This is a genomic window from Rhizobium sp. N122, assembly GCF_002211295.1.
Classification (GTDB): Bacteria; Pseudomonadota; Alphaproteobacteria; order Rhizobiales; family Rhizobiaceae; genus Rhizobium.
The window spans coordinates 1-55892 of record NZ_LOKU01000012.1; the positions used below are offsets into that span (position 1 = coordinate 1).

The following is a 55892-nucleotide window of genomic DNA, read 5'->3' on the forward strand; positions in this document are numbered from 1 at the left end:
GCATGGAGATCCGCGGCGTGCCGAAGGAGGAGCGGGCCAAGGCGATCAAGCAGGTCTCCGACATGCTGCAGATCGGCCATCTGCTCGACCGCAAGCCGAGCCAGCTCTCCGGCGGCCAGCGCCAGCGCGTCGCCATGGGCCGGGCTTTGGTGCGCAATCCGCAGGTCTTCCTGTTCGACGAGCCGCTCTCCAATCTCGATGCCAAGCTGCGCGTCGACATGCGCACCGAGATCAAGCGGCTGCATCAGCGCATGGGCACCACCTTCGTCTATGTCACCCACGACCAGATCGAGGCGATGACGCTGGCGACCAAGATCGCCGTGCTGAAAGACGGGGTGCTGCAGCAGTTCGGCACGCCGGCCGAGATCTATAACAGCCCGGCCAATCTCTTCGTCGCCGACTTCATGGGATCGCCGGCGATGAACCTCTTGACCGCCACCGTCGAGAATGGCGCTTCCGGGCTTGCCGTCGCACTCGAACGGCCGAATGGCGCGCCGCTGCGATTGCCGGTCGTCGCCGCCGCCAATGGTCTCTCCGCCTATGCCGGCAAGCAGGTGATCTTCGGCATCCGCCCGGAAGCTCTGACCGATCCGGATGGCGCCGACCGCAAGGCGCGCTCGCTGACCGAGGACGATTGCCTGATCGAGGTCGTCGAACCGGCCGGCTCCGACACCTTCGCCGTCACCAAGCTCGGCGGCAAATCCGTCGTCGCCCGCCTGCGCGCCGATGCCGGCATCGCCCCGGGACAGACCACACGTCTCGCCTTCAATCTCGACAAGGCCGTGTTCTTCGATCCGCGGAGCCAGCTGCGGATCGCATGATGGCCATCGGAGCCGCGCGCCCGATAAGGCGCGCGGGCTATGGGCTGAATTAGGCGGCCGCCGTCACGCTGAGGGTCACCGGGGGGAAACGCGAGGAAACCGCTTCGACGGTGATTTCACCGACCAGCCCCGTCGCCTCCAGCCAGAAGCCGGCGGTGCCGCCTTGCAGCGGCACATTGGCCGGGCCGACGATCTTTGCTGGCCCATGCACCTTCAGCGAAATGCTGTCGTTCATGAAAGGCAGGCGCTGGCCGCACTGGTCGAGCGCGCGAATGATGACGCGGGTGCTGTCGCGTTCGCGGGCCTTCAGCGTCGAGCTGTCGGCGACGATTTCCAGCGTCGTCGGCAAGGGATCGGCGGCCAGCGTCAGGCTGGCCACCGGCTCGCCGCCGATATAACCGGTCAGGGTGCCGTCGATCCATTCGAGGCCCCAGGTGCCAAGCTCATCTGCAGTGAAGTGGCGATGATCGAGCACGACGGGCGGATGCGGCAGGTGCGGATAATTCTCGCGGTCCGGGCCAATGCGCTTGCTGAGCCCGCCATATTGCAGTTCGACCTCGTCGCAATTGGTCAGGATGATCAGCGGCAGCACGCCGCCGATATTGCGCTCGCCGCGCGCCCAGAAGGTCGCCGGCTTCATGACGATCTCCTCGGACGGATCACACTGGCTGATATAGGCATAAGCGGCGAATTTCGGCTCGCGGAACATGTCCATGACGCCGTGATAGCAGATGCGGTCGCCGGAGCCGAAATCCTTGTGGGTGTTGTAATCGAACATGCACCAGCCGATGGCGCCCGAGATATCCGGATCGCCATAGGCGGCGTTCAGCACATCGAGGTGACGGCGCACATGCTCGGCCTGGCGCTGTTCCTGGTCATAGATCTTGGTCGGGTGCATATGGCCGTTGAACTCGGTGATGAGGTACGGCACCTTGGCGGAAAGCCCGGTATTTTCCTGCTGGCCGCGCAGCACGGTGCGCGGACGGTTGGCGCCCGGCAGTTCCTCATTGCCGAGGATGAAGTCGTTCATCGTGTAGACGTCTTCGAGCAGCTCGCTCTCGGTGATATAACGCACGCCGCCCGTCTGGCGGGTGCTGTCGAGCTCGCGGGCGAGGCGATTGGTCTCGGCGTAGAAATCGTGATTATCCTGGGATTCGTTGATGCGCACGCCCCAGATGATGATCGAGGGGTGGTTCCAGTCGCGCTCGATCATGCGGCGGACGTTTTCGATCGATTCCTTCTGCCAGTCGGCATCGCCGATATGCTGCCAGCCGGGGATCTCTTCGAAGACCAGCAGGCCGATCGCGTCGCAGCGGTTGAGGAACCATTTCGACTGCGGATAGTGCGAGGTGCGGACGATATTGCACTTCAGCACGTTCTTCATAATGTCGGCGTCGCGCTCCTGGGCGGAGCGGCCGGCGGCATAACCGACATAGGGGAAGGCCTGGTGGCGATTGAGGCCGCGCAGCTTCAGTGGCCTGCCGTTCAAGAGGAAACCTTCCGGCGTGAATTCGGCGGTGCGGAAGCCGAAACGGGTGGAGACACGGTCGGAGCCGTGCTCGGTCCGGAGTTCGATAGTGACTTCGTAGAGCGTGGGATCGGTGATGTCCCAAAGGGTGATGCCGGTGAGGCCGCCGAAGGAAAGCCGGGTGCGGTCGCCGATCGTTTCGGTCGCCGCGGTGGCGATCACTGCGCCGTCCGCCTGCTTCAGCGTGGCGGTGACGGTTGCCGAGAAGCTGCGGCCCTCGGGATTGGCGATATCGACGCGGATGGTCGCCGATTTTTCCGGGGCAAGCACGTCGGTGGTTTCGATCTTCAGATTGCGGATCGAGACGGGGTCGGTGACCTTCAGCCAGACGTCGCGGTAGATGCCGGCATAGGTCAGATAATCGATGCGGCCGCCGAAGGGCGGGATCTCGGGGTTTTCGCTGCCGTCGATCTTGACGGTCACGAGGTTCTCGCCCTTGACGAGCTTGCCGGTGAGGCGGGCTTCGAAGGGGGTGTAGCCGTCCTTATGGGCGATGATTTCTTCGCCGTTCAGATAGACGACGCTGTCGGCCATGGCGGCGTCGAAAACGAGCGACACCTCGCGGCCTTCGAATTCCGGCAGCCAGCGCAGCACCTTCTGGTAGGTGAAGGCGCGCTGATAGCTTTTCTCGTCGAAATAGTTGAAGGGCAGTTCGACGGCGGTATGGGGCAGGCTGACGGACTTGGCGGCGTCGAAGCTTTCGAGCAGGCGCTGTCCGAAGCCCTCATGGAAACTCCAGCCTTCGTTGAAGGAAACGATGGAACGCATTTCAGCCCCTCCCGGTCATGGCATCAGGAGCGGTGCGGCGTCTTTCGGCGCGTGAAAATCGGGTCATCTTGTATTCCTCCTTGATGCAATAAGCTGCGAGTAGCTGGAACGCCTCACATTTCATTCGATTCATGCGACGCGCTTTAGCTTTTTTCAGGCTTGCCGTCATCCGGAACCGCTTCACGCTTTTCGGGCGAGATGCGTTGGCGCGATGCCGTTCTCGTCGACGATGGGATGTCGTCGGCTGTGGCTGTCGCGCACACGGTGCCGGGTTCCCTAGGGATATTGGACGCCGTTGGTCTTGGTATAGATCGAATAGACCGAACGCGTCGCGGTGATGAAAAGCCGGTTTTTCTTGGGGCCGCCGAAGGTCAGGTTGGAGACGGTCTGCGGTAGCTTGATCTTGCCGAGCAGCGTGCCGTCGGGTGAGAAGCAATGCACGCCGTCGCCGGCACTCGTCCAGAGATTGCCACTGACGTCGAAGCGGAAACCGTCGGGGTGGCCGGCATCGAGGCTGCAGAAATAGCGGCTGTTTGTAAGCTTCCTGCCGTCGACGACGTCGAAAACTCTAATATGGCAGGGCACCTCATGTTTTGCCGAGCCGGAATCGGCGATGTAGAGCTTCGTCTCGTCGGGGGAGAAGGCAAGGCCGTTCGGCTGGATGAAATCCTCGATGACGGCCTCGATCGCGCCGCTTGCAGGATCGATCCGGTAGACGTTACGGGTCGGCTGTTCGGGCTCGGCCTTGTGGCCTTCGTAATCCGACAGGATGCCGTAGGTCGGATCGGTGAACCAAATCCCACCGTCGGAATGCACGACGACGTCGTTCGGCGAGTTCAGCCTTTTGCCCTTGTAGCTTTCGGCGAGAGTGGTGATGCTGCCGTCCGGTTCGGTGCGGGTGACGCGGCGGCCGCCATGTTCGCAGGAGACCAGCCGGCCCCGCCTGTCGCGGGTGTTGCCGTTGACGTAGTTGGAGGGCGAGCGGAAGATCGAGACTGTACCATCCGGCGTCCAGCGCATCATGCGTTCGTTCGGGATATCGCTCCAGAGAAGACAGTTGAGGTCGGAAAACCAGACCGGGCCTTCCGTCCAGCGGCAGCCGGAATAAAGCTCTTCGAGAGCGGCGTTGCCGATGACCAGAGTATTGAAGCGTTCGTCGCGGATGTCATAAATTGGGTTCTCGGCCACGGCGGTTTCCTCCTCGAATGCTGTCGCCCTCTTCCTAACGACAAATGCGGGGAGGTGCCAGAGCCAGGCGGTGGGAAATGCCTGGCTCCGGTGTTCATCAGAGGGCGGCGACCGGATGCGGCGAGCCGTCGTAAGCGCCCCAGATCGACTGGTCGAAGCAGATGACCGAGCCGGTCATCAGCCCGGATTCGGCCGACGACAGATAGGCGCAGGCGCGCGCCACCTCATGCGGATCGACGAGCCGGCCGAAGGGCTGGCTTGCGGCCGCCGTCTCCAGCCAGTCGGCGGGGGCGCCGTGATATTCACGCTGGATCCGGTCCTCGCCCTCGGAGGCCATCCAGCCGATATTCAGTCCGTTGACGCGGATGCTGTTGCGCAGCAGCGCGTAGGCGGTGTTTTTCGTCAGCGTTTCCAACGCGCCCTTGGAGGCGCAATAGGCGGCGATGAAGGGCTGGCCTGCCTTGGCCGACATCGAACCGATATTGACGATCGTGCCCTCGATCCTTTCGCGGCGCATGATCTTCACCGTCTCCTGCATCAGGAAGAACGGTGCGCGCACATTGACGGCGAACATGGCATCGAAGAGTTCGGGGCTGGTATCGAGAATGGTGCCGCGATCGGTAATGGCGGCGGCATTGACCAGCGCGTCGATCCGGCCGAAGGCCTCGTCACAGGCGTGGACGACATTCTGCGCATCCTCGACCTTGCCGAGATCGGCTTTGGTGTAGACGACCCTCACGCCGGTCGCGGCCGAAATTTCCGCGGCCTTCGCCTTGCCCTTGGTTTCGTTGCGGCCGCAGATGACGATGCCCTCTGCGCCGCGTTCGGCAAAGAGACGGGCGATGGTGGCGCCCAGCCCTTGCGTGCCGCCGGTGACGATGACGATCTTACCGTCGAGACGGCCGTGGTCTGTGCTCATGTGGTTCCTCCTGGTGATGATATGCAATTGGTTTCCCGCGGGCGGGAAGGGATTATGGCAGTGCGGGTGGCCCCCTCATCCGCCCTACGGGCACCTTCTCCCCGTTGGGTAGAAGGGGGAATCGAGACGTTGCGGCAAGTCTCTTCTCCCCTGCGGGGAGAAGGTGCCGGCAGGCGGATGAGGGGGCTCCAGTCTCCAAGTTCAGCTCAATTTCTTCTGCGCCTGCTCGGCAAGTGCCGCCGCAAAAGTTTCGTCGCTCCAGCCTTCCTTCAATGCCTCATGCATCAGCTGCGCCTGCGTCTTCGGCGCCAGGCCGCCGAGCGGCGGGTCGCGGTCGAGATTGGTGGGGAAAGAGTAGCCTTCGGCGCAGGCGGCGACGGCGTTGGCGATTTCATTGGCCGACAGCTTCCCTTTCAATGTTTTCAACGCGGGAAAGAGCCTTGCGCTCATGCTTTCGCGGTTGACGGTTTCCATTGCTCGGCCGAAGGCTGAAGACACCTGCAGCAGATTGGCGACGCGCTTGATATCGGTCGAGCGATTGGTGCCGGCGGCGTGGAAGAGGGCGGGATTGAAGAAGACCACATCGCCTTTTTCGAGCGGCAGCTGGATATGGTTGGCCTCGAAATAATCGCGGAATTCCTGGCGCTTGAGCGCGAGATAACCCGGCACATAGGTCTGGCTGTGCGGAAGGAAGAGCGTCGGGCCGCTTTCGAGCGGCATATCGCAATGGGCGACCGCGCCCTGCAGGGTCAGCACCGGCGAAAGGCGGTGCACATGCGCCGGAAACTGCTCGATCACATGAGACGACTGGAAGCCGAGATGGTAGTCGCGATGGGCCGACTGCGCCGCCCCGCCCGGATTGACCCGGTTGACCTGTGCCGTCATCTGGTAGCTCGGGCCGAGCCAGGCTTGGCTTGCCAGGGCTACAATGGCATTGCCGTAATATTCGGCAAAATTCGTTGGGTCGGCGAGGCAATGTTTCTCCAGCGAGTTCCAGATGCGGTCGTTGGCGCCCGGCTTGGCAAAGTGATCGCCGCCGCCGGTCGAGCTGCGGTGCTGTTCCTCGATGATTGCGTCGAAGATTGCGCTGGCGCGGTCGATGATGCCGGTATCCGCGTAAGCGTGCTTGAAGACGACGACGCCGGGACCTTCGCCGAAGGCCTCACAGATTTCGGCCAGGACGGCGCGCCGGCCTTCCGGCGTCGCGGCTGCGGCCATCACCTTGCGGCTGTCGTAGATCAGCACGTTTTTTTCGACTGCTAACGCCGTCGGATAATCGCTAAGCGCGGTGGTCTTTTCCGCCAGGCTGCGAAAGTCGTCGAGATCGCAGCTGTCTTCGCTCAGCCAGACACGGTCGGCGCTCAGTTTCTGCGGGTTGTCGCTCTTCATGATCGCTCCTCCTCTTTCGAATGGAGGCACTATACGCCGTGATGAGAGGTGATATAGATCAGCAATCCATCAAAAAACCATCAAACGGAACCCATGGCCCATCTCTTCCTTGTCAAGGATATCGCCTTTCAGGCGGGCCTCAGCACCGCGACTGTCGATCGGGTGCTGAACGGCCGGCCGGGTGTGCGCCAACAGACGGAAATGCGGGTGAAGGCGGCGATCGCCGAGCTGGAAAAGCAGCAGGCCGGGGCGGTGGCGAGCGGGCGAACGCTGGCGATCGATATCGTCATGGAGACGCCGCAGCGTTTCAGCGATGCGGTGCGCGCCGCCTTCGAGGCGGAAATGGCGGCTTTTCTGCCCGGCGTCTTTCGCTGCCGGTTCCATTTCGCTGAGGTGATGAAGCCGGCCGAGATGGTGCAGCTTCTCGACCGCATCCGGCTGCGCGGCAGTGATGGCGTCGTGCTCAAGGCGCCTGATGTCGTCGAGGTGGCGGCCGCCGTCGCGCGGGCGGATTCGGCCGGCATTCCTGTGGTGACGCTGGTGACCGACCTGCCGAATTCGGCGCGCATCGCCTATGCCGGCGCCGACAACCGGGCGGCGGGGGAGACCGCCGCCTATCTGATCGGCGAAGTGCTCGCGAGCCACAGCGGCAAGGTGCTGGTGACGCTGTCGAGCGGGCGGTTTCGCGGCGAGGAGGAGCGCGAAATCGGCTTTCGCCGCATCATCCGCGCGCACTATCCCGACATCGGCATCACCGAAATCAGCGAGGGCCACGGCAGCGATGCGGCGACGGGAACTCTTGCAGCGGCAGCCCTGGCTGCCGATCCCGCCATCAACGCCGTCTATTCGATCGGCGGCGGCAACCGGGCGGTGCTGGCGGCCTTCGATACGGCCGGCCGCCCCGTCCGGGTCTTCGTGGCCCATGACCTCGACGCCGATAACCGCGTCTTGCTTGCCGCGCGCCGGATCGGCTTCGTGCTGCATCATGATCTCAGAACCGATGCGCGTTCGGCCTTCAGGGCGATCGTCGGTCGCGTGACGTCACCGGGGCGGGCGGTTCCGGCCTCGCTTTCTTCCGTCGAAATCGTCACGCCCTACAATATGCCGGCCGGCGATTGAGCCAATTGGCTTTCCTTCGACGGCGAATTCGGGCTACAGCTTGAGCGAGAGTGAAGGTGAGCGGTATGGACTACAGCGACGTCAGCACGATTGCAGCCTGGATCACGGAACAGGGGCTGAAAGGCGCTTCGGAATCCGAACTCATGACCGGCTTCTGCGCGGCATGCCGGGATGCCGGCCTGCCGCTCGACCGCGGCATGGCGCTGATGGATACGCTGCACCCCGTGCATGAAGGCAGGGCCTTCCGTTGGGACAGCGTCGAGGAGATCGAGACCGAATTCGAATATGGTCCGACGAGCTCAGGCGAGGCGGCGTCTAACTGGCAACGCTCGGCCTTCTATTATCTTTGGTCGGGCAATGAGCGGGAGGTACGCCGACGCATCGGGTTCGGGGAACCGATCGATTTCACCATGCTCGACAAGATCGCCGAAGCCGGCCATACCGATTTCGTGGCGATGATGCATCGTTTCAGCGAAGCCGGCACGATCGGCGAAATGGATTGCTTCTTTTCGCATTTCGCAACCAGACACCCGCAAGGCTTTTCCGATCACGACCTTGCCATCCTGCGCAAGCTGGTGCCGGTGCTGGGGCTGGCGATCAAGTGCGTCGCGCTCGGGCGCATCGCTCGCACCATCGCCGAGGTCTATCTCGGTGAGGATGCGGCGCGCCAGGTGATGGAAGGCAAGATCAGCCGCGGCAAATCGGAACGGATTTCGGCGGCGCTCTGGTTTTCCGATCTGTTGAACTACACCAAGATCTCCGATCGCGTGCCGCCGGAGGAAATCATCCCGCTGCTCAACGACTACAGCGAGGTGGCGATCTCGGCGATCCACGAGGCCGGCGGCAACGTGCTGAAGCTGATCGGCGACGGCGTGCTTGCCATCTTCAAGGGCGAGGTGCCGGCCGAGACCTGCCGCGCGGCGCTACGCGCCGAAGCGCTGCTGCGGGAAAAGCTTGGCAAGCTGAACGCTGCGCGCGCCGCCGATGGCCGGCCAACGACGGATGTCTATATCGGCCTGCATATCGGTGACGTCTTTTACGGCAATATCGGCAGCCAGGACCGGCTGGACTTCACGGTCATCGGCCCTGCGGTCAACGAGGTCAGCCGCATCGCCTCTATGTGCCGTTCGGTCGATCTCAACCTGCTGATCTCCTCCGATTTCGTCGCTGCGATACCGGAGGAGCAGCGCGGGGCAATCGCCTGCGTCGGGCGCTATGCATTGCGCGGCGTGCAGCGCGCGCAGGAACTCTATACGCTCGACGGTGCACGCCTCAACACCTGATCGTCGCAGGATCGGGCGCTATCGCAGGAGCCCCTGGCCGCCGTCGATCCAGATCGGCGTCCCGGTGATGTGCCGGGCGCGGTCGGAGGCGAGGAAGAGAATGGTTTCGGCGACGTCCTCGCTCTTGCCCGCTTTACCGCCGGCGATCGGGATATCCCCTTGCGGCCAGATGACCGGCACCTCCGTCTCCTCGCGGTGGCGGCTGTCCGTGTTGGCGCCGATATTGGTCTCGATCTCGCCGGGGCAGACGGCATTGACGCGGATGCCGTGACGGCCGAGTTCGAGGGCGAGCTGCTGGACCATGGCAAGCTGGCCGGCCTTGGTTGCGGTATAGGCGGTGGCGCCCGGCGTGGTGAAGGTGCGGGTGCCGTTGATCGAGGAGACGACGACGATCGACCCGCCGCGGCGCTTCAGATACGGGACTGTCAGATGCAGGGTCAGATAGGTGCCGCGCAAATTGACGGCGATAGTCTTGTCCCATTCATCCGGCCTCAGATCGTCGATCGGCGCCCAGACGCCGTTGATGCCGGCATTGGCGACAACGATATCGAGGCCGCCGAAGGCGGTGGTCAATTGCTCCATGGCGGCGCGCATTTGCGCTTCGTCGCTGGTATCGGCCGCCAGTGCAATCGATCCGCCGCCGGCGGCCTTGATCTCGGCGCAGGTCTTTTCGACCTCGCCGGCGGTGCGGCTCAAGACGGCGACCCTTGCTCCCTCGGCGGCGAGTCGCAATGCGGCCGCCTTGCCGATGCCGGATCCAGCGCCCGTCACCAATGCGATCTTCCCCTTCAGCTCCATACGCAGGCTCTCCCTTGCCGTTTGCCGCTAAGCCAATGTTCTGCATGGCTGTTGGTTCCGGAGGGAGGGCGGGTCGTCAAAGCTTTCCAAGGAAGCTGTGCCGCAATGCCCATTTCTCCGGTCCATGGACGGCGGCAAAGAGCAGTCCGGCGAGGAAGGTGAAGTGATCGACGAAGAAGCCGAACTCAGCCTGATTCTGCTGCCAATGGGACGGTCCGTGGAAGGCGAAGGCAAGGAAGATCACATAGATGCCCGCCAGCAGACTGGCCTCGGTGAAGAAGGCGCCGGAGATAAAGGCGAGCGCCAGCGCAATCTCGAAAAAGGCGGCGACCCAGGCAAGGAATGTCGCCATCGGAAAGCCGGCAGCGGTGATATAGGCCGCCGTGGCGCCGATATCGGCGAACTTGAAGCCGGCGGCCATGAAGAAGATGAAGCTGAAAATGATGCGGGCGACGATGATTGCGATTGCTCTGGCCATGCTGAATCTCCTCTTTGAGTTTCCACTATGACGGACGGAATGCCTGATATCCGACATCAGGAACAAAAAAGGGCCGCTTGCGCGACCCTTATCACTGTGAACTGCGTATAATCCTTTCCGAAAATCGGTTCCGATTTTCGGGGTTATGTGCTTTTACCACTCGGCAAAGCTGCCGTCGGCATGACGCCAGATCGGGTTGCGCCAGCGGTGGCCCTCTTTGGCGCGCTCGATGACATAGGCCTCGTCGACCTCGATGCCGAGACCAGGCCCCTGCGGGATCGAGACGAAACCATCGGCATAGTGGAACACCTCCTTGTTGGAGATGTAGTCGAGGATGTCGTTGCCGGTGTTGTAGTGGATGCCGAGGCTCTGTTCCTGGATGAAGGCGTTGTAGCTGACGGCATCGACCTGCAGGCAGGCGGCAAGCGCGATCGGGCCGAGCGGGCAATGCGGCGCCAGCGCCACGTCGTAGGCTTCGGCCATCGCCGCGATCTTGCGGCATTCGGTGATGCCGCCGGCATGCGAAAGATCGGGCTGGATGATATCGACATAGCCGTCAGCAAGCACCTGCTTGAAGTCCCAGCGCGAATAGAGCCGCTCGCCGAGTGCGATCGGCGTCGAGGTATGGTTGACGATATCGCGCAGCGCTTCCTTGTTTTCCGAAAGCACCGGCTCCTCGATGAACATCAGCTTGTAGGGCTCGAGTTCCTTGGCGAGCACCTTGGCCATCGGCTTATGCACGCGGCCGTGGAAATCGACGCCGATGCCGATATGCGGTCCGATCGCCTCGCGGATGGCGGCGATGGTTTCGACTGCCTTCTCCACCTTCTCATTGGTGTCGACGATCTGCATCTCCTCGCAGCCGTTGAGCTTGATCGCCTGGAAGCCGCGGGCGACCACCTCCCTGGCATTGTTGGCGACATCGGCAGGACGGTCGCCGCCGATCCAGGAATAGACCTTGATGCGGTCGCGCAGCTGGCCGCCGAGCAGGGAATAGATCGGCTGGCCGAGGGCCTTGCCCTTGATGTCCCACAGCGCCTGGTCGATGCCGGAGATCGCGCTCATATGGGCAGCACCCCCGCGATAGAAGCCGCCGCGATACATCACCGTCCAGTGGTCCTCGATCAGGAAGGGGTCCTTGCCGATCAGATAATCTTCCAGTTCGTGGACGGCGGCCTCGACGGTCAGCGCGCGGCCTTCGACGACCGGTTCGCCCCAGCCGACAATGCCCTCGTCGGTCTCGATCTTCAAAAACAGCCAGCGCGGCGGAACGATATAGGTGGTGAGTTTGGTGATCTTCATCGCGTTCTTCAGTCTCTTCTCGGGTTTTTGACCGGCGGCCGAGCCGCGGATTGCTGGTGATCGATCATTTCATTCTGCCGATCGCCTTTTCGGCGGCGGCGAGATCGCGCACCGCAAGATCGAGCATGCGGTTGGCGCAGTCGCGGGCGCCGGCCTTGTCGCGCATGCGCAGGGCCTCGACCAGCTGGCCGTGAACGAGCACCGCATCCTCACGATTCTCGACGCCGATGTTGGAGGCATGCAGCGCATATTTCAGCGCCGCGTGAATGGCGCTCGACAGGCGGCGGAAGACCTGGTTGTGGCTGGCGGTGAGCAGCACCGTATGGAACATGACATCGGCGTCGGTGAAGCCTTCCGGGTCGCCGGCACTGTCGCGCATCTGCCGCCAGGCCTTGTCGAGGTCGGCGATCTCCTGGGCGCTGGCGCGCTCGGCGGCATATTCGGCCGCTGCCGGCTCGATGGTGCGGCGGGCTTCGAGAATGCAGCCGAGCAGGTCGAAGTCCTTGATGTAAGGACCTATCCAATCGAGCACGTCGGCATCCAGAATATTCCAATCGTCTCTGTCGCAGACGGTGGTTCCGATGCGCGGCTTGCCGCGGACGAGACCCTTGGATTCCAGCACTTTCAACGACTCGCGAATGACGGTACGGCTGACGCCGTAGAGTTCGCAGAGATCGTTTTCGCGCGGCAGCGGCGAGCCCGAGGGATAACGCTCTGCGCAGATATCCTGAGCGATCGCCGCGGTCACGTTGCGGCGTACACGCGGGCGGCGTTCGATACCGGGGCTTTCGGCCCCGCCCTGTCGCTCGTTTGTTTCCAACTTACCTCTCCGCTCTATCCCTGGCGCCAGGCAATCGAACCTCATTATCCGAATTCGATCCGCTTTGCGACGCTTCCTCCAGCCTGCTTCCCTTTTATCGTATTATTGCAATCATCATACATTGGCAATTGACTGGTATGATGATTTATCCTAATTCAAAGACGCTGCCCGGGAGGCGGCTGCATGATTTTTGGGATTTTGGGAGAGAGACATGCGCTTGTTCAAAGCAGCCATCCTGGCTGGCACCTTCGCCATCCTCACAGCCGGCTCGGCATTTTCCGCAGACATCAAGATCGGGTTCATCGTCAAGCAGCCTGAAGAGCCGTGGTTTCAGGACGAGTGGAAATTCGCCGACCAGGCGGCGAAGGAAAAAGGCTTCACTGTCGTCAAGATCGGCGCCGAAGACGGCGAGAAGGTCCAGTCGGCGATCGACAATCTTGGCGCCCAAGGCGCGCAGGGCTTCATCATCTGCACGCCCGACGTCAAGCTCGGTCCCGGCATCGTCGCGAAGGCCGAAGCCAACCAGCTGAAGCTGATGACGGTCGACGACCGTCTGGTCAGCGCCGACGGCAAACCACTGGAAGAGGTGCCGCATATGGGCATCTCGGCCACCAAGATCGGCGAGACCGTCGGCCAGGCGATCGTCGACGAGATCAAGAAGCGCGGCTGGAACATGAAGAATGTCGGCGCGATCCGGGTCTCCTACGATCAGCTGCCCACCGCCGTCGACCGCGTCGAGGGCGCCATCGCGGTGCTGAAGTCCGCCGGCTTCCCGGCCGAAAACATCTATGACGCGCCGCAGGCAAAGACCGATACGGAAGCGGCTCTTAATGCCGCAACCACCGTTCTCAACAAACATGCCGACGTCAAATACTGGGTTGCCTTCGGCCTCAACGACGAAGCCGTTCTCGGCGCTGTCCGCGCTTCGGAATCGGTCGGCATTCCGGCGGCCAATGTCATCGGCGTCGGCATCGGCGGCGCGGAATCGGCGATCAACGAGTTCAAGAAGCCGGCGGCGACCGGCTTCTTCGGCACGGTCATCATCTCGCCGAAGCGCCACGGCTACGAGACGGCGCTGAACATGTACGACTGGATCGCCAACGACAAGGCGCCGGAAAAGCTGACGCTGACCTCCGGTTCGCTGGCGCTGCGCGGCGATTATGACAAGGTCCGTAAGGATCTCGGCATCGAGTGATCGCCCGTTCGGGATGATCTTATACCCGGCAGCTTGCAGCTGTCGGGTCCTCTCGGCGGAGCGGCGATGGCTTTTCTCGAATTCAACCATATCTCCAAGGGTTATCCCGGCGTGCAGGCGCTGGCAGATGTTTCCTTCTCCGTCGAGAAGGGCGCGGTGCATGGCCTGATGGGCGAGAACGGCGCCGGAAAATCGACGCTGATCCGCGTTCTCTCCGGCGATCAGGCCGCTGATGACGGCCGCATCCTGATCGACGGCGAGGAGCAAAAATATGGCTCCGTGCGTGACGCCTTTCATGCCGGCATCGTCGTCATCCATCAGGAACTGCAGCTCGTTCCGGAGTTGACGGTCGCCGAGAATCTCTGGCTGGGCCGCTTTCCAGCCAAGGGCGGCGTCATCCATTTAAAGACGCTGATCGAGACGGTGCGGACGAAGCTCGAGGAAATCGGCATCGATGTCGATCCGTCGGCCAAGGTCGCGTCGCTGTCGATCGGCGCGCGGCAGATGGTCGAGATCGCCAAGGCCGTCATGCTCGACGCGCGGGTGATCGCTCTCGACGAGCCGACCTCCTCGCTTTCCTCGCGCGAGAGCGAAATCCTGTTTTCCCTCATCGACAGACTGAGGGCGAATGGCACGGTCATTCTCTACGTCTCGCATCGCCTCGACGAGATTTTTCGGCTTTGCGACAGCCTGACGGTCCTGCGCGACGGCAGGCTTGCCGCCCACCATCCCGATATTGGCGAGACGACGCGGGAGCAGATCATCTCGGAAATGGTCGGGCGCGAGATCAGCAATGTCTGGGGATGGCGTGAACGTCCGCTCGGCGGCATCAGGCTGGAGGTCAAGGGCCTGTCGGGACCGAAGCTGCGCAACCCGATCGGCTTTTCCGTCCGCCGGGGCGAGATTGTCGGTTTCTTCGGGCTGATCGGCGCCGGCCGCAGCGAGATGGCGCGGCTGCTCTACGGCGCCGATGCCAGGCATCAGGGCCAGGTCGCCATCGACGGTGTAGCCGTCCCGCCAAACAATCCGAAGGCGGCGATCAATGCCGGCATGGTGCTCTGCCCCGAGGACCGCAAATTCGACGGCATCGTCCAGGGTCGATCGATCGAAGAGAATATCGCGATTTCGTCGCGCCGGCATTTCTCGCCCTTCGGCATTCTGAGCCCGAAAAGGGAGGCGGCACTTGCCGAGCGGTTCATTGCCCGGCTTCGGGTGCGAACCCCGTCGCGCAAGCAGGACATCATCAATCTCTCCGGCGGCAACCAGCAGAAGGTCATTCTCGGCCGCTGGCTTTCCGAGCAGGGCATCAAGGTGCTGGTCATCGACGAGCCGACGCGCGGCATCGATGTCGGGGCGAAATCGGAAATCTACGAGATCCTCTATGAGCTGGCGGCCGGCGGCATGGCGATCGTGGTGATATCAAGCGAATTGCCCGAAGTGATGGGCATCTGCGATCGCATCATGGTGATGTGCCAGGGCAGGGTGGCGGCCAATGTCGCCCGCCAGAATTTCGACGAGCGCGCGATCCTGACGGCGGCACTGCCCGACAAGAATGCCGCAGGCACCCTTTAAGATCAGGAATACGGACGATGAATGCGTTGAAAAAAATCCTTCTCGGCGAACAGGGGCTGGTGGTGATCTTCGCTGCCGCCTTTGTGATCGTCTCGCTCTTCGTTCCGAACTTCCTGACCGAGCGAAACATGCTGGGGCTGCTGCAGTCGGTCGTCACCATCGGTATCGTCGCCTGCACGATGATGTTCTGCCTGGCGTCGCGCGATTTCGATCTCTCGGTCGGGTCGATCGTCGCCTTCTCCGGCATGATCGCCGTGATGGTCTCGAACGCCACGGGCTCCATTCCGCTGGGGTTGCTCGCGGCCCTGCTGTGCGGCGCCGTCGTCGGCTTCGTCAACGGCATCGTCATCGCCCGGTTCCGCATCAATGCGCTGATCACCACGCTTGCGACAATGCAGATCGTGCGCGGGCTGGCGCTGATCGCCTCGGATGGCCGCGCCGTCGGCATCAACGATCCTGCCTTCTATCAACTGGCCCTGTCGCGCTTCCTGACCGTGCCGATGCCGATCTGGATCATGCTGATGCTTTTCCTGCTGTTCGGTTTCGTGCTCAACCGCACCGTCTTCGGCAAGAACACGCTGGCGATCGGCGGCAATCCCGAGGCCTCGCGGCTTGCCGGCGTCAACGTCGTCAACATGCGCATCTGGATCTTTGCGTTGCAGGGCCTCGTCTGCGGCATTGCCGGCATCCTGCTTGCCTCGCGCATTACATCCGGCCAGCCGAATGCGGCGACGGGACTTGAACTTTCGGTCATTTCGGCCTGCGTTCTCGGCGGCGTTTCGCTGGCCGGCGGACGGGCGGCCATGAGCGGCGTCATCGTCGGCGTGCTGATCATGGGCATTGCCGAAAATGTTATGAATCTCCTCAATATCCAGGCATTCTACCAGTATGTCGTGCGCGGGCTGATCCTGCTGATCGCGGTGCTGCTCGACAATTTGAGATCTTCGGCTGCGGGAAGACGTGGATGAACCAAGAACGAGTCGTGAGCGACATCGAGCTGAGGCACGGCGATCTCGCCGTCCGGGTCAGCCCCCGGGGTGCCGCGGTCACCGCCGCGACGTTTCGAGGCATCTCCTTCCTCGTGGCGGCCGGCGGGCCCGACGGAGCGATGGCGAATTTTGCGATGGTGCCGTTCGGCAATCGCGTGGAAGGCAACACCATGTCCTATGCCGGACGCGACTATGCCTTCCAGCCGAATACCGCAGATCCGCTCTATCGGCACGGCGACGGCTGGCTCAGCCTCTGGCAGCTTGAAGACTCCGGTTCAGCGCATGCGCAGTTTTCCTTTTCCCGCAGCGCCGACAAGGTTTCACCCTATGCCTATCTGACCCGGCAGGAGATCCGTCTCGCCGGCGATGTGCTGGTGCTGACGCTGTCCGTGGAAAACCGCGGCGAGGCGGCGCTCCCCTTCGGGCTCGGGCAACATCCCTTCTTCGCACGGACGCCACAGACGAGACTGACGATTGCGGCCGATCGTTATTGGAGCGAGCGGCCGGACCATCTGCCCGACATGGCCGGACCTGTGCCCGACGATTTCGATTTCAGATCGGAAAAGCTGTTGCCGCAGAGATGGATGAACAATGCCTTCGAGGGCTGGAACGGGCGGGCCGCCATCGCCTGGCCGGAACTTGGCATGCAGGCGGCGCTGGAAGCGGACGGCGCGCTTGAGCGCTTCATGCTCTATATGCCGCTTGATCGGAGCGACTTCTTCTGCCTCGAGCCGATGAGCCACCTGCCGAACGGCCACCACCTGCCTGATTTCGGCGGGCTCGCGCGGCTTGCGCCCGGCGAAAGTCTCGCCGGCACGGTGAGGATCGTGATGTCGGGGCTGCCGGCTCAATCGGAGGGGAGATAGATGGGCAGCCGCCTGCAGGGCAAGCACATCCTGATAACAGGTGCCGCGCAGGGTATCGGTCTTGCGATGGCGAAGGCCTTTCTGAGGGAGGATGCCGCCGTCTTTCTCGTCGACCGCGACGCCGCACTGCTGGCGAAGTCGGCCAAAGAGCTCAAAGGCATCGGTGGGCGGCTTGGTTATTTGCCGGCCGACATTACCGATGCCGGAACGATCACGACGTTGGTCGCGCAGGCGAATGAAGAGATCGGGCAGTTGAACGCGCTCGTCAACAATGCCGGCGTCAACGTCTTTTCCGAACCGCTCGAGACGACGGACGAGGTGTGGAACCGCTGCTTCGACATCAATCTCAAGGGTGCGTGGAACTGCTGCAAGGCGGTGCTGCCTGGGCTGATCGAACAGGGCGGCGGGGTCATCCTCAACATCGCTTCGACACATGCCTTCACCGTCATCCCGCACACATTTCCCTATCCGCTGGCAAAACATGCGCTGCTGGGGATGACGAAATCCCTGGGTCTCGAATATGCCGCCCGCAATATCCGGGTGAATGCGCTGGCGCCGGGCTATGTCTCGACGCAGAAGGTCATCGACTACTGGAACGGCTTCCCCGATCCGGAAGCCGCCAAAGCCGAGACGATGAGCCTGCATCCCGGCGGGCGCATCGCCACACCTGAGGAGATCGCCATGGCGGCCGTGTTCATGATCTCCGACGAGTGCCCGTTCATGAACGCCACCTGCCTGACGATCGACGGCGGCCTCAGCGTCTTGCAGCATCCCGCCTGAAAGCGCTTCGATTCCCGCCGATTTTTACAGGCCTGTCGTCTTCTCGGGATAGAGCATTATATTGTCCATCGGGAAGGCTCTCAGATCTCCCGCAGGCATGGAGCGGCGCCCTGCCGCTTCCTAGAAACAGTTGGAGCATGATGTTGTCCGAAAACCGCGCACACTTTTCGGCATCATGCTCTGAAAGCACAATCGAAACAGGAGGACGGCATGCAGATCAATCGCACGGCTTCGGCTCATTGGACCGGTGGCCTCAAAGACGGCAAAGGCCTGATCTCGACGCAGAGCGGCGCCCTGAAGGACTATCCCTACGGCTTTGCCAGCCGCTTCGAAGGCATTCCCGGCACCAACCCGGAAGAACTGATCGGCGCTGCCCATGCCGGCTGCTTCACCATGGCGCTGTCCTTGATCCTCGGTGAGGCCGGCTTTACCGCCGAGCATATGGAAACCTCGGCCAAAGTGACGCTCGAAAGCGTCGAGGGCGGCTTTGCCATCACTGCCATCCATCTTTCGCTCACTGGCCGTATTCCCGGCGCTGACGAAGCAACCTTCACCGAGCTCGCCAACAAGGCCAAGGCCGGCTGCCCGATTTCCAAGGCGCTTGCCGCCGTTCCGATTACGCTCGACGTCAAGCTCGGCTGATTCCCGCGCTGCCGCCGACGATGTGCCGCGTGCTCCGAGACGCGGCACTTTCAATTTTACCGGGTGTTCATCATCTCCATATAAATCCTGGTTGTCTATCGGCGCGATCGGTTGACGGCGCCCGTTGTCCCGTTCGAGTATTGACAAATGACACCTGATATTTTACGACTGACGAAATTCAAAATTCGTCAGTCGTAATTCGGGCATCGAAACTATGGACGACATCGCGGAAAATACACTCGACGTCACCCGGCAGGAGAATGTCACCCGCATTCTCGAAGCCGCCGAGCGGCTGTTTCGCCACTATGGCTACAGCAAGACGACCGTGGCCGACATTGCCCGCGATCTCGGCATGTCGCCGGCCAATATCTATCGGTTCTTCGCCTCCAAGGTGGAAATCCACCAGGCGCTTTGCGGGCGCATGCTCGCCACCGCCTATCAGATCGCCTACGACATCCGTCATCAGCCGATCAGCGCCAGCGAGCGGTTGCGCCGCTATGTCGAGACCCAGCATCAGCTGACGCTCGATCTGATGCTCGACGAGATGAAGGTGCATGAGATGATCATCGTCGCGATCGAGCGCGACTGGCATGTCATCGAAAAACATATCGACCGCGTTCATGATTTGATTGCCGAAATCATTGCCGAAGGGATCGCTGCCGGCGAATTCGCCGAGCAGGACCCGGTCGTCGCGTCACGTTGCTTCGGCGCGGCGACGATCAATCTCTGCCATCCGCAAATGGTGGCGCAATGTCTTGCCAAAACCAACCGCGCGAGCGTCGACGAACTGATCGACTACGTGATCAGGGCGCTGAAGAAATAATGGACGGCAGCCGCCGCCGAGACCCCCCAAACGATCCAGGAGTGCGGAAGATGTTTTCGCTCAAGACCCTCAGCCATCGCATGCCGTCCGCCCTGAGCCTCGCGCTCGTCGGCGCCATCGGCATTGGCCTTTCCGCCTGCTCGGAAGAAAAAGCTGAGGTCAAGGAGGTTATCCGGCCGGTAAAGGTCGTCGAGATCGCCAAGGCCGGCGACACCCGCAAGCTCGATTATTCGGGTTCGGTCAAGGCACGCACGGAGATGAATCTCGGGTTTCGGGTCGCCGGCAAGATCACCGAGCGCCTCGTCGATATCGGCGACCGGGTGACGCCGGGCGACGTTCTTGCCCGTGTCGACGCCACCGATTACCAGCTGGCGGTCAAAACGGCGGAAGCCAATCTTGCCGCGGCCGAAAGAAGCGTCGAGACCGCCGATCTCGCCAATCGACGCGCCGAGCAGCTTTTCGACAAGAGCGTCGCTCCGAAGTCGCAGCTCGAACAGGCGGCGCTGAGTCACGACCAGGCGATTTCGCAGCGCGATGCAGCCCTGTCGGCGCTGGATCAGGCGAAGAACCAGGTGAGCTATACCGAACTCAAGGCCGGCCAGAACGGCATCGTCACGTCAATCAATGCCGATACCGGTCAGGTCGTCGGTTCCGGTGCCGCCGTCGTCACCGTTGCCGTCGACGGCGAGAAGGAAGTGCAGATCGCGGTTCCGGAAAACGACATTGCCGAATTCAAGCCGGGCAAAACCGTCAAGACAAGCTTCTGGGCCGACAATAAGCTGCTGCTCGACGGCAAGGTGCGGGAGGTTTCCGGCAGCGCCGACCAGCAGTCGCGCACCTTCGCGGTGCGGGTCAGCCTGCCGAACGATCCGCGCGTGCTGCTCGGCATGACAGCGACGATCGAGGCCGATGTCAGCAACGCCGCCAGCTACGTTTCGATCCCGCTCAGCGCTCTGGCTGAAAAGGACGGCAAACAGATGGTGTGGACCGTCGATCGCGAGACGGCGACCGTGCATGGCCGCGACATCAAGGTCGCCGATTTCACCGGTGACGGCGTGCATGTGACCGAAGGCCTCGATACCGGCGATCTCGTCGTTGCGGCCGGCACGCAGTTCATGAGCGAAAATCTGAAGGTGAAGGTGCCCAACCAGCAGTCGGCGCTCGCCGATACGGACCAGACCGTCCGCTGATTGCGTCGCAAAAGGGAAGAAGACCATGGACGCCAACACCACCGAAAAGCGGCCTTTCAACCTGTCGCGCTGGGCGATCGGCCATCCGAGCATCGCCCGCTTCCTCTTCGGGCTGATCATCATCACCGGTGTGCTCGGCCTGATGCGCATGGGCCAGCGCGAGGACCCCGAATTCACTTTCCGCGTCATGGTCGTTCAAGCGATCTGGCCGGGCGCCTCCATCCAGGAGATGGAAGACCAGGTCGTCAACAAGATCGAGCGCAAGCTGCAGGAAACGCCGCATATCGACTGGGTGAAGTCCTATACGCGGGCCGGCAGTGCGATCATCACCCTGCAGGTCAAGGGCGACACGAATTCGAAGGACGTGGCGGATGCCTTCTACCAGGTGCGCAAGAAGGTCGGCGACATCTCCAGCGAGCTGCCGCAGGGCCTGCTCGGCCCCTATTTCAACGACGAATTCGGCGATACCTTCATCACCCTGCATTCGATCAGCGGCGAGGGCTATTCCTATCCGGAGCTGAAGAAATTCGCCATCCAGGCGCGCGATATGCTGCTGACGACACCGGGTGTCGAGAAGGCGGTGATCATCGGCGACCAGCCTGAGAAGATCTACATCGACGTCTCGTCCAAGGCGCTCGCCGAGCGCGGCCTGACGATCCTCGATCTTCAGAACGCCATCAAGGGCCAGAACAATGTCGATCCGGCCGGCTCCGTCGATACCGGCCTGCGCTCGGTGCGCATCTCCGTCGAAGGCGACGTGAAGAAGGCTAGTGATATCCGCGAGCTGCGCCTCCGCGCCGGCGGCCAGGTGACGCGCCTCGGCGATATCGCCACCGTCAGTTCCGGGCTCGAAGACCCCTATCAGCGCAAGTACCGTTTCAACGGCCATGACAGCGTCCAGGTCGGCGTCGTGATGGCCAAGGGCTTCAACGTCACCGATGTCGGCAAGGGCGTCGAGGCGACCTATCAGCGTTTCGAGGAGGCGCTGCCTTACGGCGTCGCCGTCGACCAGATCGCCAACCAGCCCGACGTTGTGACGGATGCGATCAGCGAATTCATGCACGCGCTCGGCGAAGCCCTTGTCATCGTGCTCGTCGTCTCGTTCCTGTCGATCGGCTGGCGCTCGGGCCTCGTTATCGCCATTGCCATTCCGCTGGTGCTCGCCGCCACCTTCGCGCTGATGTATGAACTCGGCATCGACCTGCAGCGCATTTCGCTCGGCGCCCTGATCATCGCGCTCGGCCTTCTCGTCGACGATGCGATGATCGTCGTCGAGATGATGGAGCGAAAGCTGGAGGAGGGGCTGGTCAAGATCGAAGCGGCGAGCTTTGCCTATTCCTCGACCGCCTTCCCGATGCTGACCGGCACGCTGATCACCACGGCCGGCTTCATTCCGGTCGGCTTTGCGGCATCGACGGCCGGTGAATATGTGCGTTCGCTGTTTTATGTCGTCGGCATTGCGCTCGTCACCTCATGGTTCGTCGCGGTCTATTTCACGCCCTGGCTCGGCTACATGATCCTCAAGCAGCGCCATCACGCCGGCGAGCATCACGACGCCTTCGACACCGGCTTCTATCGGCGTCTGCGCGGCACGGTCGGCTGGGCGGTTCGCCATCGGGTCATCGTGCTGCTCTTGACGCTCGGCACCTTCGTCACCAGCCTCTGGGCCTTCCAGTTCATTCCGCAGAATTTCTTCCCGCAATCGTCGCGGCCGGAAATCCTCGTCGATCTCTGGCTGCCCGAGGGCACCAGCATCAAGGAGGTCGAGGTCCAGGCGAAGGCGCTCGAAGCCAAGATGATGGATGATCCCGACAAGAAGTTCATCGCCACCTATATCGGCGAAGGCGCACCGCGCTTCTTCCTGCCGCTCGACCAGCAGCTGCGCAACCCGAACTTCGCTCAGCTTCTCGTCATGGCCAATGACGAACCGGCGCGCGAACGGCTGATCGTCAAGCTGCGCACGATCCTTGCGGAAGATTTCCCCGAGATCCGCGGCAAGGTCGACCGCCTCTTCCTCGGCCCACCCACAGGCTGGCCGGTGCAGATGCGCGTCATGGGGCCGGACCGCCAGGAAGTACGGGCGATCGCCGATCAGGTGAAGGCGCGCTTTGCGGCCAACCCGATGCTCGGCGCCATCCACGACGACTGGCTGGAACAGGTGCCGGCGATGAAGCTGGTGATCGACCAGGACCGCGCCCGGGCGCTGGGCGTCACCTCGCAGCGGGTGCGCCAGATGCTGCAGACCGCCATGTCCGGGGCGGCGCTCGACGATTTCCGCGACGGCGAGGAGACGGTTTCGATCGTCGCCCGCGAGCCGGATGCCAGCCGCTCGCTGCTGTCGGCCGTCAACTCGGTCTATGTCCCGACGGATTTCGGTGGCTTCGTACCGGTCTCGCAGGTCGCCAAGGTCGTGCCTGTCATGGAGCAGGGCATCGAATGGCGGCGCGACAGGCTGCCGACCATCACAGTGCGGGCGACGCTGCCCGACGGCGTGCAGCCGAACGACGTGGTGATGAAGATGTATGCCGACATGAAGGACATGCGCGACAGCCTGCCGGCCGGTTACAAGGTCGAAATCCAGGGCGGCGCCGAGGACGCGGCGGAAAGCCAGATGTCGATCGCCGCCAAGGCGCCGATCATGCTCGCCGTCATCATCGTGCTGCTGATGGTGCAGCTGCAGCATTTCGGCAAGGCAATGCTGGTACTGGCGACCGGCCCGCTCGGCATCATCGGTGCTGCGGCCGCCTTGCTGATCAGCGGCGCGCCCTTCGGCTTCGTGGCGATCCTCGGCGTCATCGCGCTGCTCGGCATCATCATGCGCAACTCGATCATCCTGGTCGACCAGATCGACCAGGATATTAAGGCCGGCATGCACCGGCAGGAGGCGATCGTCGGTGCCGCCGTGCGGCGTTTCCGGCCGATCATGCTGACGGCGCTGACCGCCGTCCTGGCGCTGATCCCGATCTCGCGCGGCGTCTTCTGGGGTCCGCTCGCCTACGCGATGATGGGCGGCATCCTGGTTGCGACCGTGCTGACCATCCTGGTTCTGCCTGCCGGCTACGCGCTGTTCTTCGGCCGGGAGCCGAAGGCAAAGGACGAGCCAGGCCGGATTGCCGACGCCATCCAGGAAGAGGCGGATGACAGACATCCGCCGGCGTTGGCAGCCGAGTGAGGACGGCGCGGCGAAAGCCGCGCCGTTTTCCTTACGGGTCGCAGATGTCTATCAAAACGCGTCTCTTGGGGCGGCTCACGGAAACGCGAACCCCCTGCTCCCTCCGATTTGAATTCCGGCGGACAATTCGCTTGTCGTCTCGAACTCCGAGCCTATGACGAGGGCGGGCACGCGTCGTGCTTCACGACAGCGCGACGCGTTGGAGCATGGCTGCGGACCGTTTGACGGCTTCGATTACCTTCAGCGTTTCAAGTCCCTCCCGCCCGCTGACCAGAGGCTCTTCATGACCTCGGATGACCTTGCAGAACTGCCGTATCTGAAGGACAAGCGGATCCTCGGACTCGACGTTGATACGCTTCCGGTCGATGGGCTCCAGCCAACTCCGCTCCCCCGGGTTGCACCATATGTCGAGCGAAGGAACGGCGAGCGAGCCGTGTGTTCCGCCAATCATGTAGCAGGCTTCTTCCGTCTTCGGATAGGCGGCGTTCTCCCCGGTCGTCATCTCCCAGCTCCATGGCGCGACAACGGAATCCGAAACCGACGCGGTGCCAAGAATTCCGTTCTTGAATTCGATTAGGATCACGGCTGTCTCCTCGACGACGTTTTCACGCACTGCGTTGGACTCGCGCGCCTCGACGGCCGCGATATCCCCAAACAGATAGCGAAGATTGTCGATGTCGTGGATGAGGTTTAGGAAGACCGGCCCCGCGCCGCGCTCACGCCGCCAGGGAGTGTCGAAATAGTCGTCCGGCTTGAACAGCCAGAACATTGCGTTGACGACCAGTATCCGACCGAGCCTCCCGCTTTCAATGATCTGTTTTGCTTTCTGCATCATCGGATTATGCCGGCGATGATGACCCGTCAGAAGCGGGACCCCCTTGGCTTCTGCCGTCTCTATGAGTTTCTCGCCGGCTGCAATGTCATCGGCAACCGGCTTCTCAATCAGTGCCGGGATGCCGGCTTCCACAGCCTCCATGCCGTTCGAGACATGCACTTGGTTGGGGGTGGCAATGATGACGCCGTCCGGACGCAGCACGGCGATCATGTCGGCAAAGCTCGGAAACCATCTGACGCCGGCCTCCGTTGCAATTTTTTGACCGACCGATGTGGGATCCACCACGGCGACGAGGTCCGCCGCGGGTTCTTCCGGGACATGTCGAATGTGACGCTTCCCAATCAGTCCCGCGCCGAGGACTGCTAGTTTGACCTGGTCGACCATTTTGTGTCAGCCGTTCTTCGGCGTCTTTAGCATTGTCGCGACGCGGCGGATGCCGAGCTGGTAGCCTTCCGTCCCAAGTCCGGCGATTACGCCGTCTGCCCTGTGGGAGACAAAGGAGTGGTGGCGGAAGCTTTCGCGCTTATGCACGTTGGAGATATGGATCTCGATGACGGGACCTTCGAATGTATTCAGAGCGTCGAGGATGGCTAGCGACGTGTGCGTGAATGCAGCTGGATTGATGACGATGCCGGCTCCATCCTCACGCGCTTCATGGATCCAGTCGATGATTTCGTATTCGCGGTTGCTCTGGTGGAAGCGGAGCTCGTGTCCGAGTTCCGATGCCAGTTTCCGGCAGTCGGTCTCGACGTCAGCCAGCGTTTCGTGACCGTAAATATGAGGCTGGCGCTTGCCGAGAAGGTTGAGATTTGGACCGTTCAAAACATAAAGCAGGCTCATTGCAATTATCCTTGTGAAGGCAACGCCTGAGTTCAGGCGAACGCTATTTCCTGGAACGCGAAATCGGGATCGGATTCGTAGAGATCTGCGCGCAGCCCGAGCCGTCCTTCCTGCAATGCGGGTGCTGCGACATTGCGCGCGGCGTCGAGAACCGCTTTCAGCAGCTCTCGTTTCACCTCCGCCGACCGTCCGGGAGCCATGCGCACAATGATCTGGATGAAGTGATTGTCGGCATGCTCGTCACCGACGCAGGAGAAAGTCGCTTCCCTGGCGAATGTGCGAACTATAGCAGGCTTTACGAGGCCCCCGTCGCGAACTCGGCGATGCACCGCTCTGGTCAGCTCGTCGATAACGACGCGTTCGCCAGCGCCCCGGCTATAGTCGATGATGATATGCGGCATCGCATGTCCTCCCGATCACACTGCAGCTCGGCACAACTCTTCGAAGTGACGCGACATGCGTTCCGCGTCCGGCTGCACGCCCGTGAACAATTCGAACGCGGCGGCGGCCTGGAATACCGTCATTCCACCACCGGGCAGCGTTCTGCAGCCCTTCTTCCCGGCCAAAGCCAGAAGTTCGGTCACAAGCGGCATGTAGACGATGTCAGCGACCCAGTGACGCGATTGAAGCAATCCCGGGTCGATCGGGATGCCAGGATGGCTTCGCATACCCGTCGGCGTGGCATGGATCAGCCCGTCGGCCGAAGCGAGCGTGGCGCTGACATCCCTGATCGGCTGTGCGCAGCTTTTTGAGAAGCGCTGGTTGAGCTGATCGGCAAGCGTGGCGGCGCGATTTGCGTCCTGGTCGAAGATCGACAGCATCTCGATTCCGAGCTTGATGGCTGCGTGCGCGACTGCGACCCCCGCGCCGCCAGCGCCGAGCAGAACCGCATGTGCTTTGGCAACATCGGGTAATCCGCGCTCGAAATTCTTATAAAAGCCATACCAATCGGTGTTGTGCCCGATCCGCTTTCCGTTGCGAAGCACGACCGTGTTGACTGCGCCGAGCATCTGGGCATCTTCCGACAGATCGGTAAGGTGAGCTATGACGGTCTGCTTGCACGGATGGGTAATGTTGCTTCCCGCAAAGCCTCGGCGTTCGATCTCGTCGAGAAGGTCTGGCAGCGCAGATGCAGGAAGATCACGCTCGGCCAGATCGAGAAGCTCGTACCGATATTCCAGTCCAAGCTGGTATGCTTCAGTCTCATGGAGAGCCGGCGACTTCGACATCTGAATGTCTGCGCCGATCAGCCCGACATGGAATTTCCTGTGGTCCATTTTGATAGCTCTACCGGATCAGTGATGGGCAAGTATTTCGCCGAGAAACGCCCTGGTACGCTCGTGCTGAGGAGACTTGAAGAAAACCTCGGGCTCAGCCTCTTCGATGATCTCACCAGAGGCCATGAAGATGACCCTGTCTGCTACCTGACGGGCGAAGCCCATTTCATGGGTCACACAGATCATGGTCATGCCATCGCGTGCGAGCCCGATCATCGTATCCAGCACTTCCTTGACCATCTCGGGGTCCAGCGCACTCGTGGGCTCATCGAACAGCATCACTTTCGGCTCCATGCAGAGCGCACGCGCGATTGCGACGCGCTGCTGCTGGCCCCCCGAAAGCTGGGCGGGATATTTCTCCGCCTGATCGAGGATCCGGACACGTTCCAGATATTTTCGTGCCAGTCGTTCGGCGTCGGCGCGGCTGGTGCCACGAACGCGCATGGGGGCCAGCGTGCAGTTCTGAAGCACGGTCATGTGAGGAAACAAATTGAAACTCTGGAACACCATGCCCACTTCGCGCCGGATCGCATCCACTGCCTTGGTGCTGCCATCCAGCAACTGTCCTTCGACGACGATCTTCCCGTCCTGGATCGTCTCAAGCGCGTTGATGCAGCGGATCAAAGTTGATTTGCCGGAACCCGACGGGCCGCAAAGGACGATCTTCTCGCCTTTGCGAACGGACAGGCTGATGTTTTTCAGGGCATGGAAGGAGCCGTACCATTTCTCCATCTTCTCAAGTGAAATCAACATCGACTGATCGTTTGAAGAATTGAGCACGGCGCCCTCCAGCTTTACTTGACGGTGAACGGGATGTTGGGGATGGATTCGGGGAATGTCGGAAGGTCGATGCCCATCCACTTCTTGGTGATGGCCGCCAGCTCCCCGCTTGCCTTGATCTTGTCGATGAAGCTGTTGGTGGCTTCGTTCCAGTCTTTCTCGCCAAGGCGCGTTCCGACGCCGTTATAGGTCTTCAGGAAGTCGATCTTACGCTCGTAAGTCCCGGCGCTGGCCGCATCGAGCCTCTGTCCGTAGAACTGGTTGCCGCCGACAGCCTTCACCTGACCGGAAATGAGAGCCTGGATGGTGGCGGCGTCATCGTCGAACCGGCGGATCGTTGCAGTCGATCCTACGGCGTCCGTCACGGCCTTATCCTGCGAGCTCGACTTCGGCACGCCGATCTCCCAGGCCGCTACATCGGCCGGCGCCTTTACGGCATCGGCCTTCGCGGCATAGAGCGAGATTGTGTTCGCTGCGTACGGCTTGCTGTACTGGATCGATTTGGCGCGCTCCTCGGTCATGGCCATTGTGGCGAACAGGATATCGACCTTCCCCGTCGTCAGCGCCGGAATTCGGTTGGCGACGGCGAGCGGCTGGAATTCGACCTTCACGCCGAGTTCCTTGGCAAACAGCGTCGCGATATCCGCGTCGAAACCGTCCTGCTTGCCACTCGTATTCACAAAACCCCATGGCGCGTTGTCGCCCTGGATGCCGACGACGAGAGTGCCCTTGGCTTTGATCTCTTCGACAGTGGCGGCCGATGCGGCGGCGGCACCGATGGTGGCGAAAGCGGCCGTCGCAAAAGCGATTCCCAGAAATTTCCTACGGTTGGTCTGCATTGCTTATTCCTCCTCTTTGTTTTTGCTTCGAACGAAGCGGTTAGCGGACTGCTTTCGCCATCCGTTTTTCGAGGCCACTTCCAAGGTGCGACAGCGGCCAGCAAATGATGAAATAGATCACGCCGACGATCCCGAAGACGAGGAGCGGGCGGTAGGTTTGGTTCGAGATAATCTGTCCAGCTCGGGTCAGCTCGATGAAGCCGACGATCGCGGCGAGCGACGTTCCTTTGATCAGCTGGACAAGGAAGCCGACGGTCGCAGGCATGGAGATTTTCAGGGCTTGCGGAAGGATGATGTCTTTCATCCGTGATACGTAGTGCAGGCCCAGCGCGTTTGCGGCTTCGTTCTGACCTTTCGGCACGGCTTCGATGGAGCCGCGCCAGATCTCGCCGAGGAAGGCGCTCGCATGAAGAGTGAAGGCGATAGCCACCGCGATCCAGACGTTGACATCAACGCCGAGCAGCGCCACGCCGTAGTAAACGACGAAGAGCTGCATCAGGAGCGGCGTGCCCTGGAAGAGTGCGATGTAGCCCGAAGTTGCGACGCGCGCCGTCCGGTTTTTTGATGTGCGCGCCAAGGCGATCACTATCCCGAACACGCCTCCACCTACAAAGCCGATGATCGCGAGCAGGACGGTCCATTTCAGACCATGCAAGATGAATAGAAATTCGTTTTCGCCGATGGGACCCATAGGTGCCTCCTATCGCGTCGGGTAGTTGAAGTAGTGGCGGGAAATGAGGGCAAAGAGGCCCATCATCAGGGTCGAAATCACGAGGTAGATGGTAGTTACGGAGAAGTAGACCTCGAAGCTTCGGAACGTGTCGGATTCGATTCTCTGCGCCGCCGACGTCAGCTCGTAGGCTGCGATCGAGGTGCAGACGGAGGTGGTGAGAGTCAGCATCACGAACTGACTGGTGAGCGATGGGTAGATTGCCCGAAGAGCCGGCTTCAGCACGATCAACCGGAAGACGTCGCCCTTGTGGAGGCCAAGTGCGAAGCCTGCCTCGATCTGACCCTTGCTGACGCTCTCGACGCCGCCACGGATGATCTCGATCGCGTATGCCCCGCCGTTGATGCCCAGTGCGATAATCGCGGTAACCGTCGGGTTGAGGCGTATCCCCATCAAGGGAAGCGCGAAGTAGATGAAGAAAATCTGTACGAGGAAGGGCGTATTCCGGACGATTTCCACGAACCCGATGACGGGAGCTCGAATGAGTCGGATCTTGGACGTTCTGGCGGCAACGCCGATAATACCGATGACCAGCGCGAGGACCATTCCGGCCAGCGCCAGTCCGATCGTACCGAGCGAACCCCAAAGCAATTCCGGGGCGCGGTCAAAGACCGCACCAAAATCGAATGTATAACCCATGTATGATTTCCTCCTTCCGGTGCGGATCACCTGCATCCGCGCCGGACTATCGATCCGGTCCGACTATTCTTTCCGCGCATCCGAAAAGATGTTTAAGGTGGACCTCCGGCGCCATGGATCCGACCAAAGGCACCTCCACCGAGATGGACGCGGCGGCGCCGACCGCAGCAACCAGATCGTCCAACGGCAACTCACCTTCCCCTGGAGGCAGTCGGCCGCTTCTTGCTTCCGCGATCATTTCCTCCGGCTTCGTCGGCGCCGGACCGGCCACGTCGCATAGTTGGACGTGCTTCACTTTGTCGAGGTTGGCCCGTAAGTCTGCCAGAGCCGCGCCGTTCCTGAAGAAATGAATGCCGTCGACGAGAACGCCGGCATTCTCCATCCCCGCCTCGGTCACGAGGTCGATGCCATCTGCAAAGGCTTTGACAACCCGCCAGCCCATGTTCTCGATATCAACCGCCAACCCGTACCGTTCCGCGAGGACGCAGAAATCCGAAAAGTTCGATAGCAGCCTGGCATGATCCGGATCGTCACCGCAGACGCTGAGCCGACGCGCTCCAATATTCGCAGCTGCTGCGACGGTCGCCTCCACTGACGATGCGTCGAAAGCGGGATCGATCACGAAGAACTCGATATCGAAGACCTCGACTTCTTCGCCGGCAAGCACAGCCTTCAACTCTCCGGCTGCTACGCTGCCGACAGGCAGTTCATAATACGGCGCACCGGGAAAGGCTGGATGGAGCCTAAGGCCGATCCTGGAGAAACCTGCCCGTTTGGCAATCTTCGCGAACTCCGCGGGGGGCAGCATTATAGACGAGAAATGCGCCACGCCGATCGGGACGGGCGACTTTGATGTTGAGTCGGCCATCATACGACACCTTTCGTCGCAAGATGATTTCGAAGATTGGTCCCGGTCCGGTGGATGTGCTGGCGCAGCTTCTCGCAGGCATATTCAATGTCGCGTGCCACCGCGCCCTGCGCAATCTCGCTGTGCTCCTGGCCTACGTTGCGGTCCCCGGATGTACGGATGAGGAAGGCGCGGCGGTATCGGTCGTTGAGATTCAGCAGAAGATTGCAGAAGTGGAGAAGCAGCGGCTTGCCACAGCCCGAGATTAAGGTGAGATGGAATTCGCGATGCAGCGCTTCCCAGTGTTCCAGCGTTTCGGGACGGGCGGCGTCGCGCTCGGTTCGGTTCAGGCGATGGAGCGCACGCATGATGTTGCCCTCCCACTCGATGTCGCCCATGCGAATGGATTCGCGCAGTGCGAATACCTCAAGCTCCTCCCGAAGGGTCGTAACTTCCTCGAGATTGGCAAGCGAGATCGGGGCGACGCGATAGCCTCGATTGTCCTGAAACTCAACCAGGCCGTCGGAAATGAGTCGGGCCAGGCCTTCGCGCAACGGGCTGAGGCTGACATTGAACGTCTTTCGGGCCTTGTCGAGATTGATCTTGCTGCCCGCCTCCAGTTCGCCGGAAATGATCGCCTCTCGAAGACGCGATGCGAGCTGGCTGCCGATGGTGTTTTTTCCATCGTCGGCGAAGGTGGCGGGCGGCGCATCTCCTTCTGTCGGCGCGCCATGGCCGCTGTCGTCGCTCGAGTCCATCACTCCTCCCAGGCAATCCGGCTAACTTTCGATGATCGATATAATAAACGATTATTTATGTCAACTTGTCGTCAGCTCTAGCGATCGAGCTTCCTAGAGATGGAGTGATTTTAATAGAGTTTTCTTATGATAATCAATTGATTGATGATGGTCGTCGCAAGAGACGAGGTAGGCGAGCGCGGTTGGGAGACTTTCGCTTGCTTGACAAATAATCGATTATTTTTATATTCGGCACTCCATGAGGAGGTGGCTGAATGCCAATCAGAACTGAGAGCGAGGTAACGCCTGCCGTCGTCGCTGTGATGAACCGCACCGAGGATCCCAGGCTGCGTGAAATACTCGTCGCAATGGTGAAGCATCTCCACGCATTCGTACGGGAGGTCAGGCTTTCGGAAGCCGAATTCCGGGAGGCCACGGCGGTCCTCAACGAAATTGGCCAATTGCAGACTGACAGTCACAACGAGCTCGTGCTCATGGCAGGGTCGCTCGGGGTCTCTTCGCTCGTCTGCCTGGTCAATAACGGCGACAAGGGGCAGACGGAGACGTCGCAATCGTTGCTCGGGCCATTCTGGCGGCTTAACTCGCCGCGAGTCGAGAACGGCGGAACCATCATCCGGTCCGAGACTCCAGGCACGCCTTTGTTCGTCCATGCGAAGGTGATCGATCGGAAGGGCAAGCCTATCGTAGGCGCCGAGGTCGACGTGTGGCACGCGTCGCCTGTCGGTCTTTACGAGAACCAAGATCCCGACCAGGCAGAAATGAATCTCCGCGGGAAGCTCACCACGGACGAAGAAGGCCGCTTCTGGTTCAGGACGGTCAAAATGGTTGGCTATCCGATCCCAGTCGACGGGGTCGTGGGTCGCCTTCTCAAGGCGCAAGGCCGCCACCCCTATCGCCCCGCCCATCTGCACGCGCTCATCTTCAAGCACGGATACAAGACAGTCATCTCGCAGGTCTTCGATCCGAGCGATCCGAACATCGACTCCGACGTGCAGTTTGGCGTGACCGCGGCGTTGACCGGCGACTTCGTCCGGCATGAAGTGCCACACCCGTCCGATACGGACATTTCAGGGCCGTGGTTCTCGCTCGATTACACATATGTCATGGAGCCAGGCGAGGCAGCCCTGCCACGCCCTCCGATCAAATAACGAAAGCAGCAGAGCCAAATCATGATCACGGACAAGGAACGCCAGGAGGCAGCTGACGCGCTGCTGAAGGCCGAAGTCGAACGCAAACCAATCGTCCAACCAAGCAAGACATATCCGAACCTGGACCTCGAAGACGCCTACAAAATACAAGCGCTCTGGGCGCAGGCGCGGATTGCGAAAGGCGCACGGATCGCTGGCCACAAGATCGGACTAACGTCGCGGGCAATGCAGATGGCCTCGAAAATGACGGAGCCCGATTACGGCGTCATTCTCGACGACGCTCTCTTCAATGACGGAGCGCAGATCAAAGCGGATCTGTTCATCAAGCCCCGTCTCGAAGTCGAACTCGCATTCGTAATGGGCGAGGATCTCGAAGGTCCAAGCACCCGCATCTATGACGTCATGCGGGCGACCGAATTTGTCGTTCCCGCTCTCGAAATCATCGACTATCGAACCGAAGTGCCAAGAGCCATCACCGACACAATCGCCGACAACGCGGCTTTCGGAGCGATCGTCATCGGTGGTCGCATCGTTCGACCGATGGATGTCGATATCCGCTGGGTCGGTGCGACGCTTTCGAAAAACGGCATCATCGAGGAATCCGGCGTTTCCGCAGCCATCATGGGCCATCCAGCCGCCGGAATTGCATGGCTCGTGAACAAGCTCCATGCTGTCGGGGGCGGCTTGAAGAAGGGCCAGATCGTTCTTGCCGGCTCGTTCACCCGCCCCGTGGATATCGCCAAAGGCGACGTCATCCAAGCCGATTATGGGCCGGTCGGCTCCATCGGCGTTTCGTTCGTGTGAGGTGGCGATGGAACTCCCTGTCAATCACTTTAAACGAAAGCTCATGGCCGGACAAAGCCAGATCGGTCTATGGTGCGGCCTTCCGGGAAGCTACGCAGCGGAGATCGTCGCGCCATCGGGTTTCGACTGGCTGCTGTTCGACACCGAGCATTCTCCCAGTGACGTCCTCACCGTCCTGCCCCAATTGCAGGCGGTCGCGCCCTACAAGGTTTCGCCCGTCGTACGCCCTGCCTTCAACGACCCCGTGCTGATCAAGCGGTTCCTGGACATCGGCGTGCAGACGCTGCTCGTTCCATATGTGCAGAATGAGGAGGAGGCGATGGCCGCTGTAGCAGCCATACGGTATCCGCCGCGCGGGATTCGTGGTGTCTCCGCCTTGACGCGTGCCACCCGCTTCGGGCGTGTTGCGAACTACGCGCAGATCGCGGAGCAGGAGATATGCCTGCTTCTTCAAATCGAGACCCGTGAAGCGCTCGATCGTCTCGAATCCATCGCCGCTGTCGAAGGAGTGGACGGCATCTTCATCGGACCGGCTGATCTCGCGGCGAGCTTTGGCCATCCCGGTCAACCGGGTCACCCTGATGTGGTTGCTGCGATCGAAGACGCGATAAGGCGTCTGAAGGCGCTTGGGAAACCGACCGGCATACTCACCCCCGACCAGAAGTTCGCAGCCCGCTGCATTTCGCTGGGGACGCTGTTTACCGCAGTCGGTGTAGACGTCGCCCTGCTTGCAAGAGGATCCGAAGCGCTCGCGGCTAGGTTCGCATCTTAGGGAGTTCGAAGATGCCGACGCGGAAGCAGATTTTGGCTGAGATAGCGCCGACCGGCGCGATCAGGGCCGCCGTCAACATGTCAAATTCGGCGTTGGTCCGACGGGACGATGAGGCGGGCGCCTTGGTCGGTCCGAGCGCCGAGATAGCCCGCAAGATCGCCGAACAACTTGATTGCGGCCTCTTCCTGATCCAGTACGGCTCGGCCGCCGACATACTCGCCGATGCAGACGGCGATGAATGGGACATCGCTTTCATTGCTTCGGATCCATCCAGAGCCGACCGTTTCTCCTTTTCGCCTCCATACATCTCCGTCAAAGCGACCTACCTCGTGCCTGACAGTTCGTCCTTCCGGCGGGTCCAGGACGTTGACGTCGAGGGAGTCCGGATCGCCTCTGCAAGGAGTGCAGCCTACACGAAACAGCTCGAACGAATGCTTGAAAGAGCAACGGTTTTCCACACTGACAGCCCCGCAGCAGCCGTCGATCTACTTGTCGGATCCCAGTGTGACGCGGCTGCCGGATTGACCGAATATCTCATCCAGACTTCGGTGCGCATTTCGGGCTTCCGGCTCTTGGAAGAAACATTCTCCGAAATCCCCCAGACGATCGCCGTGCATAAAAGAGCCATCCATGCCTCAGCCTTTTTCGCAGATTTCATACGCCATCTGCATGGCGCCCCATAGGCGATCTGGTCGCCGGGGTCCGCTTGGCTGCGGTATGATAGGCGGCATCCCCGTTGCGACCGTACTGACCATTCTGGATTCTCATCGCTATTCGCCTCGCCTGAGTTCGCGCCGATTCCATTGCCGTCCCGAACAGGCTAAGCTGCAAAGGAATGCCGGAAGACCAGCCGTGATCCCGGCCGTTCGTTGACGGGGAGGGCGCGACATGGTCGATTATCGTCTTGAGACAAGCTGGTGCCCGGTCGAAGGCAGTTTCGGGCGCTTGACCTTCACGCTCCGCAATCTTTCGGCCGAGCCGCTGTCCGGCTTCTCGCTCGCCTATACGTCGGAGACGCGGGTTGCCGACAAGCATGTCTGCGACGGCGGCAGCCTCAAGCGACAGGTCGCGCACTTCCATGAGTTCCTGCCACCCGAGGGGCTGAGCGTGCCGCCGGAAGGGTGCTGGCGGTTCACGGTCGAGGGGCTGAGCAGAGAGCCGAAACATGTCACGGCTGGCGTCAAATCCGCTTATCTGACACTTGCCAACGGCCGTCACCTTCCCGTCGACTTCGGCGATCTGATGCTCGAAGGCCGGGATGGCGGTGTGTCGCCGCCGCTCTTGCCGCCGGGCAAAGCCGATGAACCCTATGCAATGCTCCCCTGGCCGCTGTCGCTTGGGCTGAAGGCGGGTGACTTGCCGGCCACCCTCTATCCGGCCGAGAGGACGCGGCCCGATGTGATCGAGGTCCTCTCCCAGGTTCTTTCTCTTTACCAGCGCCTCTACCCAGCCGAAGACGCGCCGTTTTCGCTGAGTGCCGTCGAAGGCGGACGGCGCATTCGTTTCGTCGCCGAATCGTCGATCGCCGCCTTCGCCTACGAGCTGCGGTTCACCGCGCATGAGATCGTGCTGTCGAGTGCGGATGAAGCGGGGCGGCGCTACGGCCTGATCAGTCTGGCGCAGCTGCTGCACGGCGCCCGCGCCGATCGCGAGCGCTTCAAGTTCCCCAATTTCGGCACGATCGCCGACCAGCCGCGTTATGACTGGCGCGGCTGCCATCTCGATGTATCCCGGCAGTTCTATCCGGTCACCGACGTCCTGCGGCTGATCGATATCCTTGCCTGGAACAAGCTCAATATCTTTCATTGGCACCTGACCGACGACGAAGCCTGGCGGCTGGAGATCAAGGCCTATCCGGCGCTGACGGAGATCGGCGCGCGGCGCGGGCCGGATGAGGTGCTCGTGCCGCAACTCGGCGACGGAGCGGAAACACGCGCCGGCCATTACACGCAGGATGATACCAGGCGGATCGTTGCGCATGCCGCCTCGCTCGGTGTCGAGGTCGTGCCGGAAATCGACATTCCCGGCCATAGCACCGCAACCTTGTTCTCGCTGCCGGAGCTCGTCGACGGGCAGGAAGCGCCGGACAGCTATCGCGCCGTGCAGGGTTACGCCAACAATGCCCTCAATCCGGCGGTCGAATTCACCTATGAATTTCTTGGCAAGGTATTCGACGAAATCGTGACGCTGTTTCCGAGCGAATATATCCACATCGGCGGCGATGAGGTGGCGCAGGGCGCCTGGCTTTCTTCGCCGCTCTGTCAGGCGCTGATGAAGCGGGAGGAGCTTGCCGGCACCGCCGAGCTGCAGTCCTATTTCCTGAAACGCATCAAGACGATGCTGTCGGAGCGTGGCAGGAAGCTCGCCGGCTGGAACGAGGTCTCGCATGGCGGCGGCGTCGATCGCGACGGCACGCTGCTGATGGCGTGGGAAAAGTCCGATGTCGGCATCGAGCTGGCGCAGCAGGGTTACGACGTGGTGATGACGCCGGGGCAGGCCTATTATCTCGACATGGCGCAGGCCGAAGCCTGGGCCGAGCCCGGCGCGGCATGGGCGGGCCATTCGGCCCCGGAACACACCTATGCTTACGAGGCCGAGGGCGAGCTGCCGCAGGCGCTGCAAGAGAAGATGCGCGGCATCCAGGCCTGCATCTGGACTGAAAACTTCATCTCACGCGCCTATTTCAACCGGCTGGTCTTTCCGCGTCTTCCGGCCGTTGCCGAAGCCGCATGGACGCCGCTGGACCGGAAGGATTGGGATCGGTTCGCAGCGATCGTGCGGATGTGGCCTATGCTGTAGGAAGCAACGCTTCCGCTTTCAGCCCGAGCAGCGCTGCGCCGATCAGGCCGGGTTCGATGCGGCATTGGCTGCGGACCACCAGCGGGCGGTCGAATTTGCGCAGGATGCGGGCGCGCACGGCGTGGTCGAGTTCGGCAAGCAGCGGCTCGACGTTGGACAGGCCGCCGCCGACCGGGACGATGGTGGCGCCGGTGATGTTGATCGTCAGTGCCAGGGGCGAGGCGACGAGATCGACATAGACGTCGATCGTACGTGTCGCCTTCTCCTCGCCATCTTGCCATTGAGCGATGATCTCTTCGCTGGAAAGGTCGAGATCATGCAGCGTCTTGTGCAGCCGTTCCAGGCCGCGGGCGCCGCCGACGGTGTCGACGCAGCCTTTCTGGCCGCAGCCGCAGGCATAGGCGGGGATGGCGGCCGGCGGATTGCCGGCTGCCGACGCAATGATCGGCCCGTGACCCCATTCGCCGGCAAAGCCGCCGGCTTCGTTGACGAGGCGCCCGTCGGCAACCAGGCCGCCGCCGACGCCGGTGCCGAGGATGGCGCCGAAAACGATGCGGTGGCCACGACCGGCGCCGAGGCCGGCTTCTGCCATGGCAAAACAGTCGGCGTCGTTGGCGATCAGCGCCGGCAGACCGAGTTCGGCTTCGAGATCGGCGGCCAGCGCGCGGTCATGGATGCAGGGAATGTTGGCGCAGATCAGCCGCTGCGTGTCGGTATCGACGACGCCGGCGATGGAGAGCACGATGCGGCTGGGTTTCTCGCCGGTCTCGGCGATGATGGCGCGCAGGGTGTCGACGAAGGCGGCGAAATCGTCCTTCGGCGTCGGGCGCCGGCCGAGGGGAATGATGTCCGTCTCGGAGCGGGCGATGCCGCCCTTGATGGCGGAGCCGCCGATGTCGAATGAAATGATCATTGCCACCCTGCCGTTTCTCTGGTCTTTGCTGTCTGCTCGCACTGTTGGCGGGCAATTACAAGCCTTAATTCGCCGGCCTGCCATGCGCTTGCGGCCTCAATCGCTATTCGGTTCCGCAAGTCATTCAATTGGCATATTGCGCGGCCAAAATCCGTCTGTACTTCCATTACCCACTGGTATCATGACCATCGAAAACGCCGATTCCCATAGACGCAGAAGACCTCGTCCGCCACGTCCCAAAGGTCGCCGCCTTTCATCCATCCTGCGGCAACTGGCCGCCGACCGGAGCCGGGAGCGGATTTCGATCGGCGATCTGTTCCAGACGATGGGCGACAGGGCGATCAGCGCGCTGATGCTGATCTTCGCGCTGCCGAACGCGTTTCCGACACCGCCCGGGACCTCGGCCGTGCTCGGCGCGCCACTGGTCTTTTTGGCGGCGCAGCTGACCTTCGGGCTGAAGCCCTGGCTGCCGCGATTGATTGCCGACCGCTCGATGCGGCGGGAGGATTTCGAAGCCATTGTCGGCCGCATCCACCGCTGGCTCGCCTGGGCGGAGCGGATGCTGAAGCCGAGGCTGGCGATCTTCGCCGAGCCGCCGGCGGAATATCTCGCCGGGGCCGCCTGCCTGCTGCTGTCGATCGTGCTGCTGCTGCCGGTCCCGCTGGGCAACATGCTACCGGCGATCACGATCTCGGTCTTCGCTTTCGGCATATTGGGCCGCGACGGGCTCTTCGCGCTGATCGGCTTTATCATGACGGCCGTGTCGCTGGTTGTTGCCGGCGGCGTGATCTACGGTCTGGTGAAGACGGCGATCTATCTTGTTGTGCAATGGTTCGCCTAAATGGGGTTCGCCTAAATGGGGTTCGCCTAAATGGGGTTCGCCTGAGTGGGGTTTGCCAGCGCGACGTTGGTTATTTGGCGGAGCTGTTTTCAACAGGCTCGACATTTGCCGGAATTTTGTTTTGATCTGGCGCGATACAGATTCATGTCCGGCACCGGCAAGCCGGCTCACTTTGCGTGGTAGGCAGTAGATGGCAAAAAGATCCGAGACCCCTGCACGGCTCGACGATGCGGCGCGTGCCGGCTGGCTCTATTACGTCGCCGGGCGCACGCAGGATGAAATCGCCGCCTCGATGGGGATCTCGCGCCAGTCGGCGCAGCGGCTGGTATCGCTGGCGGTCGCCGAGCGTCTGATCAAGGTGCGGCTCGATCATCCGATCGCCGCCTGCCTTGAACTCGGCAGTCAGCTGCGGCGGAAATTCGGGCTGAAACATGTGGAAGTGGTGCCGAGCGATCCCGGTTCCTCGTCGACGACCATCGGTATCGCCGAGGCGGCGGCGGCGGAGATCGAGCGCTGGCTGAAGCGGGCCGAGCCGATCGTGCTTGCCGTTGGGACCGGCCGCACGCTGAAGGCGGCCGTCGACCAGCTTCCGGCGATCGAATGTCCCAATCACCGCATCGTTTCACTGACCGGCAATATCGCCCCGGACGGATCGGCTGCCTATTACAACGTCATCTTCAGCATGGCGGATGCGGTGAAGGCACGGCATTTTCCGATGCCGCTACCGGTGCTTGTCACCTCGGCGGAGGAGCGGGAACTGCTGCACGGCCAGCAACTGGTGCGCTCGACGCTCGACATGAGCGCGCAGGCCGATGTCACCTTCGTCGGCATCGGCGAACTCGGCATCGACGGGCCGCTCTGTGTCGACGGTTTCCTCGAGAAGGACGAGATGATGGAGCTGATGCGCGGCGGCGCGGTCGGCGAGATCTGCGGCTGGATCTTCGATGCCGACGGCAGCTTGCTCGACAACCCGATCAACGAGCGCGTCGCCTCGGCGCCGATCCCCTCCCGCGATGCCTCGATGGTCATCGGGCTGGCCAAGGGCAAGCGCAAGTTCAAGGCGATCCGGGCTGCGGTTGTCGGTCATCAGATCAATGCCCTGATCACCGACGAAGAGACGGCTGAGTTTTTGCTCAGGAATTGAGCAAAAAATACAATAGTTAAATCAATGCGATAACTAACTTCTTCGGCACCGCAGCAACGATTGCCGATTGACATTCTGTATCGTTTATTGAGTAATTGCCCATGAGCGAAGCGAATGCTCACACACCCGTCTTCTGGGAGGAAGATATGACATTGAGAACTTTTCTGCTGGGCGCCTGCTCAGCACTGGCGTTTGCCGGCATGGCTTCGGCCGAGACGCTGACAATCGCGACCGTGAACAACGGTGACATGATCCGGATGCAGAAGCTGACGGATGATTTCAAGGCGAAGAATCCCGGTATCGACCTCGAATGGGTTACCCTCGAAGAGAACGTGCTGCGCCAGAAGGTCACGACCGACATCGCCACCAAGGGCGGCCAGTACGACGTTCTGACGATCGGTACCTATGAGGTTCCGATCTGGGCAAAGCAGGGCTGGCTGCTGCCGCTCGACAATCTCGGCGCCAATTATGACGTCGACGACCTGCTGCCGGCGATCCGCAGCGGCCTGACCGTGGACGGCAAGCTCTATGCTGCGCCATTCTACGGCGAAAGTTCGATGGTGATGTACCGCAAGGACCTGTTCGACGCCGCCGGGCTGAAGATGCCCGACGCCCCGACCTGGGATTTCATCGCGGACGCAGCCCGCAAGGTCACCAACAAGGACAAGGAAATCTACGGCATCTGCCTGCGTGGAAAGGCCGGCTGGGGTGAGAATATGGCCTTCCTGACGGCCATGTCCAACTCCTTCGGCGCGCGCTGGTTCGACGAGAAGTGGAAGCCGCAGTTCGATCAGCCGGAGTGGAAGGACACGCTCGATTTCTACGTCAAGCTGATGAAGGATGCCGGCCCTCCGGGCGCTTCCTCCAACGGCTTCAACGAAAACCTGGCACTCTTCCAGACCGGCAAGTGCGGCATGTGGATCGACGCAACGGTTGCCGCTTCCTTCGTTGCCGATCCGAAGCAGTCGCAGGTCGCCGACAAGGTCGGCTTTGCGCTCGCCCCGGACAAGGGCCTCGGCAAGCGCGGCAACTGGCTCTGGGCCTGGAGCCTCGCCGTCCCGGCAGGGACGCAGAAGGCGGAAGCTGCCGAGAAGTTCGTCGCCTGGGCGACGAGCAAGGACTACAGCAATCTCGTCGCCGAGAAGGAAGGCTGGTTGAACGCACCTCCGGGCACCCGCAAGTCGCTCTATGCGAATGCGGACTACCAGAAGGCGGCGTCGTTTGCCAAGATGACGCTCGACTCGATCAACTCGGCCGACCCGACCAAGCCGACCGTCAAGCCGGTCCCCTATGTCGGCGTTCAGTTCGTGGCGATCCCGGAATTCCAGGGCATCGGCACGGCGGTGGGGCAGCAGTTCTCGGCAGCGCTTGCCGGCCAGATTTCGGTCGAGCAGGCCTTGCAGAGCGCACAGCAGCTGGCAACGCGTGAAATGACCAAGGCCGGCTACATTAAATAACTCCTCCTGAGCAAGAGGCGGATCCTTGACAATCCGCCCCTCTGGGCCGCCGATGCCCGAACTGCATCGGCGGCCGCTTTTTCAGATAAAGCTTTCCTGCGGCCGCTCCCCGCTTCAGATCAGATCGGTGATTGCCATGGCAACCTTACATACCCGCTCCGCAGCGCGCCTGATGATTGCGCCCTCCGTGCTGCTCCTCTTTGCATGGATGATCGTCCCGCTGGCGATGACGATCTATTTCTCGACGCTGAACTACAATCTGCTCAATCCCGGCATGGAAAGCTTCGTCGGCTTTCTGAATTACGAATATTTCCTGTCCGATCCGGCCTTCTTTGCCGCATTGGTCAATACGCTGCTGCTCGTCGCCGGCGTGTTGCTGATCACCGTCATCGGCGGCATCGCCTTTGCGCTGCTGCTCGATCAGCCGATGTATGGCCAGGGCATCGTGCGCATCCTCGTCATTGCGCCGTTCTTCGTCATGCCGACGGTGGCGGCGCTGGTGTGGAAGAACATGTTCATGAACCCGGTGAACGGCCTCTTCGCCCATCTTGCCAAGGCGCTCGGCCTGCAGCCGATCGACTGGCTGGCGAATGCGCCGCTGTTTTCCGTCATCCTCATCGTCGCCTGGCAATGGCTGCCCTTCGCCACCCTCATCATGCTGACCGCGCTGCAGTCGCTCGACGAGGAGCAGAAGGAGGCGGCCGAGATGGACGGCGCCGGGGCGATCTCGAAATTCATCTATATCATCCTGCCGCATATGGCCCGCGCCATCACCGTGGTGATCCTGATCCAGACGATTTTCCTGCTTTCGGTCTTCGCCGAAATCCTCGTCACCACCAACGGCGGACCGGGCACCGACAGCACCAACCTCACCTATCTCGTCTATGCCCAGGCGCTCCTGCAGTTCGACATCGGCGGCGCATCGGCGGGCGGTATCGTCGCGGTTGTGCTGGCCAATATCGTTGCGATCTTCCTCGTGCGCCTCGTCGGCAAGAATCTGGAGGCTTGAGATGGCCAGAAAAGTCACAACCCGACGCAAGGTCATCGTCACCGCGATTGCCTGGACGCTCGGCATCCTGATCTTCTTCCCGATCCTGTGGACGTTCCTCACCAGCTTCAAGTCGGAAGCCGACGCCATCGCCTCGCCGCCGCAGTTCCTGTTCTTCCACTGGACGTCGGAGAACTATGCGGAGGTGCAAAGTCGGTCGAACTATCTCAGCCACTTCATGAACTCGGTGATCATTTCCTTCGGCTCGACGCTGATCGGCCTGATCATCGCCATCCCGGCCGCCTGGGCGATGGCGTTTTCGCCGACCAAGCGAACCAAGGACGTGCTGATGTGGATGCTGTCGACCAAGATGATGCCGCCGGTGGGCGCGCTGATCCCGATCTATCTGCTGTTCCGCAATTCCGGCCTGCTCGACACGCGCACCGGGCTCGTCATCGTGCTGACGCTGATCAACCTGCCGATCATCGTCTGGATGCTCTACACCTATTTCAAGGAAATCCCCGGCGAGATCCTCGAGGCGGCCCGCATGGACGGGGCGTCGCTGATGAAGGAGATCGTCTACGTGCTGACGCCCATGGCGGTGCCCGGCATCGCCTCGACGCTGCTTTTGAACATCATCCTTGCCTGGAACGAGGCTTTCTGGACCCTCAATCTCACCGCCTCGAAGGCGGCGCCGCTGACGGCCTTCATTGCTTCCTATTCCAGCCCGGAGGGCCTGTTCTACGCCAAGCTCTCGGCGGCCTCGACCATGGCGATCGCGCCGATCCTGATCCTCGGCTGGTTCAGCCAGAAACAACTCGTCCGCGGCCTGACCTTCGGCGCTGTGAAATAAAGATAAAGGGAGACAAACATGGGCAGCATTACCCTTCAGAAGGTTTCCAAGGTCTTCGGCGAAGCCAAGGTCATCCCTTCGATCGATCTCGATATCAGGGACGGCGAATTCGTTGTCTTCGTCGGCCCGTCGGGCTGCGGCAAGTCCACGCTGCTGCGACTGATTGCCGGGCTCGAGGATGTCTCCGGCGGCAAGATCGTCATCGACGGCCGGGACGCCACCGAAAAGGCGCCGTCGGAACGCGGCCTTGCCATGGTGTTCCAGTCCTATGCGCTCTATCCGCATATGAGCGTGCGCAACAACATCGCCTTCCCGCTGAAGATGGCGGGCGTCGACAAGGCGGAGATCGACCGCAAAGTGACGGATGCGGCCCGCGTGCTGAACCTGACCGATTATCTCGAACGCAAGCCGCGCCAGCTTTCCGGCGGCCAGCGCCAGCGCGTCGCAATCGGCCGCGCCATCGTCCGCCAGCCTTCGGCCTTTCTGTTCGACGAGCCGCTGTCAAACCTCGACGCGGCGCTGCGCGTCAACATGCGCCTTGAAATCAGCGAGCTGCACCAGCAGCTGAAGACGACGATGGTCTACGTCACTCACGACCAGGTCGAGGCGATGACCATGGCCGACAAGATCGTCGTCCTGAACCGGGGCAATATCGAGCAGGTCGGCTCGCCGCTGGAACTCTACAGCCGCCCGCGCAACCTTTTCGTCGCCGGCTTCATCGGCTCGCCGAAGATGAATTTCATCAAGGGCCAGAACGCCGCCCAGCTCGGCGCCCATACGATCGGCATCCGTCCCGAACATGTGCTGTTGTCGATGGAGAGCGGCGACTGGAAGGGCCGGGTCGTGGTCGCCGAACACCTCGGCTCCGACACCTTCCTGCATATCGATGCCGAGGAGATCGGCATGGTGACGGCGCGCGGCAGCGGCGATTTTGCCGCCAAGGCGGGCGATACCGTCTACCTGACGCCGGACCGTTCGCGCATTCACAAATTCAACGAGGGCGGCCTTGCCATCTGAGGCAGGCGGCCGGCTGGGGGCAGGCATGCGAGCCGGGCGATGGCGTCCGGCCGTCTCGGCAAGACCTTCAAGAGGACTGGAACATGACGTGCAAACTATCGCTGGCAACGCTTTCGGACGCGGCGCGCACCGCCGCCATACCCGGATATGACAGGGCGTCGCTGAAAGCCGGCATCGTGCACTTCGGCGTCGGCAATTTCCACCGCGCCCACCAGGCTATCTATCTCGACGATCTCTTCAACACCGGCGCGGATCACGACTGGGCGATTATCGGCGCCGGCGTGCTGCCGTCGGACGCCGCCATGCGCGAAAAACTTGCGGCCCAGGATTTCCTGACGACGGTGGTCGAGCAGGACAACAACAAGACCGCGGCGCGGGTCACTGCGCCGATGATCGACATCCTGCCGGTCGGCGACCCCGCCGCCATCATCGCTAGGCTTGCCGACCCCGAAATCCGCATCGTCTCGCTGACGATCACCGAGGGCGGTTATTTCATCGATGCATCGGGCACCTTCAATCCGGCCCATCCGGCGATTGCCGCCGACGGAGACAATCCCAACGCGCCGAAGACGGTCTTCGGCCTGATCGTCGCCGGCCTGAAGGCGCGTCGGGAAAAGGGCATCGGTCCGTTCACCGTCATGTCCTGCGACAACATTCCCCATAACGGCACCGTCACGGCAAATGCCGTGGTCGGCACGGCGGCGCTTTCGGATCCAGGTTTTGCCGATTGGATCCGGACGAATGTCGCCTTCCCGAACGCGATGGTCGACCGCATCACGCCGGCAACCGGGCAGCGCGAGATCGATTTCCTCAGGGACCATTTCGAGATCGAGGACAATTGGCCAGTCTATTGTGAGGAATTCAAGCAGTGGGTGCTCGAGGACAAGTTCACCGCCGGCCGCCCGGCACTGGAAAAGGTCGGCGTCACCTTCGTTCCCGACGTCACGCCCTATGAGCATATGAAGATCCGCATTCTCAACGGCGGGCATGCGGCGATCGCCTATCCGGCGGCGCTGATGGACATTCATTTCGTGCACGATTCCATGGAGGATCCGCTCATCCGTGCCTTCCTGGCGAAGCTCGAGAACGACGAGATAATTCCGATCGTGCCGCCGGTGCCGAACACCTCGCTGACCGATTACTTCGCGCTGATCGAACATCGGCTGCTCAATCCGAAGATTGCCGACACCATTCCGCGCCTGGCTCAGGACGGATCGAACCGCCAGCCGAAATTCATCCTGCCGTCGACGCTCGACAATCTCCGCCAGGGCCGGGATGTCGTCGGCTTGGCGCTGGTTTCGGCCCTCTGGTGCCGTTATTTCGCCGGCAAGACCGACAGCGGCAAGGATATCGTCTTCAACGACGCCAGTGCCGAGCGCCTGCATGCGGCGGCTGTGAAGGCCAAGGACGATCCGTCGGCCTTCCTCGTCTTCGACGACATCTTCGGCGACGTGGCGAAATCCGATCTTTTCCGCAAGCGTTTCGCCCATGCTCTCAAAACCCTGTGGGAAAAGGGCACGCGAGAGACGCTGCAGCTCTATCTCGACGGCAAGCTCGCGGTGTAGGGAATCCGGATGGCGGCATTGATTGCCGCCTTCTCTCCCGTCTCGCGAGGAAAGCGGGACGGTCGGGCGTGCGAAATTGAACTCAGGTTGGGTCCTCCATGGCTGATGCTGAACCACGGCTGATCATCTTCGATTGCGACGGAGTGCTCGTCGACAGCGAGCCGATCTCGATCAGCGTGCTGGTTGCGGCGATGAACGATCTCGGCGTCTCGATCACCGAGGGCCAGGCTTATGAGCGTTTTCTCGGCCGCAGCCTGTCGACCCTCATCGATACGCTGGAAACCGAATTCAACGTCCATGCCGGGGAAGAATTCCTCGAGCGCATCCGCACCGATCTCTACAGCCGGTTTCGCACCGAACTGAAACCGATCGAAGGTATTGCCGCGACGATCGATGGGCTCGGCGTTCGCTGCTGCGTCGCCTCCTCAAGCCAGATGGAGCGAATTCGGCTGTCGCTGTCCGTCACCGGACTTCTCGACAGACTGCCCGACATCTTCAGCGCGACGATGGTCAAGCGCGGCAAACCGGCGCCCGATCTTTTCCTGCATGCGGCGCGCGAAATGCAGGTGGAGCCTGCGCATTGCATTGTCGTCGAGGACAGCCCGGCCGGCATTGCCGCCGCCAAGGCGGCAGGTATGACGGTCTTCGCCTTCACCGGCGGCTCGCATGCCAACTTCGCCGGATATCGTGCCGAACTCGACCGGCTTTCGCCGGAAGTGGTGTTTGACGCCATGCCCGAATTGATCCACCTTGTCCGCAACCATAAGCTGGACGGGATCAAGATTTGATGCGGGATCATGTGGTTGCGGTGGATGTCGGCACCGGCAGTGCGCGCGCCGGCGTCTTCGATGCCCGCGGCCGCCTGCTCGCCAAGGCCGAACATCCGATCGTGATGAACCGGCCGCGCGAGAACCATGCCGAACACGATTCCGAGGATATCTGGTCCGCCGCCTGCACGGCGGTGAAGAGGGCGATGGAGCAGTCCGGCATTGCCGCCGCCTCGGTCGGGGCGATCGGCTTCGACGCCACCTGCTCGCTTGTCGTGCGTGACGTCGAAGGCCGGCAGCTCAGCGTTTCCACCGGCGGCGAAAGGCGTTTCGACACAATCGTCTGGCTCGATCACCGGGCGCTGAAGGAAGCCGATTTCTGCACGGCGACGGAGCACGCGGTGCTCGAACATTCCGGGCATGTCATGTCGCCTGAAATGGAGATGCCGAAGCTGATGTGGCTGAAAAAGAAGCTGCCCTCCACATGGGAAAGGGCCGGATACTTCTTCGATCTCGCCGACTTCATGACGTGGAAATCAACCGGATCGGCTGCCCGCTCTCGCTGCACGCTGACGGCGAAATGGAATTATCTCGCCCATCTCGAAAAGGGCTGGCAGCAGGAGTTCCTGGAGCGCATCGGCCTCGAGGACCTTCAGGCGCGCGGCCAGCTGCCGGACGAGACGGTGCCGGTCGGCGGCAGCGTCGGCCGGCTGACGCCCGGTGCGGCGGAGGCGCTGGGGCTGACCACGGACTGCCATGTCTCGGCCGGGATGATCGACGCCTATGCCGGCGCGCTCGGCGCACTCGGGGGTTATGCCGCCGATCCAGCGAAGCGCGAGCACCAACTGGCGCTGATCGCCGGCACGTCGAGCTGTGTCGTCACCTTCTCCAGGCAGCGCAAGCCGAGCCATGGCATGTGGGGCCCCTATTACGAAGCGGTCTTCCCGCAATCCTGGCTGGTGGAGGCCGGGCAATCGGCGACCGGCGCACTGCTCGACCATATCGTGCGCATGCATGCCGCCGGCGGCGAGCCGACGGCTGCGCTGCATCAGAGGATCGTCGCGCGCATCGCCGAATTGCGGGCCGAAGAGGGCGATGCCTTCGGGGCGCGGATTTTCGTGCTGCCGGATTTCCATGGCAACCGCTCGCCGCTCGCCGATCCGCACGCCGTCGGCGTCATCAGCGGGCTGAGCCTCGATACATCCTTCGATGGTCTCTGCACGCTCTACTGGCGCACTGCCGTGGCGATTGCGCTCGGCATCCGCCATATACTGGAAATGATGAGGGAATACGGCTACGTGCCCGATACGCTGCATATTGCCGGCGGGCATGTGAAGAACCCGGTGCTGATGGAGCTCTACAGCGATGCCACCGGCTGCAAGGTTGTGGTGCCGACAATGAACGAAGCTGTGCTGCTCGGCACGGCGATCGCCGCATCCGTCGCCTGCGGCTTGCACGGAGATCTGGGGGCGGCCGGCGAAGCGATGTATCCGGGTGGCGATGAACGGCTTCCCGACAAGGCAAAACAGGCGCTCTACGACCGCGACTACCGCCGTCTACTCGCCATGCACCGGCACCGCGCCGAGCTTGAGACAATGCAGTAACGGTTCAGTGGTTCGCCGCCTCGCCGAGGACGGTCGCGAATTCCATCATGCGGCGGCGGCGAAGAGCGGCCTCTTCTCCGACTTCGAGGATGACCGATTCCGACAGACAATCGAGCAGCGCGATCAGCGGCGGCAGATTGTCGAGATCGGGGGCGCGGGCGGGCGGCAGGGGCAGCATGACGTTCGACTGGTCCGCCATCCAGTCCGCCTGCTGCGGTGAAATGAGCACGACCTTATAGCCGTAGCGCCGCGCGGTCCGGGCAAGCAGCCGGGCCTTGGCGAAGCGGCGACAATCGATGATGACGAGCAGCGCGTCGTCGACCGCCAGCCTTGCGAAGAGCTCGGCAAAACGGTTGTCGGCGCCGTCGAGTGTGCGCACGCCGTCGCGGGCTTGCGTTAGCCGCTGGCAGAAATGATGGGCAAGGCTCGCAAGCCGGGCGTGCGTGGCGATCGACACTTCGCGGGCGGTGCTGATCAGATTGACGGCTTCGGACCAGTGCGGCTGCGCCGTCAGATGATAGATATGGTGGAGCGCCTGGATCTGTTCGGCAACCAGCACGGCGAGCGGTTTGCCCTCGGCGGCGTCCTGATGCAACTCGCTCATGGCGCTCTGCAGTTGCGCCGGCGATGTCGTCACGGTCTCGCGAATTTCCACTTTGACGCTGTCCAATCCCTGATAGCCGAGCGCGCGCAGGAAGCGCCCGACGGTCATCGGCGACAGATCCAGCCTGTCGGCGACTGATGCAGCCGTCTCGAACGGCAGGTCGTTCAGGTGTTCGGTGAAATATTTCGCGATACGGCGTTCGGCCGGTGTGCCGGTTTTTGCGTATTGCCTGAGTTTTTGGACAAAGTCTTCCACATCAGCCTCCCCCGTTTTACCTCAGAGGCGTTCCGTGGATGCGCTGTTGCGACCCCTTGTCTTTGCAACTATTTCGGAAGCTGCTTCTCAGGCCCATGCATATTGATAGGCGACAATACTATATTAGCATTTAATTTTCGACAAGTTTTCTATTACCGCATGCAATTTTATTCTCTCTTGTCGGTGGCATCAATCTTTCCTACATCTTCCGCGCAACCGGAGACGCCTGAGACATGATCCTTGACGCCGCTCGACTATCGCTGACCAATTTGCTCGCGCCGGAAACGCGCTCGGTCTTCTGGAAAGTGCTCGGCCTGACGATTCTCGTGCTGGCCGGACTCTGGTTCGCGTTGCGCGGGGCCTTCATGGCTTTCCTCTTTCCCTGGCTCACCAGCTTCTTTCCCGATCTGCCGGATTGGGCGGGATGGCTCGCCCTGGTTTTTACAATCCTTGCCGGTATCGGCCTTGCGCTGATGCTGGCGTTGCTGCTTTCGCCGGTCACGGCGCTGATCGCCGGCCTGTTTCTCGACGATGTCGCCGATGTCATCGAAAAACGCGATTACCCCAGGGATGCGGCGGGCACCGCCATGCCGCTCGGCCCGGCGATCTCAAGCTCGATCAAGTTCCTCGGCGTGGTGATCCTCGGCAATATCGTCGCGCTGCTGCTGCTGTTCATTCCCGGCGTCAATCTGGTCGCCTTCTTTCTGGTCAACGGCTATCTGCTCGGACGGGAATTTTTCGAATTCGCCGCCATGCGCTTCCGTTCGCCTGAGGAGGCGCGGCTCTTCCGCGCCAAGCACGCCTCCACCGTCTTTCTCGGCGGGCTGGTGATTGCGCTGTTTCTGACGATCCCCTTCGTCAATCTTCTGACGCCGCTCTTTGCCGCCGGCATGATGGTGCATCTGCACAAGACGATTTCCGCACGCGACGCCGGCTTTCGGGGGTGAGTTCAGCCGGGCAGGGCGGCGGCGGCGTACATCGCTGCGAATTCGGCGCTCGGCGGAATCGGCGTAATGATATCGATCAGCACCCCGTTCGGATCGGCGGTGATGAAATGCCGCTGGCCGAAATCCTCATCGCGGAGCTCTCGCAGAATTGGCAGGCCGGCGCTCCGGCAGGTTTCGTAGACCCGGTCGACATCCTCGACCTCGAAATTGAGCAGCAGGCCGGAGATCCTGCCGCGGGCCACGGCCGGGATAGTCTCGTGGCTGCCGTCTAGGATGGCGAGCGCTATGTGCTCTGCCTCGGCCGATTGCAGATGAACGTACCAATCGCTTTCGAACAGTGCCCGAAAGCCGAAGTGGCTGCTGTAAAAGGCGGCGGTGCCCGAAACATCGTCCGTCATGATCACCGGATAATAGCTGGTTGATTTCATGTCCCGCTCCCTTTCTATTTTACATACAGGTTGTATGTTTTTAGCTATTAACATACATGCAGTTTGTATGTAAATAGACCCATGAGCCGGAGTAATCGCGAGAGAACGGAACAGACGAGGCAGGCGCTGATCGATGCCGGCCGGCGTCTCTTTGTCGAGAAGGGTTATGCCGACACGGCGACGCCGGAGATCGTCACCGCCGCAGGGGTGACGCGTGGGGCGCTTTACCATCATTTCGAGGACAAGAGGGCGCTCTTCCGCGCGGTGATCACGGGCGAGATGCAAGAGGTAGCCAAGACAATCGAGGCGTCTTCAGCGTCGGAGGATGGGCCGCGCGACGCGCTGATTGCCGGCGCTTCGGCCTATTTCACCGCAATGGCGCAGCCCGGGCGAACGCGGCTGCTGCTGATGGAAGCGCCCGCCGTGCTCGGCTTGCCGGCGACTGCAGCACTGGATGCCGAGAATGCGGAGGCGAGTTTGCGTAGAGGACTTGCAGCGCTGATGCCCGCGGCAGGAAGCCTGCTCGAGCCGCTGACATTGCTGCTGTCGGCCGCCTTCGACCGTGCGGCGATCGCGATCGAAGCGGGCGGGAAGAGGCGGGATTACGAGCAGGCGATTGCAGCCTTACTCGACGGCCTCACCGATCACCTGCGGCGGTAGCTCGACGAGTGGGGCCGGCACATCCCAACTTTTCTCCGGCGACTTGCAGAGATCGGCGATAACACAGCGCTCGCATTCGGGGCGGCGCGCCTTGCAGGTATAGCGCCCGTGCAGGATCAGCCAGTGATGGGCGTGATAGAGATAATGTTGCGGAATCACCTTCATCAGCCGCGCCTCGACCTCGTCAGGCGTCTTGCCGGGGGCAAGCCGGATGCGATTGGCGATGCGGAAGATGTGCGTATCGACAGCCATCGTCGCCTGGCCGAAGGCCATTGAGAGTACGACATTGGCGGTCTTGCGGCCGACGCCCGGCAATTTCACCAGTTCCTCGCGCGTCTCCGGCACCTTGCCGGCGAAATCGTCGACCAGCATCTGCGAGAGTGCGATGACGTTTTTCGCCTTGTTGCGATAGAGGCCGATCGTCTTGATGTAATCGCGCAGCCGCTCCTCGCCGAGATCGAGCATCTTTTCCGGCGTATCTGCCACTTTGAAGAGCGCGCGCGTCGCCTTGTTGACGCCGACATCGGTCGCCTGCGCCGACAGGGCGACGGCGACGACGAGGGTAAAGGGATTGCTGTGCTCGAGCTCGCCCCTCGGTTCCGGCCGCTGCACCGAAAAGCGGCGGAAGATCTCCTCGCGCTCGGCCAGCGAATAAGCGGTCTTCACCGCCGCCGCCGGCTTGCGACGGGCGATCACATTCGAGTTTTGCGATGATTTGGTTGCGGATTTAAGTTTCGGATTCGCCATGGGGAATCTATACTCACCAGCTATGATGGAAAGCAACGCCGACAGCTCCAGCGAGCAGCCTGTTTTCGCCGCCGAGCTCTTCCCCCATCGGTCACTCGGCCGCCGGGGCTTCAGGGTGCTGCTTATCCTGTCCGGTGCCGTCTGCTTCCTCTACGGCATGTTCTTCGTCGCCACCGGCGCCTGGCCGATCGGCTTCTTCTTCGGGCTGGACTTCGCCCTGCTCTACGGCGCCTTCTGGCTGAGCTACCGCTCCGGCAGGGTGCGCGAGGAGGTGACGGTGTCGCGCACCGACGTTTCGGTGCGCAAGTTCACGCCATCGGGAAGGATGGTCGAGCATCACTTCAACCCGTTCTGGGCGCGCTTTCGCGTTCGCCGACACCAGGAGATCGGCATCCTTTCCATGCAGATCTTCGGAGAGGGCCGGCGCACCGATATCGGTTCCTTCCTCAATCCCGACGATCGCGAAAGTTTCGCCAAGGCCTTCAAGGGGGCGCTCGCCACGGTTAAACAGCGTATCTGAGCCTATCCGCCGGGTGCGCAAGAAACGGGTGGTTTGCGAAGACCCTATTGATTATCTCCTTGTGACAAGGAGAAAGACGATGAATATGATTGCGAACCTGCAAACAGACATCACGCCTGACGGCCCTGATTACGACATTGTCCGCCGGGTGATCGAACTCATTACCGAGGATTATCGCGACCAGCCTTCGCTGGAGGCGATCGCGGCGCGGCTCAACCAGTCGCCGACACAGCTACAGAAGACCTTCACCCGCTGGGCCGGCCTGTCGCCCAAGGGCTTCCTGCAGGCGGTGACGCTCGACCATGCCAAGCGGCTGCTGCGCAAGGAAGACATGCCGCTGCTGGAGACCTCGATCGAGGTCGGCCTCTCCGGGCCGAGCCGGCTGCACGATCTCTTCGTTACCCATGAGGCGATGTCGCCTGGCGAATGGAAGGCGAAGGGCGGCGGTCTCACCATCCGCTACGGCTTCCACATCTGCCCCTTCGGCATCGCGCTGATCATGGTGACCGATCGCGGCCTTGCCGGCCTTGCCTTCAGCGATTCCGGCGACGAGAAAGCCTGCCTCGAGGATATGACCTGCCGTTGGCCGAATGCCCAATATGTCGAGGACCTGCAGGCGACGGTTCCCTATGCCGCCCGCATCTTCGAGCCCGGCAAATGGTCCTCGGAACAGCCGCTGCGGGTCGTGCTGATCGGCACGGATTTCCAGGTCAGCGTCTGGCAAAGCCTGATGAAAATCCCGTTCGGCAAGGCGGTCACCTATTCCGATATCGCCAAGGATATCGGCCGGCCGACGGCGCAGCGCGCCGTGGGGGCGGCGGTCGGGGCCAACCCGATCTCCTTCGTGGTGCCATGCCACCGGGCAGTCGGCAAGAACGGCGCGCTGACCGGTTATCATTGGGGGCTCACCCGCAAGCGCGCGATGCTTGGCTGGGAATCGGCGCACGCCTGATAGGGGATTCCCCAGCAGGGTCCGAAGGATGGGGGCTGGGCAGCAAGGCGTTCATCGCGTGTCGCTCCGACCGTTCGCGCCAGGGTCGCTCGCCCCTCATCGCCTCGCTATCGCTCCGGCGCTTGTCCCCGCTGGGGAGAAGGGGGATGCGGCGATGTCTCTGCCAGTTCCAGCAACGCCCGTGCGGCGCCCTCATCCGTGATCAGCGTGTTGCAGCCGATGCGCTTGATCGTCGCGCGGATGGCGACGGCGCGATGGGCGCCGCCGGAAGAGAGCACGATATGTTTAGCCTCCTTCAGCGTGTCGAGATCGACGGACATGACGCGCCGATTGATCGAATGGTCGACCGAATTGCCGTCCTCGTCGAGGAAGTTGAACATCGTGTCGCAGACGCAGCCGGCATCGATCAATTGCTGCAGCTCGGCCTTCGAGATCCAGCCCTCCGACAGCGAAGTCGAATGCGGGCCGATATCGCCGCAGCTGACGATCGCCAGATCGAGGCTCTCGGCGAGACGGTAGATCGTGTCGAGCCCGCATTTCTCGATCAGATTGCGCTTGGTCTCGATGGAATCGACGAGGAGCGGCGCCAGGAACATATAACATTCGGCGCCGAGCTGATTGGCCAGCCGCCATGTGTAATCGATCGGGTTCGTCTGATGGACGGCGACGATGCCGCCGAGCAGCGAGACGACCTTGCAATTGGCGCGGCGCGGCGGCCGGAAGCTCGACAGCGAGGCGGTCATCGTGCGGCCCCAGCCGACGCCGATGGTATAGTCGTCGGGGATGGCTTCGGAGAGGAACTGACCGAGCGCCAGGCCGACATTCCTGGCCAGCGCGTCGACGTCGCCATTGACCGGTGCCGGAACGACAATCGCTTCGTCGAGGCCATAGGCGCGCTCTAGTCTCACCGAAAGTTCGACGCAGTCGCCGATCGAATCGTTGATCCAGATCTGGACTTCGCTGCGCTTCATCGCCTCGTCGAGCAGGCGAATGACGGTGGTGCGGCTGATGCCGAGCTGTTCGGCGACGTCCTTCTGGGTCAGGCCTTCATTATAGTAGAGCCATGCCGCCCTCAGCCGCAGCGAAGACGCTTCGGAATAGGCCGTGTGTGTGCCGCGTTTGAGCTTGACCACATCTCCTCCAGCCGAATTTTTGCCCTAAATCCCTCTGGGGATGAACGGCTGCCACGGCGCGTTTGTTGGGGGGATAATGACGGGTGTGACACTTATGTCAATTGAAATGCACAAATGTCCTTGACTTTTCCGCAGGCGAACGGTGATAGTCCTGGCGACACGAAATCGTTCTGTCCGTCCGAGGAGGACATAGTGCGGGCATGCCGAAAGTCACGACCGGCCTTCCAGCCGCAGGCGGCATCGCCGGCGTTCAGCGTGCGGTTTGCCCGCGGGAACACGGCCACTGTCCTTCACGTTTATGAATCATCCGTGACGGATGCGCGCCTTTTCGCCTGCAGCATGCAGACAGCCTGTCGGTAGATCACCTTTGCCGGGCGGAACTCGCGCCGGTCGCAGCCCAAGTTCAACAAGGATTATTGACCATGACATCCAAGCTTGACCAACTCCGCGAGATTACCACCGTCGTCGCCGATACCGGCGACATCGAGGCCGTCGCCCGCCTGAAGCCCGTGGATTGCACGACGAACCCGAGCATCGTGCTGAAGGCGCTGGGCACGCCGATGTTTGCCGACGCCATCAAGGAAGCCGTCGCCTGGGGCAAGAAGCAGGGCGGCAATTCCGAAGCCGTGTCTTCGGCCGTCGCCGATCGACTCGCCATCTCGGTCGGCGCCGCGCTGGTGAAGCTCGTGCCTGGCCGTGTCTCGACCGAGGTCGACGCCGATCTGTCCTTCGACACCGAGGCTTCGCTTGCCAAGGCGCGGTCGATCATCGCCGCCTACAAGGACCGCGGCATCGATCAGGACCGCATCCTCATCAAGCTCGCTTCCACTTGGGAAGGCATCCGCGCCGCCGAAGTGCTGCAGAAGGAAGGCATCGACTGCAACCTGACGCTTCTCTTCAGCAAGGCGCAGGCGATTGCCTGCGCCGACGCGAAAGTGTTCCTGATCTCGCCCTTCGTCGGCCGCATTCTCGACTGGTACAAGAAATCAACCGGTAAGGACTACACGGCCGAGGAAGATCCGGGCGTCATCTCCGTCCGTGAAATCTACAACTACTACAAGGCGAACGATATCAAGACGATCGTCATGGGCGCCTCCTTCCGCAGTGCCGGCGAAATCGAAGCCCTTGCCGGCTGCGACCGTCTGACCATCAGCCCGAACCTGCTCGACGAGCTCGCCAAGGATGAAGGCAAGCTGGAGCGCAAGCTCTCGCCGGAGAGCCGCAAGCCGGATCCAAAGGTCTCTGTCGACGAGAAGACCTTCCGCTGGCTGATGAACGAAGACGCGATGGCGACGGAAAAACTCGCCGAAGGCATTCGCGCTTTCGCCAAGGATCTCGGAACATTGCGCACCATGGTGCAGAAGGAACTGCAGCTCGCCGCCGCCTGATAGAGCACGGCATGCGATCGAGGGCGCGGCTGCCGCTGGCAGGCGCGCCTTTTTCGTGCTGTTATCAAGGACATATGCTGTCGGAGACTGGTATGGCGGATGAGGAACGGGCAAAGTCGCTTGCGGCATTCGCCTATAAGCATGCGAGCTTCATCGTCGCCATCCTAGCCGGACTGGTGGTCTTCTTGGCTTTGACCTCGCGCGACGTTAGCGCCGGCAACATCTTGTTCGGCTGGAATGTCAGCGCCGGCGTTTTTGTCGCGCTCAGCTGGCGCAAGATGCTGCGGGCGACGGTTGAAGGCATCCGGAAACGCTCCGCGGATCTCGATTTCTCCGACACCGTCCTTTTGGCGCTTTCGATCGGTGCAGCACTTGCCAGCATCGCCGGTATCGGCATCG

At 61.8% G+C, this 55892-nt stretch carries 55 protein-coding genes (1 of these 55 running past the window's edge); 32 read left to right on the plus strand and 23 right to left on the minus strand.

Annotated elements, in window-relative coordinates; all coding sequences use genetic code 11:
- A partial coding sequence (locus ATY75_RS10400; protein ID WP_143535287.1) for an ATP-binding cassette domain-containing protein occupies positions 1 to 821 on the plus strand: 821 nt, incomplete at its 5' end.
- A 49-nt stretch (positions 822 to 870) separates the two neighbouring features.
- Here the strand turns inward: ATY75_RS10400 and ATY75_RS10405 are convergent.
- The 4 genes from ATY75_RS10405 to ATY75_RS10420 form a co-directional block, all read right to left on the minus strand.
- The gene (locus tag ATY75_RS10405; protein WP_088937486.1) at positions 871 to 3117 is read right to left on the minus strand and encodes a glycoside hydrolase family 2 TIM barrel-domain containing protein; all 2247 of its coding nucleotides are present in this window, start codon (positions 3115 to 3117) and stop codon (positions 871 to 873) included.
- A gap of 276 nt (positions 3118 to 3393) precedes the next feature.
- Positions 3394 to 4305, minus strand: coding sequence for an SMP-30/gluconolactonase/LRE family protein (locus tag ATY75_RS10410; protein WP_088937487.1), 912 nt, complete (start codon positions 4303 to 4305; stop codon positions 3394 to 3396).
- Between the two features lie 97 nt (positions 4306 to 4402).
- Complete coding sequence (locus tag ATY75_RS10415) at positions 4403 to 5224, minus strand: SDR family oxidoreductase (RefSeq protein ID WP_088937488.1); 822 nt, start codon at positions 5222 to 5224, stop codon at positions 4403 to 4405.
- A gap of 201 nt (positions 5225 to 5425) precedes the next feature.
- Positions 5426 to 6613 (minus strand): phytanoyl-CoA dioxygenase family protein, encoded by a 1188-nt coding sequence (locus tag ATY75_RS10420; RefSeq protein WP_088937489.1) that lies wholly within the window; start codon positions 6611 to 6613, stop codon positions 5426 to 5428.
- Positions 6614 to 6706: 93 nt separating this feature from the next.
- Between ATY75_RS10420 and ATY75_RS10425 the strand changes: the two genes are divergently transcribed.
- Both ATY75_RS10425 and ATY75_RS10430 read left to right on the plus strand, forming a co-directional pair.
- A complete protein-coding gene (locus ATY75_RS10425; RefSeq protein WP_088937490.1) occupies positions 6707 to 7732 on the plus strand; it encodes a LacI family DNA-binding transcriptional regulator in 1026 nt (341 codons plus the stop codon).
- A gap of 65 nt (positions 7733 to 7797) precedes the next feature.
- Positions 7798 to 9015, plus strand: coding sequence for an adenylate/guanylate cyclase domain-containing protein (locus ATY75_RS10430; RefSeq protein ID WP_088937491.1), 1218 nt, complete (start codon positions 7798 to 7800; stop codon positions 9013 to 9015).
- A gap of 18 nt (positions 9016 to 9033) precedes the next feature.
- Here ATY75_RS10430 and ATY75_RS10435 read toward each other — a convergent pair whose 3' ends face one another.
- The 4 genes from ATY75_RS10435 to ATY75_RS10450 all read right to left on the minus strand — a co-directional run bounded on the left by ATY75_RS10435 (position 9034) and on the right by ATY75_RS10450 (position 12413).
- Entirely contained in the window at positions 9034 to 9813 is a 780-nt protein-coding gene (locus ATY75_RS10435) for an SDR family NAD(P)-dependent oxidoreductase (RefSeq protein ID WP_088937492.1), read from the minus strand.
- Positions 9814 to 9889: 76 nt separating this feature from the next.
- The gene (locus tag ATY75_RS10440; protein WP_088937493.1) at positions 9890 to 10291 is read right to left on the minus strand and encodes a DoxX family protein; all 402 of its coding nucleotides are present in this window, start codon (positions 10289 to 10291) and stop codon (positions 9890 to 9892) included.
- A 153-nt stretch (positions 10292 to 10444) separates the two neighbouring features.
- Positions 10445 to 11593 carry a galactonate dehydratase gene (gene dgoD, locus ATY75_RS10445; RefSeq protein ID WP_088937494.1) on the minus strand — a complete coding sequence of 383 codons (1149 nt, stop codon included), beginning with the start codon at positions 11591 to 11593 and terminating at the stop codon, positions 10445 to 10447.
- A gap of 64 nt (positions 11594 to 11657) precedes the next feature.
- Positions 11658 to 12413 (minus strand): FadR/GntR family transcriptional regulator, encoded by a 756-nt coding sequence (locus ATY75_RS10450; protein ID WP_088937495.1) that lies wholly within the window; start codon positions 12411 to 12413, stop codon positions 11658 to 11660.
- 211 nt (positions 12414 to 12624) lie between these two features.
- Here ATY75_RS10450 and ATY75_RS10455 point away from each other — a divergent pair, with 211 nt between their 5' ends.
- The 9 genes from ATY75_RS10455 (at position 12625) to ATY75_RS10500 (ending at position 23642) form a co-directional block, all read left to right on the plus strand.
- Entirely contained in the window at positions 12625 to 13608 is a 984-nt protein-coding gene (locus ATY75_RS10455; protein WP_088937496.1) for an arabinose ABC transporter substrate-binding protein, read from the plus strand.
- Positions 13609 to 13674: 66 nt separating this feature from the next.
- Entirely contained in the window at positions 13675 to 15180 is a 1506-nt protein-coding gene (gene araG / locus ATY75_RS10460) for an L-arabinose ABC transporter ATP-binding protein AraG (protein ID WP_088937497.1), read from the plus strand.
- A gap of 17 nt (positions 15181 to 15197) precedes the next feature.
- Complete coding sequence (araH, locus tag ATY75_RS10465; RefSeq protein ID WP_064840810.1) at positions 15198 to 16148, plus strand: L-arabinose ABC transporter permease AraH; 951 nt, start codon at positions 15198 to 15200, stop codon at positions 16146 to 16148.
- Positions 16145 to 17035, plus strand: coding sequence for an aldose 1-epimerase (locus tag ATY75_RS10470; protein ID WP_088937498.1), 891 nt, complete (start codon positions 16145 to 16147; stop codon positions 17033 to 17035). Before araH ends, ATY75_RS10470 begins: the two co-directional genes overlap by 4 nt.
- On the plus strand, positions 17036 to 17815 hold the full coding sequence (locus tag ATY75_RS10475) for an SDR family oxidoreductase (RefSeq protein ID WP_088937499.1): 780 nt from the start codon (positions 17036 to 17038) through the stop codon (positions 17813 to 17815).
- A 210-nt stretch (positions 17816 to 18025) separates the two neighbouring features.
- The gene (locus tag ATY75_RS10485; protein WP_088937500.1) at positions 18026 to 18457 is read left to right on the plus strand and encodes an OsmC family protein; all 432 of its coding nucleotides are present in this window, start codon (positions 18026 to 18028) and stop codon (positions 18455 to 18457) included.
- Between the two features lie 214 nt (positions 18458 to 18671).
- On the plus strand, positions 18672 to 19280 hold the full coding sequence (locus ATY75_RS10490) for a TetR family transcriptional regulator (RefSeq protein ID WP_088937501.1): 609 nt from the start codon (positions 18672 to 18674) through the stop codon (positions 19278 to 19280).
- A 50-nt stretch (positions 19281 to 19330) separates the two neighbouring features.
- The gene (locus ATY75_RS10495; RefSeq protein ID WP_088937502.1) at positions 19331 to 20470 is read left to right on the plus strand and encodes an efflux RND transporter periplasmic adaptor subunit; all 1140 of its coding nucleotides are present in this window, start codon (positions 19331 to 19333) and stop codon (positions 20468 to 20470) included.
- A gap of 25 nt (positions 20471 to 20495) precedes the next feature.
- A complete protein-coding gene (locus tag ATY75_RS10500) occupies positions 20496 to 23642 on the plus strand; it encodes an efflux RND transporter permease subunit (RefSeq protein WP_088937503.1) in 3147 nt (1048 codons plus the stop codon).
- A gap of 181 nt (positions 23643 to 23823) precedes the next feature.
- On the opposite strand, the gene ATY75_RS10505 is transcribed toward ATY75_RS10500, so the two are convergent.
- From ATY75_RS10505 to ATY75_RS10550, 10 genes are read right to left on the minus strand one after another with little or no spacing between them, the layout of a single operon-like run.
- Positions 23824 to 24861 carry a Gfo/Idh/MocA family oxidoreductase gene (locus tag ATY75_RS10505; protein ID WP_088937504.1) on the minus strand — a complete coding sequence of 346 codons (1038 nt, stop codon included), beginning with the start codon at positions 24859 to 24861 and terminating at the stop codon, positions 23824 to 23826.
- Positions 24862 to 24867: 6 nt separating this feature from the next.
- A complete protein-coding gene (aroQ, locus tag ATY75_RS10510; RefSeq protein WP_049734827.1) occupies positions 24868 to 25317 on the minus strand; it encodes a type II 3-dehydroquinate dehydratase in 450 nt (149 codons plus the stop codon).
- A gap of 32 nt (positions 25318 to 25349) precedes the next feature.
- Positions 25350 to 25718, minus strand: coding sequence for a 5-carboxymethyl-2-hydroxymuconate Delta-isomerase (locus tag ATY75_RS10515; protein ID WP_064819051.1), 369 nt, complete (start codon positions 25716 to 25718; stop codon positions 25350 to 25352).
- Positions 25719 to 25733: 15 nt separating this feature from the next.
- A complete protein-coding gene (locus ATY75_RS10520; protein WP_064819050.1) occupies positions 25734 to 26594 on the minus strand; it encodes a shikimate dehydrogenase in 861 nt (286 codons plus the stop codon).
- Positions 26595 to 26612: 18 nt separating this feature from the next.
- The gene (locus ATY75_RS10525) at positions 26613 to 27347 is read right to left on the minus strand and encodes an amino acid ABC transporter ATP-binding protein (RefSeq protein ID WP_049734865.1); all 735 of its coding nucleotides are present in this window, start codon (positions 27345 to 27347) and stop codon (positions 26613 to 26615) included.
- A 41-nt stretch (positions 27348 to 27388) separates the two neighbouring features.
- Positions 27389 to 28213: a transporter substrate-binding domain-containing protein gene (locus tag ATY75_RS10530; RefSeq protein ID WP_064819049.1), complete on the minus strand. Its 825-nt coding sequence runs from the start codon at positions 28211 to 28213 to the stop codon at positions 27389 to 27391.
- Positions 28214 to 28253: 40 nt separating this feature from the next.
- A complete protein-coding gene (locus tag ATY75_RS10535; protein ID WP_088937507.1) occupies positions 28254 to 28904 on the minus strand; it encodes an amino acid ABC transporter permease in 651 nt (216 codons plus the stop codon).
- A gap of 9 nt (positions 28905 to 28913) precedes the next feature.
- Positions 28914 to 29582, minus strand: a complete 669-nt coding sequence (locus tag ATY75_RS10540) for an amino acid ABC transporter permease (RefSeq protein ID WP_064819047.1) — start codon at positions 29580 to 29582, stop codon at positions 28914 to 28916.
- 46 nt (positions 29583 to 29628) lie between these two features.
- A complete protein-coding gene (locus ATY75_RS10545; RefSeq protein WP_064819482.1) occupies positions 29629 to 30450 on the minus strand; it encodes a sugar phosphate isomerase/epimerase in 822 nt (273 codons plus the stop codon).
- Positions 30450 to 31187, minus strand: a complete 738-nt coding sequence (locus ATY75_RS10550) for a GntR family transcriptional regulator (RefSeq protein WP_064819046.1) — start codon at positions 31185 to 31187, stop codon at positions 30450 to 30452. The genes ATY75_RS10545 and ATY75_RS10550 overlap by 1 nt, the downstream gene beginning before the upstream one ends.
- A gap of 254 nt (positions 31188 to 31441) precedes the next feature.
- On the opposite strand from ATY75_RS10550, the gene ATY75_RS10555 reads away from it, so the two are divergent.
- From ATY75_RS10555 to ATY75_RS10575, 5 genes are all read left to right on the plus strand, one after another.
- Positions 31442 to 32335: a dioxygenase gene (locus ATY75_RS10555; protein WP_088937509.1), complete on the plus strand. Its 894-nt coding sequence runs from the start codon at positions 31442 to 31444 to the stop codon at positions 32333 to 32335.
- A gap of 21 nt (positions 32336 to 32356) precedes the next feature.
- A complete protein-coding gene (gene hpaH, locus ATY75_RS10560; protein ID WP_064819044.1) occupies positions 32357 to 33139 on the plus strand; it encodes a 2-oxo-hept-4-ene-1,7-dioate hydratase in 783 nt (260 codons plus the stop codon).
- A gap of 7 nt (positions 33140 to 33146) precedes the next feature.
- Positions 33147 to 33911 (plus strand): 4-hydroxy-2-oxoheptanedioate aldolase, encoded by a 765-nt coding sequence (hpaI, locus tag ATY75_RS10565; protein WP_049734818.1) that lies wholly within the window; start codon positions 33147 to 33149, stop codon positions 33909 to 33911.
- Between the two features lie 11 nt (positions 33912 to 33922).
- The gene (locus ATY75_RS10570) at positions 33923 to 34594 is read left to right on the plus strand and encodes a transporter substrate-binding domain-containing protein (protein ID WP_049734817.1); all 672 of its coding nucleotides are present in this window, start codon (positions 33923 to 33925) and stop codon (positions 34592 to 34594) included.
- A gap of 205 nt (positions 34595 to 34799) precedes the next feature.
- The gene (locus ATY75_RS10575; RefSeq protein WP_088937510.1) at positions 34800 to 36710 is read left to right on the plus strand and encodes a family 20 glycosylhydrolase; all 1911 of its coding nucleotides are present in this window, start codon (positions 34800 to 34802) and stop codon (positions 36708 to 36710) included.
- On the opposite strand, the gene ATY75_RS10580 is transcribed toward ATY75_RS10575, so the two are convergent.
- The gene (locus tag ATY75_RS10580; protein WP_088937511.1) at positions 36700 to 37623 is read right to left on the minus strand and encodes an ROK family protein; all 924 of its coding nucleotides are present in this window, start codon (positions 37621 to 37623) and stop codon (positions 36700 to 36702) included. The two genes, ATY75_RS10575 and ATY75_RS10580, sit on opposite strands and share 11 nt — an antisense overlap.
- Before the next feature lie 262 nt (positions 37624 to 37885).
- On the opposite strand from ATY75_RS10580, the gene ATY75_RS10585 reads away from it, so the two are divergent.
- From ATY75_RS10585 to ATY75_RS10625, 9 genes are all read left to right on the plus strand, one after another.
- On the plus strand, positions 37886 to 38464 hold the full coding sequence (locus ATY75_RS10585; protein ID WP_190241347.1) for an exopolysaccharide biosynthesis protein: 579 nt from the start codon (positions 37886 to 37888) through the stop codon (positions 38462 to 38464).
- 190 nt (positions 38465 to 38654) lie between these two features.
- Positions 38655 to 39608, plus strand: coding sequence for a sugar-binding transcriptional regulator (locus ATY75_RS10590; RefSeq protein WP_064819038.1), 954 nt, complete (start codon positions 38655 to 38657; stop codon positions 39606 to 39608).
- A 146-nt stretch (positions 39609 to 39754) separates the two neighbouring features.
- Positions 39755 to 41065, plus strand: a complete 1311-nt coding sequence (locus tag ATY75_RS10595; RefSeq protein WP_064840800.1) for a sugar ABC transporter substrate-binding protein — start codon at positions 39755 to 39757, stop codon at positions 41063 to 41065.
- 136 nt (positions 41066 to 41201) lie between these two features.
- Positions 41202 to 42074 carry a sugar ABC transporter permease gene (locus tag ATY75_RS10600; RefSeq protein ID WP_064841457.1) on the plus strand — a complete coding sequence of 291 codons (873 nt, stop codon included), beginning with the start codon at positions 41202 to 41204 and terminating at the stop codon, positions 42072 to 42074.
- Between the two features lies 1 nt (position 42075).
- Positions 42076 to 42906 (plus strand): carbohydrate ABC transporter permease, encoded by an 831-nt coding sequence (locus ATY75_RS10605; protein WP_088937512.1) that lies wholly within the window; start codon positions 42076 to 42078, stop codon positions 42904 to 42906.
- Between the two features lie 18 nt (positions 42907 to 42924).
- On the plus strand, positions 42925 to 43923 hold the full coding sequence (locus ATY75_RS10610; protein ID WP_064840799.1) for an ABC transporter ATP-binding protein: 999 nt from the start codon (positions 42925 to 42927) through the stop codon (positions 43921 to 43923).
- 83 nt (positions 43924 to 44006) lie between these two features.
- Positions 44007 to 45488, plus strand: a complete 1482-nt coding sequence (locus ATY75_RS10615; RefSeq protein ID WP_088937513.1) for a mannitol dehydrogenase family protein — start codon at positions 44007 to 44009, stop codon at positions 45486 to 45488.
- A gap of 98 nt (positions 45489 to 45586) precedes the next feature.
- Positions 45587 to 46276 carry an HAD family hydrolase gene (locus ATY75_RS10620; RefSeq protein ID WP_088937514.1) on the plus strand — a complete coding sequence of 230 codons (690 nt, stop codon included), beginning with the start codon at positions 45587 to 45589 and terminating at the stop codon, positions 46274 to 46276.
- Positions 46276 to 47859 carry an FGGY-family carbohydrate kinase gene (locus tag ATY75_RS10625; protein ID WP_088937515.1) on the plus strand — a complete coding sequence of 528 codons (1584 nt, stop codon included), beginning with the start codon at positions 46276 to 46278 and terminating at the stop codon, positions 47857 to 47859. The genes ATY75_RS10620 and ATY75_RS10625 overlap by 1 nt, the downstream gene beginning before the upstream one ends.
- Positions 47860 to 47863: 4 nt before the next feature.
- Here ATY75_RS10625 and ATY75_RS10630 read toward each other — a convergent pair whose 3' ends face one another.
- Positions 47864 to 48718 carry a MurR/RpiR family transcriptional regulator gene (locus ATY75_RS10630; protein WP_064840795.1) on the minus strand — a complete coding sequence of 285 codons (855 nt, stop codon included), beginning with the start codon at positions 48716 to 48718 and terminating at the stop codon, positions 47864 to 47866.
- 233 nt (positions 48719 to 48951) lie between these two features.
- On the opposite strand from ATY75_RS10630, the gene ATY75_RS10635 reads away from it, so the two are divergent.
- Positions 48952 to 49665 (plus strand): sulfate transporter family protein, encoded by a 714-nt coding sequence (locus tag ATY75_RS10635; RefSeq protein WP_088937516.1) that lies wholly within the window; start codon positions 48952 to 48954, stop codon positions 49663 to 49665.
- Between the two features lie 2 nt (positions 49666 to 49667).
- Here the strand turns inward: ATY75_RS10635 and ATY75_RS10640 are convergent, their stop codons facing one another.
- Entirely contained in the window at positions 49668 to 50093 is a 426-nt protein-coding gene (locus ATY75_RS10640) for a VOC family protein (protein WP_088937517.1), read from the minus strand.
- 81 nt (positions 50094 to 50174) lie between these two features.
- Between ATY75_RS10640 and ATY75_RS10645 the strand changes: the two genes are divergently transcribed.
- Complete coding sequence (locus ATY75_RS10645; RefSeq protein ID WP_088937518.1) at positions 50175 to 50753, plus strand: TetR family transcriptional regulator; 579 nt, start codon at positions 50175 to 50177, stop codon at positions 50751 to 50753.
- Here the strand turns inward: ATY75_RS10645 and nth are convergent.
- Positions 50718 to 51500 carry an endonuclease III gene (gene nth / locus ATY75_RS10650; protein WP_088937519.1) on the minus strand — a complete coding sequence of 261 codons (783 nt, stop codon included), beginning with the start codon at positions 51498 to 51500 and terminating at the stop codon, positions 50718 to 50720. The genes ATY75_RS10645 and nth overlap by 36 nt on opposite strands.
- Before the next feature lie 22 nt (positions 51501 to 51522).
- Between nth and ATY75_RS10655 the strand changes: the two genes are divergently transcribed.
- Complete coding sequence (locus ATY75_RS10655) at positions 51523 to 52020, plus strand: DUF2244 domain-containing protein (RefSeq protein ID WP_088937520.1); 498 nt, start codon at positions 51523 to 51525, stop codon at positions 52018 to 52020.
- A gap of 79 nt (positions 52021 to 52099) precedes the next feature.
- Positions 52100 to 52972: a bifunctional helix-turn-helix domain-containing protein/methylated-DNA--[protein]-cysteine S-methyltransferase gene (locus ATY75_RS10660; protein WP_088937521.1), complete on the plus strand. Its 873-nt coding sequence runs from the start codon at positions 52100 to 52102 to the stop codon at positions 52970 to 52972.
- Between the two features lie 107 nt (positions 52973 to 53079).
- On the opposite strand, the gene ATY75_RS10665 is transcribed toward ATY75_RS10660, so the two are convergent.
- Positions 53080 to 54105 (minus strand): sugar-binding transcriptional regulator, encoded by a 1026-nt coding sequence (locus ATY75_RS10665; RefSeq protein ID WP_088937522.1) that lies wholly within the window; start codon positions 54103 to 54105, stop codon positions 53080 to 53082.
- Between the two features lie 422 nt (positions 54106 to 54527).
- Here ATY75_RS10665 and tal point away from each other — a divergent pair, with 422 nt between their 5' ends.
- Together tal and ATY75_RS10675 are read left to right on the plus strand one after the other, a co-directional pair.
- Positions 54528 to 55493: a transaldolase gene (gene tal / locus ATY75_RS10670; RefSeq protein WP_088937523.1), complete on the plus strand. Its 966-nt coding sequence runs from the start codon at positions 54528 to 54530 to the stop codon at positions 55491 to 55493.
- 92 nt (positions 55494 to 55585) lie between these two features.
- A protein-coding gene (locus tag ATY75_RS10675; RefSeq protein ID WP_088937524.1) for a DUF1345 domain-containing protein crosses the window boundary here: on the plus strand, positions 55586 to 55892 show its start. Its footprint extends 359 nt past the window's final position; only the first 307 of its 666 coding nucleotides appear in the window; it begins with the start codon at positions 55586 to 55588; the stop codon falls past the right edge of the window.

What these genes read in the sequence shown, in the direction of transcription:
- araH (WP_064840810.1), top strand. Translation starts at nt 15,198, where the DNA reads ATGAATGCGTTGAAAAAAATCCTTCTCGGCGAACAGGGGCTGGTGGTG.
- dgoD (WP_088937494.1), bottom strand. Translation starts at nt 11,593, where the DNA reads ATGAAGATCACCAAACTCACCACCTATATCGTTCCGCCGCGCTGGCTG.
- ATY75_RS10555 (WP_088937509.1), top strand. Translation starts at nt 31,442, where the DNA reads ATGCCAATCAGAACTGAGAGCGAGGTAACGCCTGCCGTCGTCGCTGTG.
- ATY75_RS10530 (WP_064819049.1), bottom strand. Translation starts at nt 28,213, where the DNA reads ATGCAGACCAACCGTAGGAAATTTCTGGGAATCGCTTTTGCGACGGCC.
- ATY75_RS10495 (WP_088937502.1), top strand. Translation starts at nt 19,331, where the DNA reads ATGTTTTCGCTCAAGACCCTCAGCCATCGCATGCCGTCCGCCCTGAGC.
- ATY75_RS10470 (WP_088937498.1), top strand. Translation starts at nt 16,145, where the DNA reads ATGAACCAAGAACGAGTCGTGAGCGACATCGAGCTGAGGCACGGCGAT.
- ATY75_RS10645 (WP_088937518.1), top strand. Translation starts at nt 50,175, where the DNA reads ATGAGCCGGAGTAATCGCGAGAGAACGGAACAGACGAGGCAGGCGCTG.
- tal (WP_088937523.1), top strand. Translation starts at nt 54,528, where the DNA reads ATGACATCCAAGCTTGACCAACTCCGCGAGATTACCACCGTCGTCGCC.
- ATY75_RS10540 (WP_064819047.1), bottom strand. Translation starts at nt 29,582, where the DNA reads ATGGGTTATACATTCGATTTTGGTGCGGTCTTTGACCGCGCCCCGGAA.
- aroQ (WP_049734827.1), bottom strand. Translation starts at nt 25,317, where the DNA reads ATGAGCCTGCTTTATGTTTTGAACGGTCCAAATCTCAACCTTCTCGGC.
- ATY75_RS10550 (WP_064819046.1), bottom strand. Translation starts at nt 31,187, where the DNA reads ATGGACTCGAGCGACGACAGCGGCCATGGCGCGCCGACAGAAGGAGAT.
- ATY75_RS10505 (WP_088937504.1), bottom strand. Translation starts at nt 24,861, where the DNA reads ATGGTCGACCAGGTCAAACTAGCAGTCCTCGGCGCGGGACTGATTGGG.
- ATY75_RS10640 (WP_088937517.1), bottom strand. Translation starts at nt 50,093, where the DNA reads ATGAAATCAACCAGCTATTATCCGGTGATCATGACGGACGATGTTTCG.
- hpaH (WP_064819044.1), top strand. Translation starts at nt 32,357, where the DNA reads ATGATCACGGACAAGGAACGCCAGGAGGCAGCTGACGCGCTGCTGAAG.
- ATY75_RS10525 (WP_049734865.1), bottom strand. Translation starts at nt 27,347, where the DNA reads ATGTTGATTTCACTTGAGAAGATGGAGAAATGGTACGGCTCCTTCCAT.
- ATY75_RS10415 (WP_088937488.1), bottom strand. Translation starts at nt 5,224, where the DNA reads ATGAGCACAGACCACGGCCGTCTCGACGGTAAGATCGTCATCGTCACC.
- hpaI (WP_049734818.1), top strand. Translation starts at nt 33,147, where the DNA reads ATGGAACTCCCTGTCAATCACTTTAAACGAAAGCTCATGGCCGGACAA.
- ATY75_RS10605 (WP_088937512.1), top strand. Translation starts at nt 42,076, where the DNA reads ATGGCCAGAAAAGTCACAACCCGACGCAAGGTCATCGTCACCGCGATT.
- ATY75_RS10615 (WP_088937513.1), top strand. Translation starts at nt 44,007, where the DNA reads ATGACGTGCAAACTATCGCTGGCAACGCTTTCGGACGCGGCGCGCACC.
- ATY75_RS10425 (WP_088937490.1), top strand. Translation starts at nt 6,707, where the DNA reads ATGGCCCATCTCTTCCTTGTCAAGGATATCGCCTTTCAGGCGGGCCTC.
- ATY75_RS10485 (WP_088937500.1), top strand. Translation starts at nt 18,026, where the DNA reads ATGCAGATCAATCGCACGGCTTCGGCTCATTGGACCGGTGGCCTCAAA.
- ATY75_RS10475 (WP_088937499.1), top strand. Translation starts at nt 17,036, where the DNA reads ATGGGCAGCCGCCTGCAGGGCAAGCACATCCTGATAACAGGTGCCGCG.
- ATY75_RS10515 (WP_064819051.1), bottom strand. Translation starts at nt 25,718, where the DNA reads ATGCCGCATATCATCATCGACTATAGCCGGGGCGCTGGCGAACGCGTC.
- ATY75_RS10535 (WP_088937507.1), bottom strand. Translation starts at nt 28,904, where the DNA reads ATGGGTCCCATCGGCGAAAACGAATTTCTATTCATCTTGCATGGTCTG.
- ATY75_RS10435 (WP_088937492.1), bottom strand. Translation starts at nt 9,813, where the DNA reads ATGGAGCTGAAGGGGAAGATCGCATTGGTGACGGGCGCTGGATCCGGC.
- ATY75_RS10600 (WP_064841457.1), top strand. Translation starts at nt 41,202, where the DNA reads ATGGCAACCTTACATACCCGCTCCGCAGCGCGCCTGATGATTGCGCCC.
- ATY75_RS10490 (WP_088937501.1), top strand. Translation starts at nt 18,672, where the DNA reads ATGGACGACATCGCGGAAAATACACTCGACGTCACCCGGCAGGAGAAT.
- ATY75_RS10625 (WP_088937515.1), top strand. Translation starts at nt 46,276, where the DNA reads ATGCGGGATCATGTGGTTGCGGTGGATGTCGGCACCGGCAGTGCGCGC.
- ATY75_RS10440 (WP_088937493.1), bottom strand. Translation starts at nt 10,291, where the DNA reads ATGGCCAGAGCAATCGCAATCATCGTCGCCCGCATCATTTTCAGCTTC.
- ATY75_RS10520 (WP_064819050.1), bottom strand. Translation starts at nt 26,594, where the DNA reads ATGGACCACAGGAAATTCCATGTCGGGCTGATCGGCGCAGACATTCAG.
- ATY75_RS10405 (WP_088937486.1), bottom strand. Translation starts at nt 3,117, where the DNA reads ATGCGTTCCATCGTTTCCTTCAACGAAGGCTGGAGTTTCCATGAGGGC.
- ATY75_RS10500 (WP_088937503.1), top strand. Translation starts at nt 20,496, where the DNA reads ATGGACGCCAACACCACCGAAAAGCGGCCTTTCAACCTGTCGCGCTGG.
- ATY75_RS10570 (WP_049734817.1), top strand. Translation starts at nt 33,923, where the DNA reads ATGCCGACGCGGAAGCAGATTTTGGCTGAGATAGCGCCGACCGGCGCG.
- nth (WP_088937519.1), bottom strand. Translation starts at nt 51,500, where the DNA reads ATGGCGAATCCGAAACTTAAATCCGCAACCAAATCATCGCAAAACTCG.
- ATY75_RS10595 (WP_064840800.1), top strand. Translation starts at nt 39,755, where the DNA reads ATGACATTGAGAACTTTTCTGCTGGGCGCCTGCTCAGCACTGGCGTTT.
- ATY75_RS10430 (WP_088937491.1), top strand. Translation starts at nt 7,798, where the DNA reads ATGGACTACAGCGACGTCAGCACGATTGCAGCCTGGATCACGGAACAG.
- ATY75_RS10620 (WP_088937514.1), top strand. Translation starts at nt 45,587, where the DNA reads ATGGCTGATGCTGAACCACGGCTGATCATCTTCGATTGCGACGGAGTG.
- ATY75_RS10580 (WP_088937511.1), bottom strand. Translation starts at nt 37,623, where the DNA reads ATGATCATTTCATTCGACATCGGCGGCTCCGCCATCAAGGGCGGCATC.
- ATY75_RS10575 (WP_088937510.1), top strand. Translation starts at nt 34,800, where the DNA reads ATGGTCGATTATCGTCTTGAGACAAGCTGGTGCCCGGTCGAAGGCAGT.
- ATY75_RS10635 (WP_088937516.1), top strand. Translation starts at nt 48,952, where the DNA reads ATGATCCTTGACGCCGCTCGACTATCGCTGACCAATTTGCTCGCGCCG.
- ATY75_RS10590 (WP_064819038.1), top strand. Translation starts at nt 38,655, where the DNA reads ATGGCAAAAAGATCCGAGACCCCTGCACGGCTCGACGATGCGGCGCGT.
- ATY75_RS10655 (WP_088937520.1), top strand. Translation starts at nt 51,523, where the DNA reads ATGATGGAAAGCAACGCCGACAGCTCCAGCGAGCAGCCTGTTTTCGCC.
- araG (WP_088937497.1), top strand. Translation starts at nt 13,675, where the DNA reads ATGGCTTTTCTCGAATTCAACCATATCTCCAAGGGTTATCCCGGCGTG.
- ATY75_RS10420 (WP_088937489.1), bottom strand. Translation starts at nt 6,613, where the DNA reads ATGAAGAGCGACAACCCGCAGAAACTGAGCGCCGACCGTGTCTGGCTG.
- ATY75_RS10545 (WP_064819482.1), bottom strand. Translation starts at nt 30,450, where the DNA reads ATGGCCGACTCAACATCAAAGTCGCCCGTCCCGATCGGCGTGGCGCAT.
- ATY75_RS10660 (WP_088937521.1), top strand. Translation starts at nt 52,100, where the DNA reads ATGAATATGATTGCGAACCTGCAAACAGACATCACGCCTGACGGCCCT.
- ATY75_RS10455 (WP_088937496.1), top strand. Translation starts at nt 12,625, where the DNA reads ATGCGCTTGTTCAAAGCAGCCATCCTGGCTGGCACCTTCGCCATCCTC.
- ATY75_RS10610 (WP_064840799.1), top strand. Translation starts at nt 42,925, where the DNA reads ATGGGCAGCATTACCCTTCAGAAGGTTTCCAAGGTCTTCGGCGAAGCC.